Origin of the sequence: Rosenbergiella gaditana (genome assembly GCF_018494065.1) — a bacterium.
GTDB classification, from domain to species: domain Bacteria; phylum Pseudomonadota; class Gammaproteobacteria; order Enterobacterales; family Enterobacteriaceae; genus Rosenbergiella; species Rosenbergiella gaditana.
On the sequence record NZ_JABBFR010000015.1, the window covers coordinates 1 to 57671 of the forward strand.

Below are 57671 nucleotides of genomic sequence, written 5' to 3' on the forward strand. Positions count from 1 at the left end.
TTTCCGGGTTTATTAACGCCGGAAGTGCCTGAAACTGCATGGATACTGGCATCAATGATAAGAATAAATAAAACCTATGTTTTCTTTACTCGCCTTTTCTGCTCAAAAAATACACTTAGCGTACGATCTCGTACGGTTGGGCTTCAGACCCCTCATCCAACTTAATGCAGTGTGGAATGGCATAGCGGATCGGGCACGTTGAGGCTGGTCTAACTTCGCCTTTCCAGTGTCTTGCATGAACGTCACAAAGCTTACTGTGGCATGTACAAGCGCTTCTCTGAGGCATTCACCTTTACCAGATAAGGTAAGGCCGTGTTTGCCTACTGATACGCGGTTGTAATGCTCTGTGGCGGCCTGGGTTTATTTCAGTATGTCTGTTGTTAATGTTTTTCCCTCATACAATACCGATTACCGAACTGGCAGGATAAGGTGTATGACCGCCCCATAAGGGGCGGTATTGACGCTTAGGCGTGGAGCATCTCTTTCTTAATGCTGTCGCAAGCACGCAATGACAGGGCGACCATACTCAGTGTTGAGTTAACGGTTCCTGCCGCCGCCATCGCCCCACCGGAAGCAATATAGAGATTTTTGTGGTCGTGGGTTCGCATCCACTTGTCGACAACGGAGTCTTTCGGATCATGGCCCATAATGGTTCCACCCATAATATGGTTATTAGGGTTAAACCATGGGGTCATCTCTATTTCCGTTGCACCGAATAATTTCGCAATGTTCATCAGGTGTTGACGAGAATGCACCGCGGAACGGCGAACATAATCACCGACATCATAGGTAACATGTGGAAAAGGGATCCCTAATTTATCTTTACGCTGTGTACTGAGGGTAAGGCGGTTATCTGGGTGGGCCAATACATCATGGTTAACGTAAATATCCATCCCACAGGCGGCGCGACGACGAATCTCTTCATCTAGCTTCTTACCGACCAGCCCCATTTGCAGTGCTTTTACGCCGGCTTTATGGTTTTGTGAGGTGTTATTCATCCCGATTTGGATCGCCGAGTGATCACGTCGGAAATCGCCGTCACGAAAGTTGGTGATCGAGCTCATTTGTACGGATCCGCCGCCGGTCCAGATCGGTTCTGCGGATTGGAAACTCATTAAGATCCCAGGGTGATCCATCATATTACGGCCAACCTGACCGGAGCTGTTGGCGATACCATTAGGGGTACGATCGTTCGCTGCCAGCAGGAGAAGCTTCGGCGTTTCAATACCATTACCTGCCAGAACGAACGTTTTCGCCGTTACCGTATGCGAGACTTTGTCTGGGTCGTAATAATGCATCGCGGTAATATTGTTATCTTTATCGGTATCAATGCGATAAACCACCGCATTGGCGATAAATTTCGCTCCTGCATTCTCTGCCTTCACCACACTGTGAATACCATTATACATCGCACCAATTGGGCAGATTGGCATACAGTTATTGTTACCCCAGCATTGCGGACGGCCATCATAAGGGCGGCTGTTACGTCCCTGAGGAACAGGGGTGTTAATATATCCCGCTTGGGCAACCACTTCGGTAAAGCGACGGTCGGCAGGGCCATAGGGCATTGGCTCCATCGGGAACGGCTTTTTACGCGGCGCAACATACTTTAATGAGGTATCGTTCGGCCCGTTAACGCCAATCAGCACTTCGGCACGGTAGTAATAATCCTCTAGCTCGTCATAGGTGACCGCCCAATCGCGTCCTACCCCGTAAGTGCTATGCAGTTGTAAATCGGCGGGAAGGAAGCGCCAGCAGGACGCTGCCCAGTGCCAGGTTGTTCCCCCGATCCCTTTAATCATCCCTTGGCGAAAGGCACTGGCATCAGGGCCTGAGACTTCAGGATACTCGTTGTAAGGATTCATCTGTGGATGTACCGCCCAAGGCTGGGCGGGGTAAGGCGTCGCATAGTCAGATTCTGACTTGTTTACCGGTGGCATATTGCGCCAGTTTTCCACGACCTCTCCGCGTTCCCAACGCGGACCTGCTTCGAGGACTACTACGGATAGGCCGGCTTCGGCTAACTCTTTGGCCACTGTACCGCCACAGATCCCTGCTCCAACAACCACGACATCTGCACTATATTGTTCTGACATAACACCCTCTCACTACGAATTCGAATGGCTTATCCACGGGACTTTTTACGCGAACGGCGAATAACCAGTAATATAATAATCAAGACCACCAACACCGCCCACCGAGGGTGGCTGGCCCTGCGACGCGTGCGAGTAGAGGTTGTGCCCCTCCTTGACGCAACGCTGTAACCTGTTCAGGGGTTACCTGCAGATCGGGATTACCATATTGTTGGAAAATATAATTACTTAGGCTGGCAATTTGCTGATCACTCAGGGCCTGCACTTGTGAATTAGGGCCAAAGCTCGGCATTAAGACTTCTTTACCTTTCACTTCACGCTGTACACCAAAGAGAATGGCGGAGACCAAGTTGTTTGGCGTATTCCCCCCCCGTTGCGGTGTTATGCGAAAGCGACGGATAGAAATGGTCAGCGGTACCTTGCCCATCAGGCTGGTGACAGCTTGCACAAGCACTGTCGTACAGCGCTTTACCGCTCATATCTTGGGGTAAACCAATACCCAAGTCGGCGGTGCCTCGTACTTCACTGTCGACATTGGAAGCTTGTCCAAAATCACCCGTCGCTTTGGCTTGATGCGGTTGCGAATGGGCCGGTAGGCTTTGTAGGTAAGTCACTATCGCGTCAATATCGGCATCATGCAGATGTTGGAGACTGTTGGTGACCGCCTCTGCCATAGGACCAGCCGCTTGTGCTTTACCCAGGACATCGCCAGTTTGTAGGTACTGCTTTAATTGATCTCGTGACCAGCTACCTAAACCACTCAATTTATCTGCAGTGAGGTTTGGTGCATACCAGCTGCCTAATGCGGCGCCACTCAGTGCATCAGTCCCTTGTTTCTGGGCCATCATTAGGTTTCGAGGTGAGTGGCACTCACCACAGTGCTCAAGATTATCGACGAGGTATTTTCCTCGGTTCCATTCGGCACTTTGTGAGTCATCGTTTTGGTAAGTACCGGATTTCAGGAACAGTAAGTTCCAACCAAACATCATCTGGCGGAGATTAAACGGAAAACTGAGTGCAGTGGTTTTATTCTCGGTATTGACCGGCGCAACACTGTGCATAAAGTAGGTGTAGAGCGCATGGATATCATCATTCGTTAACCCGGCGTAAGAGGCATAAGGCATGGCCGGATAAAGATGGGCGCCGTCACCACGAATACCATGACGTACCGCTTGCTCAAATTGTCTTTCCGTGTAGGAACCGATGCCAAATTGTGTCGACGGCGTGATATTGGTCGAGTAAATCCCCCCCATCGGCGAGTGTATGGCATAGCCGCCAGCAAAGGGATGCTGAGTGGTCGGGTCGGTATGGCATGCTGCGCAGTCTGCGGCAATGGCTAAATATTGCCCTTTAGCAATTAAATCTTGTTGCGTCTGCTCAGGTGAAGGCGCTTGTACAGGAACCTGTTCAGCGGCATAAGTGACGCCAGCGAAGCCGCTTAAACCAAGACAGATTGCCGAAATTTTCAGGGCTAATTGACTCGCACGTAGGCGAGTGGAAAAAAATTTCTCACGGTAACTCCAAAAGGTGGAATTAGTTATCGGTAACATTTTTTTGAATGCGACTTAGCCAATCAAAAAATTAAAATATTAATAAACGATCAACCGGTGGGGGCTCAGCCGTCCAGTAATCAGGACCATTATGCGCGTAAGTCGGAATGACCATACCGTCACGAGGCACCTGGTACATCAGCGCATTTTGGTAAGAGAGCACCTGTGCGTGGTGGCTATTGTCCACGACGCCAAGATACCAGCCGCGAATGATAGTCATCATCACATCATGCAGCGGTTGCCCTTGCAGTTGCTGGTCGAGCGTTTCCACATCGGCGGGTTTATGCTCGTCGATCCACTGGCTTAAGGCTGCGTATTGATCCGAAAACTGCGCAGAGTGCTGATGTAGCGCATCCCAGAGACGCTGACCTAAGGTGGTATCAAGCGTGTGATGGCCGGTTAACAGGCGAGAAACCTTAAGAAATTAGTTTAGAGTTTGTGGATCCGGGGATAAAACAGCGGCTTTCTCGGAAGTTGCCGCAATGGCTTGCCCTGTGAGTACACTATCGATGGCGAAACTGGCGACTACTCCACCGGATTGACCAAAGAGGCGACGACGGGCCGCGCCCTCTTTGCTTAGACCTTGCTCAAAAATTTGTTTTTCGTCTTTCATCGTATTTATTCTTAGATTTAGTCATTCAATGGAACGCTATGCGTAACAAAAGAGTAACGTAATTTTTTGTAAAAATACTCAAAAAAAAGATTTAGATCACAAAAAAACATTTTTAAACAATTCTGATAAATTTTCCTCATTAACTCGGGGAAGTACTGATGACAGGTGGCTAGGTGGAGAGCACCTAGCCAGTAAGTTAAGCTATGTTGTTTTCGACAACCAACAGCTTGACCGGTAAGGCTTTATAAGCCGGAGTACCGCTCTGTTGATCGCGATAACTTAAGGGAATAAGAATATTGGCCTCGGGGTAGTAAGCCCCCACCGAGCCTTTGGCGATGGCATATTCAATTACGGTAATATTCTTCATTTTCGCTTGGCAATTGGGTAAGGCGGTAACAATATCCACGACATCGCCATGTTCTAGGCCTTGTTCACTCATATCTTCTGGGTTCATAAAGAGCACATCCCGTCGACCAAAGACGCCGCGATAACGATCATCTAAGCCATACAGAGTAGTGTTGTATTGGTCATGGCTGCGTAATGTGATCAGGCGCAAGGCCTGCTGCTCACTCAAGGCGTGATCTTCATTAAGTCCAGGGTAGACCATAAAGTGCGCCCGACCTGACGGCGTTGGCCATTGTCGTTGGGTAGGAGGCAATGGCATGCGAAATCCACCGGGTTGCTCAATACGTTGGTTATAGTGCGTAAAGCCAGGAATCGTTGCTTCAATGGCATCGCGGATGCGGGCATAGTCTTCAACGTAGTAGGCGTAATTGATGCGAGAGTGAGGTAACGTCGCCTGTGCGATGCCGGCAACGATGGCGATTTCTGAAAGTAACGCTGGCGAGGCGGGTTTCAGTTTACCCGCCGAAGCATGAACCATCGACATACTGTCTTCCACGGTAATCGATTGTAGTCCGGTTGCTTGTCGATCAATTTCGGTGCGACCTAAACAAGGAAGGATCAGTGTCTCTTTCGCAACCAGCAAGTGGCTCCGATTCAGTTTGGTCGCAATATGGACACTCAGTTCTAACTCTTTTAATGCAGGAAAGCAGTGTTTCGGATCGGGCAGTGCGACGGCAAAGTTTCCGCCTAAACAGATTAACGCTTTTGACTCGCCACGAATAATGGCCTCCATCGCGGCAGCCGCATCGTGACCATGTTCACGTGGTGAGCGTATGCCAAAGAAGTGGTCCAGATCCTGTAAAAAACGCTCGGTCGGTTTCTCAGAGATCCCAACGGTTCGGTTCCCTTGAACATTTGAATGACCGCGTAATGGGCAGATCCCCGCGCCATCCTTACCAAAGTTTCCACGCATCAACAGGAGGCTAGCAATTAATTGCACATTTTCCGTACCGTGTTCATGCTGAGTAATGCCCATACCATAGGTGATGATGGTGGCTTGCGAATTCGCGTAATGTTCTGCCACTCGGGTCAGCTGTGCGACGCTCAAGCCACTGGCTTGTTCAATGGCTTGCCAAGAGGTGGCGCGTAGATCGTCAGCAAATTCGCTAAAGCCGAGGGTGTGTTCTTCAATAAACGAATGATCCAGCACATCTTTATTAATGACCTCTGCCTCTAGCAACGCTTTGGCTATACCTTTTAGTGCTGCGGCATCGCCTCCAGCTTTGACTTGATAGTAGGAAGAAGCGATATCCGTTGACTGATAAGTCGCCATCTCCAACGGATTTTGCGGATCAGCGAAGCGCTCCAAGGCCCGTTCTTTCATCGGATTGAACACGATGATCGGGACATTACGGCGCGCGGCTTCATGCAGTGTTCCCATCATCCGCGGATGGTTAGTCCCTGGATTATGGCCGATAGAGATGATCAGCTCAGTTTTGTCGAAGTCTTCTAAGGAGACCGTTCCCTTACCTATACCGATGGAGTGCGGTAATCCAACGCTGGTGGCTTCGTGACACATATTCGAACAGTCAGGGAAATTATTACAGCCATATTCGCGGATCATCAGCTGATAAAGATAAGCAGCCTCGTTGGAGGTTCGCCCGGAAGTATAAAACTCAACCTGTTCGGGCAAAATACCCTGTAAGGTGTTACCGATAAGGCTAAATGCCTCTTCCCAACTCACTGGCTGCAGGGTATCGGTGCTAGCGTTATAGCGTAGCGGTTGGGTTAAGCGGCCATAGCCTTCCAGTTCATAATCACTGCGTGTCAGTAGGGTGCTGACCGGGGTCTTACTCAGAAATTCTGCTGTCACCCGTCGAGATGTTGCTTCCCAGGTTACCGCCTTGGCACCGTTCTCACAAAACTGAAAGGTGGAGTAGTGGTTCTTATCTGGCCAAGCACATCCCGGACAGTCGAAGCCATCGGGCTGGTTGGTGTTAAGGAGTGCTTTGGGCGCAACTAAGGTATCCATCTGCGTTTTCACGGCAATAGCCGTGGCTTTTAATGCCCCCCAGCCACCTGCTGGTCCATTGTAGGGATGAATACCAGGAACATGACGCTTGGTCGACATAGTTAACTCCAATAGGCTAGGGGATTGGCTTAATTATAGGCGCCTAATGATGTCAAGCAAGAGTGAGAAGTGTGTCTAGAAATGAGGGGATGGGACCGTGGCGCATCCCCCTAACGGATTATTCTTTAGAAATACTGTATTTTCCCGCGCCTAATAGCATCACGACCAGGCCGCCGACTAAATAAAGGGCTTCGGTTTCTAATGCCCATGCTCCTACATCCGTGGTGTCCCAGAAGTTTGCACCGGCAATCAGTACGACAGCAAACACCATATTGACGGTATAGGCGACTGCGGCTATACGAGTGAAGAGTCCGACAATAATACAGAGTGGGGCGACGATCTCTCCGATATAAGCGCCGTAAGCGAGTAAACTAGGAAGGTGGTGAGCTGAGAGTATCGGGGCAATCCACGATACACCGTGAGTTAGCTTGAAAAATCCGTGAAATAACATCAAACCGCCCAATAATAGTCTGATAAGTAAGCGCCCAGCGTTTGGGTGATCCACGGCATGATTAAATTTGGTGAGTAGTGTCATCACAGCATCTCCTGTTGAAAAACCAATCATATAGCGGAATAGTTTCGTGATGAAATTGAATAAATTTGAATAAGATAGCAAAAAATTTTGGGGTTAAATTCACTAAGTCATCGACTTTTCAAGTCGAGATTAAGCGTAAGAGACTCAGTATCAGTGAAGTAATGTGAATTATCGCCAAGTCCCAGTACGACTCATGAACCCTGATGCTGAGCATCTTTTAGTAAGTAAAATGGCGGTATGATGTCGCACTCTGCTCGTCATTATTGCGTTGAATAGGCTGCGGCCTAGAGGAGAAAAACGCCATTATGTCTCAACACATTACATTGGAAAGTATTGCTAATTTTCGCCAACTAGGTGGACTAACTGCGAAAAATGGAAGGAAAATTCGCGCAAATTGCCTTTTCCGTTGCAGCGCACTGGATCGGCTCAATGAGCCAGATTGTCAGCAATTAGTGCAACTCTCTGGCGTTACCATTCTGGATTATCGTGATAGGTATGAAGCGCAGGCCAAACCTGATCGGCAGTTTGCTGGAGGAGAATACCTTAATATTCCTGCTAATCCGCCTGATCTAGCGGTGGATGCCAAAGTGGTGGAGTTCTCACCGCACGCCATCGAAGGGTTAGACGTTGATCGCTTTATGACTCAGCTCTATCAGCAGTTACCCTTTAATAACCCTGCTTGGCAACAACTGATCGACACCCTAAGCCATGTAGAGACGAATACTGTCATCCAGCATTGTGCGGTAGGTAAAGATCGTACGGGCATAGGCTGTGCGATCACGCTATTGCTATTGGGGTGTGAAGAGTCTGTCATTATTGAGGATTATTTGGCGACCAACGGGAAATTAGAAAGTATTGGCCAGCGAGCTTTAGCCCAGTGGCCAGCCAGTATCAGCGACACCGCACGGGTTAATTTCCAACAGTTACTCTCTGTCGATGAGGCGTGGTTGACCGCCGCCTTTATCGCGATAAAGCAGCGTTATCCTTCAACTGAACAGTGGCTTGAACAAGAATATGGCGTTACTGCTCAGCAACGCCAGATCATTCAAGCTAAGTGGCTAGAAGATTAATGATGGATCATATCGTCAATAATCTCTTTTTCCATCATTTGATACGGGAAGTAGGTCGGCCAATGATTGAGTTCGCTAAATAGCGCTTCTTGTGAATCATTACCGAGGAAAATGTGGAAGTGATCAGAGTGATGTGGCGCAATACGATGATCACTAAACTGCAAGTATCGCGGGGCTTTCGACGCAGGATCATGGCATTCAAACAGATACCTTACCCCACGTTTTCCTGAGGGATAAGTCAGAATTTTATAGCCAGCATTTTGGTAGTGACAGGTGGTTTTGTTCTCGCCTTTAAAAAACTCGACCACGCCATTTTCTATTTCGATACTGTCGATATCCGTCTGATAGCCGGTTTGGTAATAGCGGGTGATCTCGGCTGCAGACTTCTGTTGTGCGGCCGCTTTCGCTTCAAATACCGGTGCTAAAGCCCCTTTTTGCAATAGAGGGTAAACTGACTGCCATACGCCGTCCCAATCAGAAAGGGGGCGGGCCGCGACTTGTTGGTCGCTAAACTCCCCTTGCGAAATCTTTTGCTCTTCCGCGCTCATCGAATGGCCGTGACTGCCATGTGCCCAGACTGTCCATTGAACGCAGCAGAGTACGGTTAAAGCTAGCCATTTTGATAGGGTGGTGAATGCCATGGTAAATCCTTATTTATGTTTTGTTATAACATAACACAAATGACGAAAAGAAGCGAGAGATGTAGGTAAAAATGGCACAAACGTAAAGTGAATCGGTTATAGCATTTATGCTGTGGTAGGGGGGTTAATGTCTACCGTTTACACGGGTAACTCTTTAGTCAGGAGGAGCCGTATTGAATGAATAGTGCCTGCAGTGGGTGAGATAAATGTCGTCAATACGCTATATCTAGATACCTTAAATTCGCTAATCATAATTAAAAACGGCTACTGAGTGGGTAGCCGTTTGCAGAGATTAATGATCAATTTTTGGATGTTGATCGACTAAATTACGGCGTTTGTTTTTCAACTCTTCTAACTGTTGATCAATATCTTCAATACGCTGTTCGATACCATCATGATGTTCTTGCAGCAGCTCCTTTGCTTCTTCCAGTGATGAGGCAGCAGGGGTTCCACCATACAGCGGCTTATTGGCGGTTTCACGCATGGTGATTCCGGTGACGACACCGATAATGCCGACAACGACGAGGTACCAACCCGGCATATAAAGATTCCCGGTGGTTTCTACTAACCATGCAGTCAGCGTTGGTGTAATCCCGGCTATCAGAATCGAGATATTATAGGTACTGGCGAGTGCACTGTAGCGTACTTCGGTAGGGAACATAGCGGGTAAGGTTGAGGCCATTACACCAATTAAACAGTTAAGAATGATGGCTTGAATCAGTAGGCCGAAAAATAGGGCAACTAAACTGTGTTGCGTGATCAGCATAAACGATGGAATAGAGAACAGTACCATCGCCAAGCTACCGATAATAATAAAGGGACGACGTCCAAATTTATCACTGAGGAGTCCCATGATCGGTTGCACAAATAGCATGGCGACCATGATAACGACGATGATCAACACACCGCGATTTTCGGAATAGTGTAAGTCGTGGCTCAGGTAGCTAGGGACATAGGTCAATAGCATGTAATACGCCACGTTAGTGGTGATGACGATACCGATACAAGAGATTAGATTACGCCAATGTTTACGCGCAACCTCTTTGAAAGGAACGGAAGGACCTTCGCTTAAGCCCTGCTTAGATCCTGCTTCCAACGATTCAATATGTTTTTGGAACGCTGGCGTCTCTTCTAAGGCATGGCGTAGGTATAGGCCAATAAACCCTAATGGCAGTGCGAGGAAGAATGGGATACGCCATCCCCAATCGTTGAAAGTCTCTTGACCTAAAATCGCATTCAATAAGACGACGACACCGGCCCCACAAATAAAGCCGACCAGGGAACCGAAATCGAGCCAGCTTCCCATAAACCCACGTTTACGGTCAGGGGAGTATTCAGCGACAAAAATCGAGGCGCCGGTATATTCACCGCCGACTGAGAACCCTTGCACCATTTTGGCGATCAGTAACAAGATTGGCGCCCAGATCCCGATCGTATTATAAGAGGGAATCAGACCGATACAGAAGGTACTGAGAGTCATCAAAATAATGGTCATAGCCAGAATTTGTTGTCGACCATATTTATCGCCTAATCTGCCGAAGAACATCCCGCCTATCGGACGAATGATAAAGGGAACAGAGAAGGTAGCAAGGGCTGCGATAATTTGGATACCTGGTGAGGCATGAGGGAAGAAAACTTTACCAAGAACAGTGGCGACATACCCGTAGACACCAAAGTCAAACCACTCCATGGCATTCCCTAGGGCGGCAGCGGTGATCGCTTTTTTTAGCCGACTATCATCAATGATGGTGACATCATTGATACCCATAGGTTTTACTTTTTTTCGTTTAATTTTCAGCATAGGCTTTCCTTACGTAATTAAGACCCTGAATAAAGCAAAGCTATAAGCATAGACTACTCTCCCCAAAGCGTCGCTTAGGGGAGTGAACAATTAATCGAACAGCTATTTACCGAGCTTCTGACTTATCTCACTGCCAACGAAGCTGGCCACATCGGCCAACCGACCGTGAAATAGCGCTTTTGTTGCGTACAGAGCAGTGTCGGCGACTTGAGTTAACGAGATTTCAGGCGGCATCACCAGCTCATTAGGATGAGTATGAACGTCTAAGAGCGCGGGGCCAGGGTGAGCCAGAAAACGCTCAATTGCCTCTTCCAAGGTTTCGGCTTCGACGACTTTTTGGCTATAAAGGCCTATGGCGCCGGCGACTTTAGCAAAGTTATCATTTTTCAACTTGGTGTAGTGATCAAGTAATCCTTCGACCTTTTGTTCCAACTCGACAAAGTTTAGTGAGCCATTATTAATTACCACCAGTTTAACCGGTAACGCTTCTTGTACCAGCGTGAACAGGTCGCCGAGTAGCATACTTAATCCGCCGTCACCGCATAAGGCGATAACTTGTCGCTCAGGAAAGGCGACTTGTAGACCGATAGCTTGCGGCATGGCATTTGCCATGGTGCCATGCAGCAGACTGGCAAGAGTCCGTCGGGTGCCTAAGCTATCAATGTGACGTAAAAGCCAAACCATTGCTGACCCGCCATCGGCGGTAAACAGTGCATCTTTTGCCGCGTGTTGGTTGAGCAGACTCACTAAATATTGCGGATGAATGGGGTGACCGGTGGCGCGTTGTTCTTCCTTACGACGGCGATTGACTGATTTATCACGTATTTTGGCTATTTGCTGAAAAAAGTGATCGTCATCGTGCGAATCAATTAGCGGAAGCAGTGCTGTAAGGGTATCCGTAACCCGACCCACTGCGCCAAAAGTAATAGGGTGTCGGCGACCAAGATGGCTAGCCTGTTGGTCAATTTGGATAATAGTCGCTTTATCGGGATAGAACTGTGACCAGGCAAAATCAGCCCCTAGCAATAATAAGACGTCACACTGTTTAATGGCCTCAAATCCTGCTTCGCACCCAAAAATGCCGGTCATCCCTACGGAATAAGGATTGTCGTATTCGATAAAATCTTTACCGCGTGAGGTGTTAACGATAGGGGCCTTTAGCTTATCGGCTAACGCGACTAAGCCATCATGGACTCCCTCACAGCCTGCTCCTGCATAGAAGGCAACACGTTTCCCTTTATTAAGTAATGCGGCGACAGTTCGCAGTTCGTCAGGATTAGGGGTCAATTGTGGTTGTGGCTGCCAGATCGTCTGTGTCACGGCCTGGGTTTTCGCTTTACTGATATCCACAGGGACCACTACCACGGCGACTCCCCGCTTATTAAGTGCAGCTTGGCAGGCTCGTCGGATAACGGCTGGGGCTTGGTCGGCGGTAAGGATTTGTTCACAGAAAACGGAGCAACTCTGGTAGACGGAGAGAAAGTCGACCTCTTGAGGAAAATCATTACCGAGTAGCTCACTACTGATCTGGCTAGCGATAAGGATAACAGGCGCACGATTACGGTGGCTTTCAAATAGACCGTTGATAAAGTGTAAGCCACCTGGGCCACAGGAGCCAGCGCAGGCCGTCAGTCTATCAGCCATAAGGGCTTCAGCTCCGGCCGCAAAGCCTGCAACCTCTTCATGGCGAACATGCAGCCATTTTATCCTACTGCGGCTCATTTCATCGGTGATGTAGTTTAGCGTATCACCCACCACGCCATAGCAGTGTTGTACACCGGCTTTTTCAAGCTGTTCAATAATGAGTGAAGCCACTGACCGTTCAGACATGATAGACCCTCAATGCACATTTTGATTAAGTATAGTGCGGGTCTATAACTCTGTTGATCAGGTAGCACGTATCCCTAAAATTCAGGGATAAGATGCAGCTGGCTGCCTATCCACGCAATAATATTTACCATGCCGAAGAGTACCACCAGCAATATCGCGACCTTATGGCTGATGCGACGGGGCTTGCCCTGTGCGAAGCGATCATGGGCGTTCCAAGCAAGGAGTGCAGGCGTAAACAGCGCCCAGAACGTCGCGAGTAATCCGGCATAACCAATGGCCATCAGAAAGCCTTGAGGAAAAATAATTGAAGCGATTAACGGTGGACAGAAGGTGATAAGGGCGGTTTTTGCACGCCCCTGTTTACTGTTTTCACACCCGAGTTTATCGGCGACAAAATCAAACAGACCGACTGTTACACCTAAGAATGAACAGATCACCGCAAAGTGCGAAAAAATATCCAGCAACAGCCCTAATGATTTTTGGGAAACTCGATCGTGCATCGCTTGGATCAGCGCATGAATGTCGCCGCCTTGACGGCTAATCTCAGGAAAATCTTGTCGCGGTATATTGCCCATGGTGCAGGTCAGCCAGAAAAGATAAATCACCAGTGCAAAAAGCGTCCCCCAGATTAATGCTCGCCTCACTTTACGCTCATTACCTTGGTAGTAGCTAATTAAGCCGGTGATATTGCCGTGAAAGCCGAAAGAGGCAAGACAAAAGGGTACTACCGCGAATAAATAAGGGAAATAAGAAGAAGGATGTTCGGCACTATCTTGTGGGGTAAGCAGTTGAGATAGTTCAACATGACGGATTAATCCCCCAAATAATATAAAAAAGAGCAATAGCTTAGCGACTAAGCAGAGGGTAATTAGCCGACTGACTCCTTTGGTACCAAGCCAAACGACCAGTGCGACCACTGCGGTCAGCAACCCTTTAGCTTCTGCGCTATTGAGCGGGAGACCAAGAGTATTTAATGATTGCTGGTATACGGGGCCACTGGCTGAGATATAGGCGTAAGTGAGGATACCCAGTACAAAGGTAATACTCAGGCCATTAAGTCTCCGCCACCACTTAGGCGTAAGAGCCTGAGTGAGTGTGTCGTACCCGGCACCGAGTGGAAAGTTGAGACTCACTTTCATAAACAGTAATCCAGATAACAACATACAAAACCAACTGACGCCCAGCATGATGACTGACCAACTATACCAAGCCCCAGCCATTACCACCGGGAGCGTGAACATGCCTGCACCCGCTACGGTGCCACAGATTATCATTGATCCCCAAGCACTCGATGGTAATGAGGTCTTATTCGAATGGGTCATCTGTACTCCTCAATGAGAACGCTAAAAGGCGCAGACTATACCAGTTCTTCCTGCGCAGCACTAATGAAGATTAACTGACTCATTTCATTGTCTTTTTAATTAATTATTCTAAAAATTTCCGATACAGATAATTCTTAACTTAACTTTTTTATAAAATATCTTTTACCTGTACCTATTATTAATTTCATGAGGTTATGACATTTAAAGGGGAAATTTTAAATTTTTGTTGCTTGATCTAATTCCAACTTGTTCTAGGATTAATGGTAAGTTTACGGAATACGAAACTTTTGTTTTTAACTTTATTAAATGATGCGTTGAATTAATTGAGGTGATTTATGGACAAAAGAACTGACAAGAAATTTGTGGACCCAGTTATCGATCAGCAAATTATTAAACAGAAGAAAGGCAAAGGGATTTGGTGGTTACTTTTAGCCATTATCATTATTATCCTCGCTATTTGGTTTAGTACCCAACGAAATAATAATGATGCTGCTCCGGCACCTTCATCCTCTTCGTCGGCAATGTCTCAACCCGCACAACAACCCGCGGTAACTAATGAGTCAACGTCACCTGCAGCACCGGCTGCCGATAGCGACAATACGCTAACTGCTCTGCAGCAATATTATGCAGGTGAAGGTAACGACGACAGCCAATGGATCGATTTGGACCAAGTGAGCTTTGCTACCGGTAATGCAGCACCCTCGGTCACTGACGAACAGTCTCTGAACCAAGTGGCTTCCTTAATTAGTCAACACCCTGATCACAGCATCATCGTGCGTGGTTTTACAGATAGCACCGGTAATGAAGCGATTAACCAACCGCTTTCGGGTCAACGCGCCAACGCTATTAAAGACTGGTTAACCCAACACGGCGTTGACAGTTCTAAAATCACTATTGATGGTCAAGGTGCAGACCACGCTGTTGCAAATAATGACACCGCACAAGGTCGTGATCAAAACCGTCGTGTGGCGATTCAAGTTAAAGCGGCTCAATAAGCTATCGGGGAATAAGTGTGATGAATTCTGATAAGCACCCAGATATAAAGAGCACTCCCAATGAACAGCCAGAGGAATTCATTATTCCTCTGGCGGAAGAAAGAATAGAAATTGAAAAGAAACAGTATGTTAAAAGTCAATTTCAGGTTGAAAGAAAAACGGAAGTAAAAAAAGCCCCGATTAATGAACAATTAATTAGTCGTCAGGCAGAAATAAAACATGTCCCTATTGGTCAATATATTTCTGATATTCCTCAGGTACGTGAAGAGAATGGGGTGAAAATCATTCCAATCTTTGAAGAACATATAGAAATAGTGAAAAAAATATATCTTAAGGAGGAGATTAGAATAGAGAGTCATGAGAGTGTAAGCGAATTTAAATCCGAAGAAACGCTGAAGTATCAGACCGTTTCACAAAAAAGAATATCCACCGATAAATGAGGTAAAAATATGTCTAGCGAAAAAATTGTCACATTATTTGATACTGTTGAACATGCACAAGCGGCTGAACGTAATCTCATTAAAGCTGACTTTAAAGAAAGCGATATCAGTGTGATCCATGGCCGCGACCTCGATAGCGACAGCACCGTTTTCAAAGATACGAGTATTTGGAAGCGCCTGTTTGGAAACGATGTTGAAGAAGAACATGCGGAGCTTTATAGCGAAGCCCTCCATAAAAATGGTGCAGTCTTAACAGTCGTTGCGCATGGCGAAGATGAGCATGCTAAAGCGCTAGCGATTCTGAATCGTCACCAATTGGTAGACGTACCAGCGAAAGCGCGCGGTACAGAAACCGCTGCTGCACCGGTTGCACCGACGCCACGTGATACCCGTCCACATCTGACCGGTAATGAAACGAAAGACGAAATCCTACAACTGGCAAAAGAAGAGTTAGAAGTCGGTAAGCGTTTAGTGAAAGAGGGGACCACCCGTATTCGCCGTTACGTTACCACTGAAGATGTTTCTCAGAAGGTTAATCTTCGTGAGCAACATGCTGAAGTCGTCCGCAACTCGGTAAACCGTCCAGTGACGGGTAAAGACATTGATTGGAGCGAGAAAAGTGTAGTGGTTGACGAATTATCAGAGAAGCCAGTCGTTAATAAAACTGCACACGTTGTTGAAGAAGTTGTGGTGAAGAAAGTTAACACCAACCATGATGAAGAGATCAAAGATACAGTTCGTCAGCAACATGCTGAAGTTGAACGGTTACGTAACGAAGAAAATCTGAAGAAGTAATCCTTTTATGAGTGATAGAACCCGGAGAAAGCCGGGTTTTTTTATGCACTTTTTACTGATGCTTTTAGGTTAAGTACTGGATAAATTCCCCTTATATTTCCAATACGGAAACTATCATCAAGGCTCTGGTAAGCCAACTTGTCAGTGAAAGGAACGCTAGTATTGTTGAGTGAAACCATCATCTTGACGTTAACCTAGCGCTACTGGCCGATAGAGTCTGGTCAAGCGTCATAGAAACTCGACGTTGCGCGGCTAATGGTAATGTATGCGGAATGGTTACGTTATTCTCGATTGTCTAAAAGTGGCGCAGCAAAGGTCAATGCAGGCAGCGGCGATGGCGTCGTAGAGAGAGTCTTTGGCTGATAACGCTGAAGGGATTGCAACTGAGTTGAGGGGGGCATTGCGTTGTATCCGACCGCAAATGTCTGCGCAACGAAGGGAATCACTGTAGCGGCATAAGCGGTTTTCTAGGAACAACCAGGAAGCAGCACTGTCATCCTAAATTGCCGTTCTTTGGTGCAAGGTCAATTAATGGTGCATAGCCATAGAGCAATTCTGTAATTTTTAACGTAATAAAAAAATAACTGGTATTTTTGTTTCATAATTATTATCTATAATTCAATTGATTAGTCTTTAATAAAAGAGTCTATTTAGGTTTGGCCTAGAAATTGCAAAAAAAATTTCATTGCAACTATTGGAGCCAAGACCATGGAACAGCCTACTCGCCCACATCAACTTCTCTACGGCTTAAACGAGAAAATGCCTCTCACGGCGGGGCTGTTTACCGCAATCCAACATATTTTGGCGAGTATTGTCGGGGTGATCACGCCCCCCTTAATTATTGGCTCAACCTTGGGGCTAAATAGCTACTTACCTTACTTAATTAGCATGTCATTGTTTGCATCGGGTCTGGGTACCATCGTGCAGGCGGGACGCTTTATGAAAGTTGGCGCGGGTATGATTTGCTTACAAGGGACAAGTTTTGCCTTCTTAGGCGTGATTATCTCCGGGGGACTGGCGATGAAACAGCAAGGGGTTTTACCTGAAGATATCTTGGCGATGATCTTCGGCTCCAGCTTGGTCGCGGCATTAATCCCGATTATCGTCAGTCGCTTTATTCACCTTTTTGCTAAAATCCTGACTCCGCTAGTGACGGGTATTGTTATCGTATTAATTGGGATTAGCCTCGTAAAAGTGAGTGTCACCGATTGGGGTGGTGGGGCGACCGCCACTGATTTCGGTGCGCCTTCTCACTTATTACTGGGGGGGATTACCTTAGCCGTGATCATTGCCCTAAATTGCTGCAAATCACCTTGGCTGCGTCTTTCATCTATTGTCAGTGGTATTGCATTAGGGACAATTATTGCTGCTTGGCAAGGAAGCTTCCACCCACAACTATCCTTTGCTGGCCCGGCAATCACTTTACCTATTCCTTTCCGTTTTGGCTTTGCCTTCAGTTGGAGCATGTTCGTTCCCATCGCCCTGGTTGCCTTAATTGCCATTATCGAAGCAGTAGGGGATTTAACAGCAAACTGTATGATCTCCCAGCAACCGCTAGAAGGCCCTGAATTTACCCAACGTATTAAGGGCGGAATTATTGGCGATGGGGTAAGTTGCTTAATCGCGGCGACTTTTAACTCTTTTCCTAATACAACCTTTGCCCAAAATAACGGTGTGATTCAGATGACCCAAGTGGCCAGCCGTTATGCAGGATATTGGATTGGCGGGCTTTTACTGCTGCTCAGTTTCTTCCCTATGTTCAGTCATATCTTACAACAGCTACCAAAGCCGGTACTGGGGGGCGCGACATTAGTGATGTTCGGCAACGTGATTGCCGCGGGAATCCGTATCATGACCCGCGAAGCCTTAGATAATCGGAGTATGTTAATTATCGCCATCGCCTTTGGTGTTGGATTAGGTATTGAGGCGCAACCCGATATCATTCGTGGACTGCCGGTCTTTTTACAAAGCCTGATGCATGGTGCAGTGACCAGCGGTGGCTTAGTCGCGATACTATTAAATATCCTACTCCCTAAGGCAGGCATCGCACCCTTTAAGGCTAAAGTACTCCCTGCGACCCACGTGGAATAATACGCAATGACAGTGAGCTAAATTTAGCGTGCTAAACGCTTCGCTGTTATGATAGGCCTTTCAGGCGCTTCTTGCGCCTGTTGTATTTGCGGAGAAGAGAAAATGAAACAAGGCCCACTCACAGAAAACGAATTGCAATGGCTTGATGATACGCTAGAGCAGTATGCAAGTGAAAACTCAGTGATTGATATTTCCGAACTTGATGGCTACCTCACCGCAATTCTTTCTGCTCCGGTCGCTATCGAGCCTGAATATTGGATGGTTGCGTTATGGGGCGGCGAAAAGCAGATACCGCAATGGAAAACGAGTCGTGAACGTAACCGCTTTATGGATCTCACTTTCCAACATATGGCGGATATTGAAGAGCGTTTAGTCGATTTTCCTGAGCAATTTGAACCGCTGTTTGGCGAGCAAGAGTTGGAAGGACAAAGCTTTACGGTGATTGGGGATTGGTGCTACGGCTATATGCGCGGTATCGGCCTAGCGAAGCTGCAGCCGGTGTCGGAACAATTACACTCAGCGTACCAATTAATTGCCTTACATGGTTCTGAAGCTCATGCTGAGGAAGTGAATACGCTAACGGCTGAGCAATTTGAAGAACATATTGATGCAATTCCTGCAGCAGTGTTAGATCTTTACCAATATTGGTCATTTCATGCGAAGCAAAATGCGCCACAACCGAAGATCGTCGAAACCAAAGTGGGGCGTAATGAGCCCTGTCCATGTGGCAGCGGTAAAAAATTTAAGCAGTGCTGCCTTCATTAAAGGCTGAGGTTAACCCCGATGCAGCTTCGTAAATTGCACTATACCGATGCCGCTGCAGGCTTTCGTTTAACCCAACAGTATGGTTGGCCACACCGCTTAGTCGATTGGCAATTGCTATTAACCCTAGGCGAAGGCTATGCCATAGAACATGACGGTCAGGTGATTGGTACGGTTATGGCCTGGTGCTGGGACGAGCATCATGCCTCGGTTGGCGTTGTTGTGGTCGATAAGGCTTGGCAGGGGAAGGGGATTGGGACGCAATTAATGCTCGCCTTGATGGCGGACTATCCTGAGCAGCAATTACGGCTGCATGCTACCCCACAGGGAGCGAGCCTGTATACTAAATTAGGTTTCGCTCCATGCGGTATGCTATCTCAGTTCCAGACACCGCAGCTACCGACAATTCCTTCACCAGAATTGCCTGAAGGTTATCAGGTTAGGTTAGCGACCGATGACCAGCGCCCGCAGTTAGCACAGTTAGCGTATTGTGCGACAGGAATGAAACGCCCGCAGCTTTACGACTATTTGTTACGTGAGCAGCGTGTCTTTATCCTGACGGATCAGCAAGGTGAAATCCTTGGCTCAATTGGCTGTCACCGCTTTGGTCGCGGGTTTTCTCTCGGTCCTTACTATGTTAAGGATAGCGGTATCCTCACGTTACTTCTTCAAGCGGCTTTCAGCTGTTTAGCTGGAGAGTTTGTGAGGCTGGATATTGATGAGCAGTGGGTGAGTGAAGCGTGGTTAACGCAATGGGCCTTGCAGCGAGTCGATGTACTCCAAGTAATGGTCAGAGCGGGTAAGGTCCCCCCCTTTACGCCGACAGCCGTTCATGTTTCAGTGATGACGCCAGCGTTGGGGTAAGCAAAAAAAAGCCCTTCACTAGGAAGGGCTGATTGAGTCAGTTTGGCTTATTCGTCAAGGAAGCTGCGCAGCACTTCTGAGCGGCTTGGGTGGCGAAGTTTACGCAACGCTTTGGCTTCAATCTGACGGATACGCTCACGCGTAACATCAAACTGTTTACCTACCTCTTCCAGCGTGTGGTCGGTGTTCATATCGATACCAAAACGCATACGCAGTACCTTCGCTTCACGAGCGGTCAAACCAGCCAGAACATCATGGGTGGCTGAGCGTAAGCTTTCTGAAGTTGCCGAGTCTAATGGCAGTTCAAGCGTAGTATCTTCAATGAAATCACCTAAGTGCGAATCTTCATCATCACCAATTGGCGTTTCCATGGAGATTGGCTCTTTCGCAATTTTTAATACCTTACGGATCTTATCTTCAGGCATTAGCATGCGTTCAGCTAACTCTTCTGGAGAAGGCTCGCGTCCCATCTCTTGCAGCATTTGCCGTGAAATACGGTTCAGCTTGTTGATAGTCTCAATCATATGCACTGGGATACGAATGGTACGAGCTTGGTCAGCAATCGAACGGGTAATGGCTTGTCGAATCCACCAAGTTGCATAAGTTGAGAACTTATAGCCGCGACGGTATTCAAATTTATCAACCGCCTTCATCAGGCCAATGTTACCTTCTTGAATCAGATCCAAGAATTGTAATCCACGGTTGGTGTACTTTTTAGCAATAGAGATCACGAGACGTAAGTTTGCTTCTACCATCTCTTTCTTCGCACGGCGCGCTTTCGCTTCACCGATCGACATACGACGGTTAATATCTTTAACTTGCTCGATGGTCAGGCCAGTCTCTGCTTCAATTTGTACTAGCTTATGCACAAAACGTTGGATCTCTTCTTCGTTTTGTTTTAATGCCTCGCCCCATGGTTTTTTCATTGCCAGTGCGGCTTCAAACCAAGTTGGGCTTGTTTCATTACCGGTAAATAGGGTAATGAAGTTCTTTTTCGGCATTTTGCTGAGTTCAACACAGATCTTCATGATAGTACGTTCTTGTAAACGAACGCGGTCCATCATTTGACGCATATTGTTGACGAGGTAATCGAACTGCTTCGGTACTAAACGGAACTGCTTAAAGACTTCAGAAAGATTATTGATCTCTTTCACTGCATCTTTGTGGCTGCGACCTTTGGATTTGATCACATCACGGGTCGTTTCATACTGAGTGCGAAGCTCTGTAAATTTCTCGCGCGCCAATTCTGGGTCGATAGAGTTATCGTCTTCGCTGCTATCATCATCACCGTCTTCGTCTTCATCTTCGTCATCATCGCGGTCTTCTTCAGACAGCTCAGACCCGACGTGAGTCGCGGTAGGGGCGATATCTTCTTCAGCGTTAGGATCAACAAATCCAGTAATAATATCGGAGAGTCTTGCTTCTTCAGCTTCCACTCGGTCGTACTGTTCCAGCAAGTAAGTAATAGCTTCTGGGTATTCAGCAACCGAACATTGCACTTGGTTAATCCCATCTTCGATACGCTTAGCGATATCGATTTCACCTTCACGGGTTAACAGTTCAACGGTTCCCATTTCGCGCATATACATACGCACTGGGTCAGTGGTCCGGCCAATTTCCGATTCAACACTCGACAGCACCTGAGCGGCGGCTTCTGCAGCATCTTCGTCAGTATCTGTGCTGTTTTCATTCAACATCAAGTCATCGGCATCAGGGGCTTCTTCCATCACCTGAATACCCATGTCGTTGATCATCTGAATGATGTCTTCAATCTGATCGGAGTCGACAATATCTTCCGGCAGATGGTCATTGACCTCAGCATAGGTCAGATAGCCTTGCTCCTTACCACGGGTGACAAGTAGCTTGAGCTGTGACTGCGGGTTTTGCTCCATAAGACGGTATCCACACTTCTGTTAGTATAAAGAGGTAATTGGCAGAACCAATTAAACTGTAAAGGCGTTTAAGGGGCTGCAGCCTTTGCGCAGCAACGGGCATCAGCCCTCAATAATCGGCACTTAAGCCGCAGGATATAAGTACTTTCGCAATTCTGTAACTGTCATTATAGTGCCACTCTGTCAATTATGTCAGAGTGATGACGTAAACTTTGCCAAGATTCTGGCTATTTTTTCGCTAACGCGGTAACAAGAGCTTGTAACTCTTGCCGTTCTGCTTTACTCAACCCCGCTGTGCGTTCGCGAGCAATCAGAGATTCTAAACGTTGTTCAAGTGCAACATTGTAAATACTGGCAAGAGAGTCGATAAATACCGCTTCAACTTCTTCATCCACTATCATATGGTGCCAAGTGGCTAGTGTTTCAAGGGTCTGGCGCAATTCGTTATCACGATAATGCTCCAACACTTGTCCGGTGGTAATACCCGGGTGTGCAGTACAGAAGGCAACCAGTTCAACAAACAGAGGCAACCCAGGCAGTTTTACCTCTTTTAGCGCATCCAAAGCTGGCACGGCACTGACCAAACTCGGGCGCTGAAGCAGTAAAGCAATCAGTACACGCATCGTGGTCCGTTTTAGCGCTGGAGCGGGCGTTGAACTTTGGCTCGTACCCTGTTGGGGTAACAACTTTTCTAACTGCTGATCATCCAAAATACCGAGCTTTTGCCCAAGCACTTGACGGAGGTAAATTCGTAACGTTCCGCCCGGAACTTGGTTAATCAGTGGTATCGCTAAATGGCTTAGTCGCGCTCTTCCTTCACGGCTACTTAGGTCAACCTGGGGCAACAAGGTGTCGAATAGAAAATCAGACAAACTGGTCGCACTTTTGACCCGTTGCTCAAAGGCAGCTTTACCCTCTTTACGGATCAGGGTATCTGGGTCTTCACCATCCGGCAGAAACATAAATTTCAATTGGCGCCCATCACTGAGATAGGGCAGAGCTGTTTCTAGAGCCCGCCAAGCAGCTTCGCGCCCAGCGCGGTCGCCGTCATAACAGCAGACAATATTCTCCGTATTCCGGTAAAGTAATTGAATATGTTCACTGGTTGTTGAAGTTCCTAGGGAGGCAACGGCGTAATCGACACCATATTGCGCTAAGGCGACAACATCCATATACCCTTCAACCACTAAAATATGTGTTGGAGCGTTATGGGCCTGACTGACTTCATACAGGCCGTAGAGCTGACGACTTTTATGGAAAATCGATGTCTCTGGCGAGTTTAAATATTTGGGTATTTCATCGTTTAAAACTCGTCCACCAAAGCCAATCACTCGGCCACGTTTATCTCGTATCGGGAACATTATACGGTCACGGAAACGGTCATAATGCTGACCATTCTCTTTGGTGACCAACATACCGGCTTCAACCAAAGATTGCCGATCGTCGTTATTTTTTCCAAAACGTTTAAGCGCGTTATCCCATCCAGCGGGCGCATAGCCAATCGCAAATTGCGTCGTGACTGCCTCGCTGAGGCCTCGTTTCTCTAAATATCCTGACGCCGAGGTGGATGTCGGCTGAGCCAATGCCTGTTGGTAAAATTGGCTCAATCCGTCCAGCAATTGGTAAAGGCTTTGCCGTTTATGACGTTCCATCGGTGTCGCGGATTGCCCGGTTTCGTGAGGAACCTCTAAGCCATGTATGGTGGCTAACTCTTCAATGGTTTCGACAAAATCGAGTCGATCAAAGTTCATCAAGAAATCGATAGCGTTACCGTGTGCACCACAGCCGAAGCAATGGTAAAACTGCTTATCGCTGTTCACAGTAAAAGAGGGTGTTTTTTCGTTATGAAAGGGGCAGCAAGCGTGAAAGTTTTTACCTTGTTTCTTGAGGCGTACTCGCGCATCGACGATGTCGACAATGTCGGTTCGCGCTAACAAGTCATTGATAAAACTACTTGGTATTCTACCAGCCATGACACCTGTTTTTATGCTTACAAACGACAATAAGCCGCGCTTCCTTTCGGAAAGCACGGCCTGATACTTGACTCGGTCTGCGTAAAATACGCAATGGAGAAGAAAACTCCTCCGAAACTACTTAGTACAGACGAGTGCGGCGTGCGTTTTCGCGAGCCAATTTTTTGGCGTGACGCTTAACTGCAGACGCTTTAGCGCGCTTACGTTCAGTCGTAGGTTTTTCATAAAACTCACGGCTACGAACTTCAGCTAGAACGCCTGCTTTTTCACAGGAACGCTTGAAGCGACGTAGTGCTACGTCAAATGGCTCGTTTTCACGTACTTTAATTACCGGCATGTAACTCTCACCTCGATAAATTCGATTTCGACTGGCTGTCTCGCCAGCATATTTCAAAATGGTGCAGCATTTTACTTCAGCATGACCTGTAAAGTAAAGCACCATGAACAATTTCAAACCAACGGAACAATGCCTGTGCAGTGGATGCCGGTTTTAGGAAGGCGCAAATTATAGCCTAAACTCCTCTGCAAGGTCGATAATTATTTAATTGCTCAGCTTTGCATTATTCGCATAACGGCTCGCTGTGTTACACTGCGGGCAATGAGTGAGGGGAAAATCATGCGTATATTAGGTATAGAAACATCTTGCGATGAGACCGGTGTAGCCATCTATGATGAAGCAGCGGGACTACTCGCTAATCAACTTTATAGCCAAGTGGAGCTCCATGCCGATTATGGTGGCGTGGTACCGGAACTGGCTTCTCGCGACCATGTCCGCAAATTACTACCATTGATAGATGCGGCATTACAAGAAGCTAATCTGACTAGCAACGATATTGATGCTGTTGCCTATACCGCCGGTCCAGGTTTGGTCGGTGCCTTAATGGTCGGGGCGACCGTTGGGCGTTCTCTCGCGTTTGCATGGAATGTACCCGCTGTTGCCGTCCATCATATGGAAGGGCATCTGCTCGCGCCAATGTTAGAAGAGACTCCTCCCTCATTTCCTTTTGTTGCACTGCTCGTTTCGGGTGGTCATACGCAGTTAATCAGTGTCACGGCGATCGGTGAATATCAATTGTTGGGTGAGTCGATCGATGATGCGGCGGGCGAAGCCTTTGACAAAACCGCAAAATTATTAGGGTTAGATTATCCTGGCGGACCGCGATTAGCGAAAATGGCGGCAACGGGAACGATCGGACGTTTCACTTTCCCGCGTCCTATGACCGATCGCCCTGGACTCGATTTTAGTTTTTCAGGACTAAAAACCTTTGCGGCGAACACCATACGCGCCAATCCTAGCGATGCGCAGACCCACGCTGATATTGCCCGGGCTTTCGAAGATGCGGTCGTCGACACGTTATTGATTAAATGTAAGCGTGCGCTGCAGCAGACAGGATTTAAGAATCTGGTAATTGCCGGAGGCGTAAGCGCTAACCAAAACCTGCGTGAAAAATTGTCAGCCATGATGATCGGACGTGGGGGTGAGGTCTTTTATGCTCGGCCCGCTTTTTGTACCGATAATGGCGCGATGATAGCTTATGCGGGGATGGTGCGATTAAAGGCAGGGTCCACGGCAGATACTCGTATCACCGTTCGCCCACGATGGCCATTATCTGAATTGACTCCGATTTAATCATTGTAACCCGGCTCGCCGGGTTATTTTTTCTTTAGACAAAACCAGCGACGTTTCAGTAATTTCTTTTCATCCCCCCGCCATAGCCGTTGAATATTCTCGTGGTGCCGCAACAAAATGAGGCAGGAGAGCATGGCGACTGGAAAGGTAAATTGCGGTTTAAACCACCAAACATAAAATGGGGCAACCAGCGCGCTGAGAATTGCAGCAAGGGATGCATAACCACTGAGAAATACGGTTAATAGCCAAGTCCCAATCAATAACACACTTAGATCTAAGCCGATAGGCGCTATGGCTCCCAACGCCGTTGCCACACCTTTACCGCCTTGGAATTTAAAAAACACGGGGTAGATGTGACCAAGGCAAGCGGCAATCGCGACCAAGCCCAAGATCATTGAAGGAAGATGGAGATGGTATGCTAACCAGACGGGGAGCATACCTTTGATGACATCAAACAAGAGTACGCCAAGCGCGGCGATGCGGCCACCGAGGCGCAATACATTGGTGGCACCAGGGTTACCAGAACCGCTAAGGCGAGGATCAGGCAGGCGTGCGATTGTACAGATCACGATAGCGCTCGATATCGATCCACAAAGGTAGGCAAATATAATCATTCCTACGGCGATAGCTGTCATAATATTCCCACCTGAGAGGTGTAAAGTTGTTAGCAATAGCTAAGATAATACGCATAAATATCGTTGAGTGGTATCACCGAGGCATCATTAAACAAAGAGAGTTGATAGATGGATATTGTTTTTATTGAGCAGTTAACTGTATTTACCACTATTGGTGCGTTTGATTGGGAGCAACAGATCACTCAAAAGTTATTAGTGGATATTGAACTTGCATGGGATAACCGTTTGGCGGCTAAAAGCGATGATGTGAATGACTGCTTGAGTTATGCCGAGGTTGCCCAAGCGGTGTTGCGGCATCTTGAGAATCAGCGTTTCGCATTGGTCGAGCGAGTTGCTGAAGAAGTGGCTGAGTTATTGATGCGTGAGTTTGCTACGCCAGGAGTACGCATTACCGTCAACAAACCGGGAGCCGTTGCTCAAGCTCGTAGCGTTGGTGTTAAAATTACCCGCGGTATTTTCCCTCAATATTAAAATATAAATAAATTTTTTTCTTTTCTTATTTTTAGGTCATGACAAGAGGAATGAGTAATGATAGATATTCACCCGTTGGGTGTGGCGACGCTGCTCGGTATCGTCGAGGGGCTAACTGAATTTCTTCCCGTCTCATCGACGGGGCATTTAATTATAGTGGGTCACTTATTAGGTTTTCAGGGTGATAAAGCCGAAACCTTTGAGATAGTCATTCAATTAGGATCGATTCTCGCGGTAGTGGTAATGTTCTGGCGTCGTTTATTTGGACTCATCGGAATTCACTTTGGAAAAGTGCCGCATGAAGGGGTCGGACAAGGGCGGTTGTCTCTTATCCATATTCTCTGCGGGATGCTCCCGGCCGTAGTCTTAGGGTTAGTGTTTCACGATAAAATCAAGGCCTTATTTACCCCACAGAATGTCTTCTATTCATTAATTGCCGGCGGTATTTTATTAATCGCCGCAGAGTGGCTGAAGCCCGCTAAACCCAAAGCGGTAGGCGTTGATGACATATCTTATCGACAAGCTTTTTTAATCGGCTGCTTCCAATGCTTGGCGTTATGGCCTGGCTTTTCCCGCTCAGGATCGACCATTAGCGGCGGATTGTTAGTTGGTGTTAGCCGTTTTGCTGCCTCTGAGTTCTCATTTTTACTCGCAGTACCCATGATGATTGGCGCAACAGGCCTTGATTTAGTGAAGAGTATCGGACTTCTATCGTTGAGTGATTTACCGATGTTCGCCACCGGTTTTCTTGCGGCCTTTTTAGTTGCCTTGTTAGCGATAAAAGTTTTCCTTACCGTGATTAAGCGTATCTCTTTTATCGCATTCGCGATTTATCGCTTCTTCGTGGCATTACTGGTGTGGTATGTGTTTATGTAGGTGATTAGAAACTTTATTGACTAATAAAGCGGATTCATTTGTGGGGGGAGGAGCGGTATTCTTTACCTAAATATCGCTCCTTTTTCTTTATCTTCGATGAAGGGGATATCAGGTTCTCGTTACCCATTCAGCAACTTAGCCATAAAACCTTCCACCGCCAGAATGCGTTGTCGGGTTAACTCATCCCGCACCGCTTTACCTGTGAATCCCGCCGCCACGATTGGCGCAACACTGACTGCTTGGGCTGCAGCAAAAATTTTTAGTAACTGCTCCGATTGAGGATAAGCTTTATTTTGCCAGCCGAGGCGACCGCGAACATCGGCTTCGCTCACCAGTGCTAATTGTGCCACACGTTCAGGTTTCCGCCAGGCATCAAGCTGATCAAACAGCGTTACTAGACGCTCTGCAGAATATTTCTCAACACTATGGACTATATCGTGAAATTCAGTAATTAAGCGTGCAATATCGCGATAGTGATTGGGTACTTTTAACCGCTGACAAAGGGCCTCAATCAGGGGAACCCCCGCAACACCATGACCTGGATGCGAAGGCCAACATTCAGCAGGCGTTAAGCCTTTACCGACATCATGTAACAAGGCTGAAAAACGTAGGGAAGGATCATCGGTTAACTGGGTGGCCATATCCAGTGACATTAGGCTATGAACGCCGGTGTCAATTTCTGGATGCCACTTTGCGGGGGCGGGGACGCCGAAGAGCGCATCAAGTTCAGGGAACAGCACCGCTAGCGCACCACATTGACGTAAGACCGAAAAATAAGTAGAGGGGGAATCGGTTGAAAGCGCTTTTTCAGTCTCTTTCCAGACTCGTTCATGGGTTAAATAAGCCAATTCACCGCTCTGGGTAATCTGCTGCATCAGCGCCAACGTTTCTTCGGCAATCGAGAAACCCAGTGGAGCAAAACGCGCAGCAAAGCGTGCCACCCGTAACACGCGTAAGGGATCTTCGACAAAGGCAACCGATACATGCCTCAGGAGGTGTAGTGCTAAATCTTGCTGGCCCTGCCAGGGGTCGATAATCACCCCCTCAGCGTCTTGCGCCATGGCATTAATGGTCAGATCGCGCCGCTGCAGATCTTCATCTAAGGTGACTTCTGGCGTAAAGCGAGTATCGAAACCGGTATAACCACTACCGGTTTTGCGTTCAGTACGTGCGAGGGCATACTCTTCGTGAGTGGTCGGATGGAGGAATACCGGAAAATCTCGACCCGCCTGCTGATAGCCAAGTGCCAACAATGCATCGGGGGTAGCGCCAACCACCACCCAATCACGATCGGTCACGGGTAACCCAAGTAAACGGTCTCTAACCGCGCCTCCCACTAGATATTTTTGCACGAGTTACATCCAACGATTTTTATTTTTACGACGAGGGATCATGTGGGGTAAAAAGAGGCCGAAGATTAAGCCGATCCCCAGAACACCGCCACCGTATAAGAACCACTGCATGATAATTGCACGTTGCTTATCGTCGAGTTGGACGTTAGCGGCGTCGACTTTTTTCTGTGCAACAATCAATGCGTTCTTTAAACGCTGATTTTCGTCTTTCAATTGATCGATTGCACCATCGCTACCGGCGACTTTTTGTTGCATTTCTGCGGTGCGTTGATTCCAGCTATTATCGATATTCGCCAACTTATCGCTCAGCGTTTTGACCTGCTGTTCTAATTGGGGAACGCGCACTTTAAAACTTGGATTGTCACTCAGTTGAGATTCTGGGATCCAGTTAGTGCGGCCTTGTTGGTCGCGGATCTGCGCATAATGCGTCTCAGGATTGGTGCTAAGCAGCGTCACGGCTTCCCCTGCATTCACTTGTCCAACTAAGCGGTATTGATTCCCTGGACCACTGCGTACCCACGTAGAGAGATCGTCCGAGATATATCGGGTAGTTTCTGCGTGAGCGAGTGTGACCGATTGGCCTAGTGTAAGCAGTAAGCAACCTGCAAAAATAATTTTTTTCATTGGATGACAGTTCTAATAGTAAGTGTCGCAACAGTCTGTAGGCGTCAAGTTATGTTATAAATGAGAAATTTCCTGTTCTCCCCACAGTGAGATCCTAACAAATCAGAGACAGCACGTCTTTAGTGGATTACCCTGCATGGCAATAACAGTGAAAGATCCCGCACCAAAAGAGTAGTAACAGGATAACTATGACCATTGAAATCGAACTAAAGTTTCTTATCGACCCTGATCAGATTGATGCGATCAAGAAACAATTGGCTCTATACCCTCATCGCTATACGTCGCCAACTATGCTTACGAACCACTATTATGAAACGGCAGACAACCAACTGCGTGGTTGGGATATGGGATTGCGTGTACGTGGGAAAGATGGCCACTATGAGATGACATTGAAAACGGCTGGTCAAGAGATTGGTGGGTTACATCAACGTCCAGAATACAATGTCCCCCTTCAAGATAGCCAGTTGAATATTGCCTTGTTACCCCAGGATGTCTGGCCTTCAGGGACAGATATTTCCGCATTACAGCAACGGCTTAATCCACTATTCAGTACTAATTTTACCCGTGAGAAGTGGGTCATTACCTACGGCAACAGTGAAATAGAAGTCGCTTTCGACCAAGGCTCCGTCAGTGCAGAACAGCAGACAGCCTCCCTGCTAGAGCTTGAACTTGAGCTGCTACAAGGGGAGCGCACCGATATCTTTGCGTTAGCGAACGAGTTAGTGAAAGACGGTGGTGTAAGGTTGGGGGGGCAAAGTAAAGCTGCGCGGGGTTATGAGTTAGTGCAAGGTAATGGCCTGCCAGTTGTCGAGCCACTGACTCAGCTAACGGTTAAGCCAAAAGCAACTTGTGAACAAGGACTGTCTACATTATTGAGTGGCTTAATTCGTCGCTGGCAGTTATTGGAATCACACTGGCTCGCAGGTGACAAGCAGATGCCTGCGCTACTGCAGCAGACGTTATTAGCGATTCGTGAAACGTTCTCACTATTTGGTGGGCTGATACCGCGCTCAGTAAGTAGCGAGCTCCGTCAACAATTGCTCTTGCTTGACCAAGCGTTGCAGCAGAAAAAACCGGATGCATCGAATCTCTGTTTCTCTGCTGATTGGGTAATGGGGCAGCTAAAACTGATCGAACTGATTGTTGAACAACCGTGGCGTCAGTCAGTCAATACCCGGCAGCTCAAACGCTTAGAGGGTTCATTCAAGCGTTTTTGCGATGTGATGTTAAGCCGTTGTGCGGCGGAGTTACATGCTCTTGCGGCAGAAACGCTCATCTCTAACCAACTTAGCACGACGTTATTTAGGCTTGATAAATTAACGCTTGCCATAGGCTTGCTGAGTAGTGCATACCCGCTAGAGCAGGTAGAAGGCTGGTTAGCCCCTTGGTTACTCGCCAGACAACACCTCGTCTCAGCAGGCCAAGAGGTGATCCGCTTGCCACTTCCATCGCGGCCTTTATCGCCCTTTTGGTTGACGAGCAATACAGCGAAAGACTCACTTAACCACTAAGAGAGAAAATTATGTTGCCACTCCCGTTAGCATTAATTCAGCAAGCGGAACATCGTATTAAGGATCAAGTCTCGCCTCAAGACCCGTTGTTTGCCGTACTCGCTTTTAGCGATTTTGTCGCGGATAACGTGCAGCAACATCCGGAGTGGCAACAGCGTCTACGTGACCACCCCCCGCAGGCGGATGAGTGGCAACATTACCAACAGTGGCTCGACTTGCAGTCTGTACCTGCCGAAACCGAAGCACAGGTAATGCGGCGTTTACGATTATTTCGTCGTGAAATGTTGGTACGTATTGCTTGGATGCAGACGCTCAATATTGCGACTACGGCGCAGACACTGCAGCAACTGAGCTACTTAGCCGAATTACTGATTGCAGCGGCGCGTGATTGGTGCTGGCAGCAATGTTGTCAGGAGATGGGAACGCCTTCTAACACTGAGGGACAGACTCAACCTTTACTGATTCTTGGTATGGGGAAACTGGGGGGCGGTGAGTTAAATTTCTCCTCAGATATCGACCTAATTTTCGCATGGCCAGAAAATGGCAGCACTGTGGGTGGACGTCGCGAGCTCGATAATGCGCAATTTTTTATGCGTATGGGGCAGCGACTGATTAAGGTTTTGGACCAACCGACCATTGATGGGTTTGTCTACCGAGTGGATATGCGTTTACGACCGTTTGGTGACAGCGGCCCCCTAGTATTAAGTTTTGCGGCACTCGAAGACTATTATCAAGAACAAGGACGAGAGTGGGAACGCTATGCGATGGTGAAGGCACGGTTGATGGGGGATGAACACCCGCCTTACAGTGAGGAGCTACGACAGCTTTTACGGCCTTTTATCTATCGCCGTTATATCGATTTTAGTGCGATTCAATCGCTACGGTCGATGAAAGGTAAAATTCAGCGGGAAGTCAGGCGTAGAGGGCTAAAAAACAATATTAAATTGGGCGCTGGTGGCATCCGTGAGTGCGAGTTTATTGTTCAGGTCTTTCAGTTAATTCGCGGGGGGAGAGAGCGGTCTTTGCAAACGCGCTCATTTTTAGCCGCCCTTCAATCGATAGAAACCTTAGGCTTACTTCCCAAGCAACAAGCGCAAGCACTTTATTCCGGTTACCTTTTTCTACGACGTTTAGAAAACCTATTACAAAGCATCGGTGATCAACAAACGCAAACATTGCCCGAGGATGACCTAAACCGCCAACGATTGGCGTGGGCGATGGGTATGGAACACTGGTCCCTATTAGCCTCCACCCTCGATCAAGTGATGCAAGGGATTCATACAATCTTTGTGGAGCTAATTGGTGAGGAAGAGGCTCGTACAGAAGAGTGCCCTGAGCATTACACCCAACATTGGTGGTTAGAAGCCCCCGACCTCGATGAGTTGCAGTTATCAACGCCACAACTCACTATTGAGCAGCAACAGCATTTACTCTCTTCATTGCAACACTTTCAACATGATATCAGACGGCGTACGGTTGGGCCGCGGGGACGTCAGGCGCTTGATCAGTTAATGCCGGTAATCTTAGCGGAGGTCTGTCCCCGTCCCGACGCCGCCTCAACGTTTTCCCGATTAGCCGAAGTGTTACTCAGCGTTGCCAGCCGCAGCACCTATCTAGAGTTATTTATCCAATATCCAGGAGCCTTGAAACATCTGGTGAGGTTATGTGCTGCTTCGCCGATGGTTGCGACAGAGCTTGCTCGTCATCCGTTACTCCTTGACGAGTTATTGGACCCACACACCCTCTATCAGCCCGCGCCTAATAATAGTTACCGCGAAGAGCTTCGTGAATATTTACTGCGTATTCCTCAAGAGGATGAAGAGCAGCAAGTTGAGGCACTGCGTCAATTTAAGCTCACACAGCAGTTACGCATTGCCGCGGCAGATATTGCCGGCACTTTGCCGGTGATGAAAGTTAGCGATCACCTCACCTGGTTGGCCGAAGCATTGTTAGAAGTGGTTGTCTGGCAGGCATGGCAATTGATGGTGCAGCGCTATGGTCGCCCAAATCACCTTACCGCAGAACAGGGCCCAGGTTTTGCCGTAGTGGGTTACGGAAAATTAGGTGGCTGGGAGCTAGGGTATCGTTCTGATTTAGACTTAGTCTTTTTGCATGATTGCCCAGCCGATACCGTCACCACTGGCGAGCGCAGTATTGAAAGTCGTCAATTTTATTTGAAGATGGCACAAAGGATTATCCATCTCTTTAGCACCCGAACCGCCTCCGGTATTTTATACGAAGTGGATGCACGCTTACGGCCATCGGGCGCAGCGGGAATGCTTGTCACCACTTTCGACGCGTTCGAGGACTATCAACGCCAAGAAGCTTGGACATGGGAGCATCAGGCGCTGGTTCGCGCACGAACGGTATTTGGCGATCAAGCGTTACAACAGAAATTTTCTCAAATCAGACAGGCCATTCTCTGTCAGCCGCGGGACGTCGCCCAGCTCACCAGCGAGGTGGCAGAAATGCGTGAAAAAATGCTTAAGCATTTAGGGAACAAACATCTGCCGCTTTGGGATATAAAAGCCGATCTAGGCGGAATTATCGATATTGAGTTCTTAGCACAGTATTGGATCCTGCGGTTTGCTGCCGATCACCCTAGGCTAACGCGCTGGTCGGATAATGTGCGTATTTTCGAAATGTTGGCGCAGCAAGGATTATTAACTGAGCAGAAAGCGCAGGCACTCACCCAGGCATACATTACTTTGCGCGATGCGTTGCATCATTTAGCGCTACAAGGGGATAATGGTGTAGTGGATGAGCATCAATTTCTACAGCAGCGATCGGTGACGCAAGCGACTTGGCAACAGTGGCTAGTGCTCGAGTAGTAAGGCTTTTGTCTGAGCGCGGCGGCAAGCGCCGCCATTCTGCATGTGCTGTGATATGATAGGCGTAAAATGTTAAACAAATCTAGCTTGGAGTTGCTGGCATGAAGGTTTCACTGCCTGAATTTAATCGTGCAGGAGTATTAGTGATTGGCGATGTAATGCTTGATCGCTATTGGTACGGGCCAACACAACGGATATCTCCGGAAGCCCCGGTTCCTGTCGTCAAAGTGGATGAGGTTGAACAGCGCCCAGGTGGCGCAGCCAACGTTGCGATGAATGTCGCTTCGCTGGGAGCAGCCTCTCGTATCATCGGGTTGACGGGGGAAGATGAAGCGGCTGAACAACTTAGTGCGGCGTTAACGCAAGTGGGAGTCGATTGCCAATTTGTGGCGTTGGCCACACATCCGACTATTACGAAGTTAAGGGTGCTTTCCCGTAACCAGCAACTTATCCGATTGGATTTTGAACAGCCATTCGATCAGCAGCAGAGTGAGAAAATTGCCGAGCGTATGCCTTTTGCCCTCGATAATATCGGGGCGGTAGTGTTATCGGATTACGCCAAAGGCGCATTAGCGGATATCCAACCGCTGATCACTCAAGCTAGAGAGGCAGGCATTCCCGTACTCATTGATCCTAAAGGTAACGATTTTACACGCTACCGGGGGGCGACATTATTGACACCAAACTTGTCAGAGTTCGAAGCCGTGGTGGGGAAATGTCATAGCGAAGAGCAGCTAGTTGAAAAAGGCATGGCGTTATTGAAAAGCTGTCAGTTAAGTGCCTTGTTAGTCACGCGCTCCGAGCAAGGAATGACGCTGTTGCAACCCGATAGGGCGCCGCTACACCTTCCTACCCAAGCGCAAGAGGTGTTCGATGTTACTGGCGCTGGGGATACCGTTATCGGTGTATTAGCCGCCTCATTAGCCAGTGGCTGTAGCTTGGAAGAAGCGAGTTTCTTAGCGAATACCGCGGCAGGCATTGTTGTGGGTAAACTCGGTACGTCAACCGTGACGCCGATTGAGCTGGAAAATGCATTACATGCTCGTCCAGAAGACGGTTTCGGCATTATGAATCAGTCTTCCCTGCAACAAGCCTTGAATGCTGCACGCCAACGCGGCGAAAAAATTGTGATGACCAATGGCTGCTTTGATATTTTGCATGCAGGACACGTCTCTTACTTAACCCATGCCCGTAAGCTTGGTGACCGTTTAATTGTTGCGGTAAATAGCGATGCCTCGACTGCGCGGCTTAAAGGGCCTACCCGTCCTATCAATAAACTTGAGAATCGGATGATTGTGCTAGGAGCATTGGGAGCGGTTGACTGGGTGATCCCCTTCGAGGAAGAGACACCGCAGCGTTTGATTGCTGAATTGTTGCCTGATTTGCTGGTGAAAGGCGGTGATTATCGTCCAGAAGAGGTGGCAGGAGGCGAAGAGGTGATAGCCAATGGCGGTGAAGTCCGTATTCTTAATTTCGAAGAAGGCTTATCGACCACCAATATCATCAAAAAGATTACTCGCCATTAGTCGATAACGTGACGTCGCCAAGGACAGGCGACGTCAAGACAGTTAGTCGTTCTTTACATCGGGTACGATAGGGGTTTCGCTGGAAACATCAGCTGGGCTCACTTCTTGCGGTTCACTCCCAGTGGCTTGCTTGCCTTCTAATGCATCAAGGCGCTTTTCTAACAACGCCAACTTTTCTCGTGTACGAACTAAGACTTGTGTTTGTACATCAAACTCATCGCGATTAACCAACTCCATACGGCTGAGCTGAGCTTGAAGCACTTGACGAATTTTCTTTTCGACATCATCACCAAGATTACGAATTCCCTGAGGTAAGGAGTCTTGAACTTGGCGAGCGATCTGTTCAATTTTTTTTGCGTCAATCATAATTATTTCCCGAGGTTAACGCCGGAGTAACTCTGAGAATTCTGGCGTGCAGGCTGTAGGTCACTTAAGTGTAATCGCTAATTCGTCGAGGTGAAACCTAATTTTCAGCACACGAAAAGCCAATTTTGGACTTAGTGCTTGATTGCGTATTGATTATTTTGCCGATATAGTGAAGAGGCTTATTCTCAGGGCGGGGCGCAATTCCCCACCGGCGGTAAATCAGTTATTCTGAAAGCCCGCGAGCGCTTTAGCCACTTTGGTAAAGGTCAGCAGATCCGGTGTAAATCCGGGGCCGACGGTAATAGTCCGGACGGGAGAGGGTAAAGATACTGTTCCGATCATTACGATCTCTGCTGTATTACTACGTCAATCGACGTCACTCCTATGCCCTGATTCTGGTAATTTTATTAATATATATAGGATTTTTTACCATGAATCAGAACACACTTTTATCTGAATTTGGCACGCCAGAACAGCGTGTAGAGTCGGCTTTACAGGCACTTCGTGAAAACCGAGGCGTGATGGTTTTAGATCACGAAGATCGCGAAAATGAAGCCGATATGATCTTTGCCGCGCAAAGCATGACCGTTGAGCAAATGGCGCTAACCATCCGTCATGGCAGCGGTATTGTTTGCTTATGCGTGACAGAGCAACGTCGCGAACAACTTGCATTGCCAATGATGGTTGAGAATAATTCGAGTGCCTACGGTACCGGATTTACTGTGACTATCGAAGCGGCTCAGGGCGTGACGACCGGTGTTTCTGCAGCCGATCGCTTAACCACTGTACGTGCGGCAATTGCGGATAATGCTGTTCCTGGCGATCTTAACCGTCCAGGCCATGTATTCCCATTACGTGCGCGTGAAGGTGGAGTACTAACACGTGGTGGCCATACTGAAGCGACTATCGACTTAGTCAGACTAGCGGGTTATGCCCCAGCAGGAGTATTGTGTGAATTAACCAATGATGATGGCACTATGGCGCGTGCGCCTGAAGCGATTGTTTTTGCTAAGCAGCATAATATGCCGGTTGTGACTATTGATGATCTGGTGGCATGGCGACAACAGCACGATCAACAGAAAGCGGTATAACCGTTCAGATTATTGTGTGAGCCTATTGCTATCGATCTTGGGTCAAGTATTAGCCTTGAGTGGGTAGCATTAGGCCTTTATAAGTATTGGAATCCGCACGCGGTATGTTAAAGGGGTGAAAGCCCTCTATAAATTTTCCTATCATGGTTATTTTGATAATAACTATCACTCTTTTTATTCATTCTCTCTTTTTAATAATAAGCTTCGTTAGATTATTCTCTACCATTGTTTAATTCTTGTTATCTTCCAATTCATTATGCTGAGCTCTCTGTATCTCGGAATATTGATTTAACATCTTATCATTCTCTTGTTATCTGGATCGAACAGGGGGGAGTTATGATTGTCATCACCCTTGATTAACCACTTATTGATATTCAATTTTTTTGAAAATGATCATCACCACTCCCTAGGTGTGTTTTTTGTTCAGCGGCGTATCCTAGACTCAAATTCTTTTTGAGACGGGTATTCATCATGACTCAGCGTATGCCAGCACTCTTTTTAGGCCATGGTAATCCGATGCATGCCATTCAGGAAAACCGTTATACCGAAGTATGGCGTCAACTTGGCGAGCAACTTCCCCGACCCAAAGCGATCCTAGTGATTTCTGCACACTGGGTAACACAAGGCACAGCAGTGACCGCAATGACCCACCCGAGAACGATCCACGATTTTGGTCAGTTCCCGCAAGCGTTATTTGATGTGCAGTACCCCGCCGCCGGAGATCCTCAGCTGGCGGAAAGGGTGAAGCAACGACTCTCCGGCTCCAATGTTATGTTGGACCACCAGTGGGGGCTGGATCATGGCACTTGGGGAGTATTGGTGAAAATGTATCCCGACGCGGATATTCCGGTAGTGCAATTGAGTCTGGATGCAGCATTATCCCCTGAAGGGCACTATCAGCGTGGAGAACAGCTATCCTCGTTACGTGACGAAGGTATTCTATTATTGGCGAGTGGCAATACCGTGCATAATTTATCGATGGCGCGCTGGGGGAAAGAGGGGGGTATCTATCCTTGGGCGGAAGCCTTTGACCAACGAGTGCAAGATAGTCTGTGTTCTGAAACAGGGGATAGTCATCATCAATTAGTCGACTATCAGCAGCTACCCGGAGCACAACTGGCGAATCCGACCCCTGAACACTTTCTGCCCCTATTATACATTTTAGGCGCTGCGCATGCCGATGACACGATAAGTGTGCCAGTCACCGGGATGGATATGGGAAGTATTAGTATGACGAGTATCTTGGTGCAGTGATGTGTCGCGAACTAACGTTGGCAAAATCGCAATGACCTTGCCAACGTTATCATTCAATTATCCACGAAATGGATTACCTGCGCGGGGCGTGGATGAGTGAGTAACAGGTGCCGTAGAGGTTAACGAGGCCTGTTGAGTCTGCACCGGGGCGGCGCCATCCGCACGATTGTTTTGCGCTGGATTATCCGGCGCAACCGCTTGAGGAGAAGTAGAAACTTCTTTTCCTAAGCTACTGTTTAACGCGGTAATATCTTGCTCGTTAAGGGTCCCTAACGCGTATTTGATATTGATTTGGTTAATCAGATAGCCGTAGCGTGCATCGGAGAGTTGTTGCTTAGCATTATACAGCGTGGTAGTCGCATCTAATACATCAACAATGGTACGGGTCCCGACTTGGTAACCGGCTTCCATCGCATCCAGTGAGCTTTGTGCTGAGACAACTGCTTGGCGATAAGCATCAATACTACTGATGGACGCGTTGACATTATTAAATGATGAACGAACCGTTTGAACCGCTGAACGGTGCGCACTTTCAAGTTTCTCGCTGGAGCTAACGAAGCTGTACTCAGCTTGTTTTACCTGAGACGTCACCGAACCACCGGAATACAGCGGAATAGATAAACTTACACCGACTTGATTATTACCTTGTATGCCATCTTGGGTGCTAGTAGTGGTATGAGCTCGATAGCCTTGATACTTGGTATTGGTCAGCCCTGTTGAGGCATTCAAGCTTAAGGTCGGCATATGCCCGGTTTCATAATAACGAATTTGCTCACGGGCCAAGTCTTTAGAGAGACGTGCAGAGAGCAGTGACAGGTTATGGTTTTCAGCTTTGGTCAGTAACGCATCGATAGGCTGCGGTCTTTCGGTTTTAAAACGGCCAATATCAAGTGAAGACAGGGAGAAGTAACTATTTCCTGTAACCTGACGCAAGGCCTCCATTTTATTATCGATATCATTACGAGCAGTCACTTCATTCGCTAACACGCTATCGTACTGTGCACGCGCATTTTGCACATCGGTAATCGCCACGAGTCCAACATTAAAACGTTGAGTGGTTTGATCGAGTTCGCGATAAATCGATTGTTTCTGTGCTTCGACATAAGAGAGCGTATCGATCGCATTGAGCACATTAAAGTAGGCGGTGGCAGTGTTGAGAATCAGGTCTTGTTGCGCGACTTGGTAAGTCACATCCTGGATCCCAGCGGTTTTCTCTTGCAGGGTCAACGCACGCCATTTTGACATATCAAAAATGGTTTGTGATAACTGTAAGGAACCTGCCCAAGCATTGGAACGTACACCGCTGCTGTCTCGATAACCGCTGTTAAAGGTGTAATCACCCCCCAAGCCAAGTTGTGGAAGTAATGGGCTACGGGATTCATTAATTTTTTCAAACGCAGCATCACGATCGGCCGCTGCACTACGTAAATCAGGATTAGTATCACGTGCTTGTTGATAAACTTGTAATAAGTTTTCAGCGTGGCCTAAATTACTGAAGCCAGTTAAGCTCAGACCAACGAGTACGGGGAGCAATTTTTTCATTTGCGTTCCTTTGTGTTGCAGCGAAATTGCAAAAATAAAGTTGTCAGGTCAAAAATATATCGAATTGTAGCAGACAGACAGAATGAAATAAGTTGGCTGAACGTGCCTTACATGGCGCGTTAGCGTAAAATATTGAATTAATAGCCCAGTTTTCTAGTGAAAATCGTCCTAGAACATTGGAGTAACTCTACATCCGAGGTCTATTATATGTGCAAACAGCCAAAATCTCCCACCCAATTTACACGCGATGATGTTGAAATTGTGCACCAAGAACCCATGTATAACGGATTCTTTTCAATCACTAAATATCGATTCCGTCATCGACTCTACGCGGGTGGCATGAGCGAGCCTGTTGAGCGTGAAGTATTTCAACGCGGAAAAGCGGTCGTTTTGTTACCTTATGACCCGATTCGTGATGAAGTCGTGCTAATTGAACAAATCCGTATTCCAGCCCTAGAGACTGGGAAAACGCCATGGTTAATTGAATTGGTCGCAGGTATTTGTGAAGCGGGGGAGTCGGATGAGGATGTGGCGCGTCGTGAAGCGCAAGAAGAAGCCGGTGTAGAAGTCGGGCGCACTAAGCCTTTACTCAGTTACTTATCCAGTCCAGGTGGAAGCAGTGAGAGACTGGCGATATTTATCGGCGAGGTCGACGCGACCAAAGCAGAAGGGAATCATGGGTTAGCGAGTGAAAACGAGGACATTTTAGTCAGAGTAGTGAGTCGTGAGCTCGCTTATCAGTGGGTCGAGTCGGGAATTATCGATAATGCAGCCTCTATTATCGCACTGCAGTGGCTCGCCCTGCATCATGAGCAAATACGTAATGAGTGGTTATCTCCATGAAACAGCAATACACCCCCAATTTCCCAGAAATGATGCGCTTAAATGAAACAAACTATGCGCAATTACGGAGATTGATCCCAAGAGAAGAGGTAGAAGGAGCCGCCTTGACCTATCAAGTGAATGGCATCCACTATCAAGTGGTGATCGAGGAATCTACGCGTTACACCACCCGCGTTATGATTAAACAAGTCGCGCCAGTCGTCAGTTATTGGCAATTACCCTCGATGTCTGTACGGTTATACCATGATGCGATGGTTGCAGAAGTGTGTTCGACACAACAGATCTATCGCTTCAAAGCACGCTATGATTACCCTAATCGGAAACTGCATCAACGTGATGAAAAGCATCAAATTAATCAGTTTCTTTCTGAATGGCTACGCTATTGTCTGGTACAAGGTGTGATGGCGACGGCACTGCCCGAGATGTGAGACAATAGTGATTTCAACGCGGATAAAAGGTGAGTTTTAGTGAATTCTTTAGTGCCTGAGATCGCTGATCATCGGAGTATTCGGCTCCTACAACTCACTGATATGCATCTCTTTAAAACCCCGCAGGAGAGTCTATTAGGGGTCAATACTTGGCAAAGCTATCAAGCGGTGATAGACGCTGTTATTGCAGAACAGCGTGATATCGATTTGATTCTTGCCACGGGTGACCTTGCTCAGGACCATAGTACTGAGGCGTATCATGCTTTTGCTAAAGGTATCCGCCGATTACAGAAGCCTTGTGTCTGGTTACCCGGCAACCACGATTTTCAGCCAGCAATGGTCAACACCTTGGCGGATGAGGGGATCTGTGAACAAAAATCAGTGCTGCTTGGCGACCACTGGCAGCTTTTGCTGCTCGACAGCCAAGTTCACGGTGTTCCCCATGGATTATTGAGCGACTATCAACTGCAATGGTTAAGCGATGCGTTGGCACGTCAACCGCATCGTCATACCATCATTTTGCTACACCATCATCCCATTCCCTCAGGCTGTGCCTGGCTGGATACCCATAGCCTGCGTAATTCGCATCAATTGGCAGAAGTATTGCAGGGCTATCCACTCGCAAAAACGGTGATGTGTGGGCATATCCATCAAGAAATGGATACCCTTTGGCAGGGACGACGTATACTCTCAACTCCGTCGACCTGCGTACAATTCCGCCCTCAATGTACCGGTTTTACCATTGATAATCTGTCTCCAGGCTGGCGTTGGCTAGAATTACGTCCTAAAGGGGAAATATTCACTGAAGTTCAACGTCTCGCGGATGCGCAATTTCAGCCCGACTTTCATTCTGAAGGGTATTAACGATGTCGACTTTGCTGTATCTCCACGGGTTTAATAGCTCTCCACGCTCTGAAAAAGCGGCACTGTTGACGAGTTGGTTGGCAATACATGCCCCGACGATCCGTTTGCAGATTCCGGAGCTTCCCGCGACGCCGGACAATATTTCGGCTTTTTTAGATGCGCAATTTCAACAATGTCATGAACTTCCGGTCGGAATTATTGGGTCCTCGCTGGGAGGATATTATGCCACTTGGTTGTCGCAACGTTATCGCGTTCCAGCGGTGGTGATCAATCCTGCGGTGAGACCCTTTGAGTTATTAATGAATTTTTTAGGTGATAACCAGAATCCATACACCGGGCAAAAATATGTGTTAGAGTCTCGCCACATAAACGATTTGAAGACGCTTGAAGTTACCCCGTTAGTCGAGCCTGGACTGCTCTGGTTACTGCAACAAACCGGTGACGAGGTATTAGATTATACCGAAGCCGTTGCTTACTATTCAGCATGCCGTCAAACGATTGAACAGGGGGGAAACCATGCATTCATCACTGTCGAGCGTCACTTTCCATCAATAATCGAATTTCTTGGTTTAACGCGTTGTTAACCACTCACACTGTATAAACGAAAGAAGATAATGACTCAATCAAGTTATAACGCTGCCGATATCGAAGTTCTCACCGGACTTGAGCCAGTACGACGTCGACCCGGTATGTATACTGATACTGTTCGACCTAATCACTTAGCGCAAGAAGTGATTGATAACAGTATTGATGAAGCGCTAGCTGGGCACGCTAAGCGTGTTGAGGTCATTCTCCATGCCGATCAATCACTGGAAGTGATCGACGATGGGCGAGGGATGCCTGTTGATATCCATCCCGAAGAGGGGGTGCCAGCAGTAGAGCTCATTCTTTGCCGTCTGCATGCGGGGGGGAAATTCTCCAATAAAAACTATCAGTTTTCCGGTGGTTTACACGGTGTGGGGATCTCAGTGGTCAACGCGCTTTCAACGCGCGTTGAGGTCACGGTAAAACGCGGCGGTGAAGTCTATGATATGGCTTTCGAAAATGGCGATAAAGTACAGGACTTAGTAGTAACAGGTACGGTTGGCCGTCGCAATACCGGGACGCGGGTTCATTTTTGGCCCGATGGTCATTTTTTCGATACACCAAAATTTTCTGTTAGCCGACTCAGTCACCTTTTAAAAGCTAAAGCTGTTCTTTGCCCTGGTGTTGAGATTGTTTTCAAAGATAAGGTTAACGATAGCGAACAACGCTGGTGCTATCAGGATGGTCTTACCGATTATTTACGCGAAGCGGTCGATGGCCTTCCTGTCTTACCCGATGAGCCTTTTGTTGGTTCGTTTTCCGGCGAAACGGAAGCGGTTGACTGGGCATTACTCTGGTTACCCGAAGGCGGGGAACTGCTTACCGAAAGTTACGTCAATTTGATCCCGACTATGCAAGGGGGCACGCACGTCAATGGCTTACGCCAAGGGCTGTTGGATGCAATGCGTAACTTCTGTGAATACCGTAATATTTTACCGCGTGGGGTAAAACTTTCCGCAGAAGATATTTGGGATCGCTGTGCCTATGTTTTATCGGTAAAAATGCAGGACCCACAATTTGCAGGGCAGACCAAAGAGCGTTTATCTTCACGCCAATCAGCGGGCTTTGTTGCCAACGTCGTTAAAGATGCGTTTAGCTTATGGTTAAACCAGAACGTACAGATTGCTGAGCAACTGGCGGAGCTGGCCATTGCTAGCGCACAGCGGCGTTTACGCGCGGCCAAAAAAGTGGTGCGTAAAAAACTCACTAGTGGGCCGGCGCTACCAGGAAAATTAGCTGATTGTACGGCGCAAGACCTGTCTCGTACCGAGCTCTTTCTGGTCGAGGGGGATTCTGCGGGGGGATCGGCAAAACAGGCACGCGAACGCGAATTCCAAGCCATTATGCCTCTTAAGGGAAAAATCCTTAATACATGGGAAGTCTCTTCCGATGAAGTCTTGGGATCACAAGAGGTACATGATATTTCGGTTGCGATCGGTATCGATCCAGATAGTGAGGATTTGAGCCAACTTCGTTACGGTAAAGTCTGCATTTTGGCAGATGCTGACTCCGACGGCTTGCATATCGCCACGCTGTTGTGCGCGCTGTTCGTTAAACATTTCCGCAACCTAGTCCGCAATGGCCACGTTTATGTCGCCATGCCGCCGCTTTATCGTATCGATTTGGGTAAAGAGGTGCATTATGCGCTGGATGATGATGAAAAAGAGATCATCATCGATAAGCTTAGCCGTAAGCGGGGAAAAATTAGTGTTCAGCGTTTTAAAGGCTTGGGAGAGATGAATCCTTCGCAACTTCGTGAAACGACCCTAGATCCCAACACTCGTCGTCTGGTGCAATTGACGATTAGCGACGAAGATGAGGCCGAAACCTTACGCGTTATGGATATGCTACTGGCGAAGAAACGCTCAGAAGACCGCCGTAATTGGTTACAGGAGCAAGGAGATCAGGTCGAGATCGAACTTTGATTCCCAGTAAAATTATGCCTGGCCGAAGGTGTCGGTCAGGTGTTTCTGATAGTCACTGATATAGGTTGGGACATCAGGGCGTTTAATCACATCATTACAGATAAACGTTGGATGCGCGGTCATGCCTAAAAATTGGAATGCTTTATGGGTATGCAGATAAACACCATCGATGCCAACGCCTTCAAAGAACTGTTCTTTATCGGTAAAGGCTTGCAGCGGAGCGTTCCAGGTCAGGGACAGTAGATAATGTTTACCCTGTAACAGGCCACCTGAACCATAGTGTTTTTCGCTATCTGCGCGACTACGTCCGTCATTGGCATACAGGCGTCCATGTCCGAAGGTAAAGACTTCATCAATATATTTCTTTACCGTCCATGGCTCGCCCATCCACCAGCCTGGCATCTGTAGAATAAGGCTATCGGCAGCGATAAACTGTTCAATCTCTTGTTCAATATCGTAGTTGTCGGTCACACAGATTTTAGTCACTTTATGACCAAGTGCTTTAAGCGTCTCTTGCGCAGTGGCGGCCAAGGTATGGTTGAGTTCACCTTGCGAGTGGCCGAAGGTGGTCCCGCCGTCAATAATATGGATATGGCCCATCAGTCTTCTCTCATGTCAAATTAGGGTCAATCTACGTAGAAATTATCCACGATTTATACGGAGATAATTAACGCTCTATGCGGTAGAGGGGGAGAGCGGAATCAGAGTTCTTGTGACTAACGATGTCTAATAAGGTACTATCGCGGACAAACAATCCCGCCAGAAATGTGTATCCCGGGAGTGAAGTGAGGAATAATTCATGAGTGTAATCACGCAGGACGGTGTTGAGCGCCGCGCACTACACGAATTTACTGAGAATTCTTATCTCAATTATTCGATGTATGTCATTATGGATCGCGCATTGCCTTATATCGGAGATGGCCTTAAACCGGTACAGCGCCGCATTATTTATGCGATGTCAGAACTGGGTCTCAATGCCAGCGCAAAATTTAAAAAATCGGCGCGTACTGTTGGTGATGTGCTCGGTAAGTACCATCCTCACGGCGATAGCGCCTGCTATGAAGCCATGGTATTGATGGCTCAACCCTTCTCTTACCGTTATCCATTAATTGATGGTCAAGGTAACTGGGGAGCGCCCGATGATCCGAAATCCTTTGCTGCCATGCGGTACACTGAATCGCGACTCTCTAAATATGCTCAAACACTGTTAGCTGAATTAGGGCAGGGGACGGTCGATTTTATCCCAAACTTCGATGGGACGCTCGAACAGCCGAAAATGCTGCCTGCACGCCTACCCAATATTCTGCTAAACGGCACGACAGGTATTGCGGTAGGGATGGCGACAGACATTCCGCCGCATAACTTGCGCGAAGTGGCTCAGGCAACCATCGCATTGATCGATAAACCCGAGACCTCTTTAGAATCGCTATTGGATATCGTGCAAGGTCCAGACTTCCCGACGGAAGCGGAAATTATTACGCCACGTAAAGAGATTCGCAAAATCTACGAAACGGGACGCGGCAGTATCCGTCAGCGTGCGGTATGGCTGGTTGAAGACGGCGAGATCGTGGTGACTGCGCTGCCTCACCAAGCTTCTGGCTCCAAAGTGTTGGAACAGATTGCGACACAGATGCGTAATAAAAAGCTGCCGATGGTGGAAGATCTTCGTGATGAATCTGACCATCAAAGCCCGACACGCATTGTGATTGTGCCACGTTCCAATCGTGTCGACAGTGAAGCATTGATGAATCATCTCTTTGCTACGACGGATTTAGAAAAGAGCTATCGCGTTAACCTCAATATGATTGGGCTGGATAATCGTCCAGCCGTGAAAAATCTCCGAGAGATCCTTAGTGAGTGGCTGACTTATCGGCGTGACACCGTGCGTCGTCGGCTTTCATATCGTTTAGAAAAAGTATTAAACCGGTTGCATATTTTAGAAGGCCTATTAGTAGCGTTCTTGAATATTGACGAAGTAATAGAAATAATCCGTAATGAGGATGAGCCAAAGCCCGCATTAGTCGCTCGTTTTGGACTGAGCGAGACGCAAGCAGAAGCGATTCTTGAATTGAAATTACGGCACCTTGCTCGTCTTGAAGAGATGAAAATTCGGGGTGAACAGCAAGATTTAGAAAAAGAGCGTGATGAGTTACAAGCGTTATTGGCTTCAGAACGTAAAATGAATACTCTGCTTAAGAAAGAGTTGCAAGCCGATGCCAAACTCTATGGAGACGATCGCCGCTCACCACTGCAAGAGCGCAGCGAAGCCAAAGCCATCAGCGAAACCGATTTAGTGCCTTCTGAACCGGTTACTATTGTTCTGTCACAAATGGGATGGGTACGTGCCGCTCGCGGTCATGATATTGAGCCGACTGGACTGAGCTATAAAGCGGGGGATAGCTACTTGGCGTCCGCTAAAGGTAAAAGCAATCAGCCTGTTAGTTTTATTGACTCGGCAGGCCGCAGCTATACCTTAGACCCGAGTACCTTACCGTCGGCACGAGGGCAGGGCGAACCCATTACCGGTAAAATTACGCCGCCGCCAGGGGCGACAGTGCAACAGGTACTGATGGAACCTGATGATACCAAGTTACTTATGGCATCGGATGCGGGTTATGGTTTTATTTGTACCTTCGCTGACCTACAATCGCGGACGAAAACCGGTAAAGCTTTACTGACATTACCCGATCAAGCGACAGTGATGGCTCCACAAGTTATTGATCCTTCGAGAGATCAACTGTTGGCCATTACCGAAGCGGGTCGAATGCTGCTGTTCTCTGTCAACGATCTTCCTCAATTATCAAAAGGAAAAGGGAATAAAATTATTTCCATTTCAACTGCAGATTTTGCTGCAGGGAAAGATAAGCTGTTATGGCTACTTTTGCTGAATGAGCAAAGCAGTGTCACGCTTTACGTTGGTAAACGTAAACTGAAACTCCGCAGTGAAGAATTGCAGAAATTCAAAGCAGAAAGAGGTCGTAAAGGGACGTCATTACCGCGCGGACTGCAACGTATCGATCGCGTCGATATTGAGTAGTCGCATGTACTTTGCTGAATGAAGAAAGTTAGGGTGAGGGGTATCAGCGAGTAGTTTTGTGCTTGCACGGTACCATCCTTGGTTTGAGAATATTTAAGGGGATAGTGAATTCACTCTCCTCGTTTGAGGGCAATATGCTGTTAATTTTACGAGCGATCATCATCGTCGTGTATTCTATTTTGGTCTGTTTAGTCGGTTGTTTATGGTGCCTCATTTCCCCGCGTAACCCAAAGCACGTGGCGACCTTCGCCCATCTGTTTGGGAAATTGAGCCATGTATGTGGAATCACGTTAGATATTCGTAAGCCGGCAGGTATTGAAAAGGTCGGTAACGCTATTTATATCGCCAACCATCAAAATAATTACGATATGGTTACGGTGTCGAATATGGTTCAAGCACCGACGGTGACCGTAGGTAAGAAGAGCCTAGCATGGGTCCCTTTTTTTGGTCAGTTATATTGGCTAACCGGTAATTTACTGATTGATCGCGACAACAAGGCTAAAGCGCATAGCAGTATTAACCAAGTGGTTGAACAACTCAAAAAGGGTCGAGTTTCATTTTGGATGTTCCCAGAGGGAACGCGAAGCCGCGGGCGTGGGCTATTGCCTTTTAAAACGGGTGCATTCCATGCGGCATTGGCTGCGGGTGTACCGATTATCCCGATAGTGGTGTCGGATACTCATGGGAAAATTAACCTCAACCGCTTAAAAAACGGATTAGTGATAGTGGAAATGTTACCACCCATTGACACCACACCCTTCCAAGATCAGTCAGCAAGAAAGTTGACCAATTATTGCCGTGAAGTGATGCAACAAAAATTAGATGAGTTAAACGCTGAAGTGAAACGTCGTGAAACAGACCGCGTTAACTAATTACGGCTTATGCCAAGGCTCACACACTATCCTTTTGTTTAAGGCTACTCGTTAATGTCCTTTACCCGGCGCAAATTTATTCAATTTTCAGCGGTGGCGGCTGTTGGTCCCACACTGCTTCCTAAACCCGTCTTTGCGGCAGATAATGAGGGAAGTAATCCGCTCTATATTCCGCCGTTGATCGAGTCACGTCGTGGGCAGCCCATATTTTTAATGATGCAAGAGGCACATTGGACGTTCAATGGTCGTAATCAAGCTGAGTGCATTGGCTTCAATGGCATGTATTTAGGGCCGACAGTTAAGGTGTGGAGTGGGGACGACGTAAAATTGATTTACAGTAATCGTCTTACTGAATCTGTCTCGATGATGGTCAGCGGTTTACATGTTCCTGGGCCATTGTGCGGTGGTGCACCACGTTTGATCTCATCAGAAGTTGATTGGTCACCGATTTTACCCATTCGTCAACCGGCGGCAACGCTCTGGTATCACTCGAATACTTCACAGCATGCAGGTTCACAAGTGTACCGTGGGCTAGCAGGGTTATGGTTAGTAGAAGATGAAGTGAGTAAGCAGTTACCACTGCCTAAGCATTATGGCGTCGACGATATTCCTTTGATTATTCAGGATAAGCGGTTAGATAACTTTGGCACACCGGTTTATGAAGAGAGCTCAACACCTTTTCTCGGTGATACTCTGCTAATCAATGGTACACAGAAACCCTATTTCAATGCATCCCGCGGCTGGGTTCGCCTGCGCTTGTTGAATGCTTCTAATGCGCGTCGTTACCTATTACAACTCTCCGATAATCGTCCTTTTACCGTGATTGCGGGTGATCAAGGATTTATGTCTGCCCCAGTGACGACTTCACAGCTGTCTCTGGCGCCGGGTGAGCGTCGCGAAGTGTTGATCGACCTTTCTGACGGTCATAATGTCTCCATTACAGCAGGGACAGAAGCAACAATCATGGAGAGAATTCGAGGGTTCTTCGAGCCTTCAACGGTGTTAACCTCAACGTTAGTGTTGACGTTAAGACCAACAGGGCTATTGCCCCTGGTTACAGATAGTGTCCCGACCGCTTTGGTCTCCGCACTCGACACGGGCCTCACAAGTCAAACGCGGCATATTCGTTTAAACGATTCACCGGCCGGGGTTAACGATAAGGCGTGGGACGTTAAGCGCGTGGATATGACCGTCCAGCAAGGTAGTTTCGAACGTTGGACGGTAGAGGCAGATCTGCCGCAGTCCTTCTCAGTTCAGGGCGCGATGTTCCTAATTAAGAGTGTGAACGGTGCGCCGCCAATGGTCGAAGACCGTGGCTGGAAAGATACTGTCTGGGTAGATGGTAACGTAGAATTGTTGGTAACCTTCCCGCAAACTTCTTCTGCGCACTTCCCCTTCATTTATGGGAGTCAAACGTTAGAGCAGTTCGATCAAGGAGCAGTGGGCCAATTGTTGGTACAACCTTCACCCACATCGGGTAACAGCTACTAATCAAGCCTCCCAATCGGGAGGCCTGTATGCTTAACGCTTTTCGAAGGTATCCGGTTCCGGACCAAGGCGCTTGCCAGTGTCTAAGGTAGCAATTGCCTTCAACTCTTCTTTCTCAAGTTTAAAATCAAATACTGCGAAATTTTCATCGATACGCTTAGGTGTGACAGACTTAGGAATAACAATTAAGCCACTATCTAAGTGCCAACGAATAACGATTTGGGCTGGTGATTTCTGATATTTTTTCGCTAACGTTTGAATAATATCTTGGTCAAATACACCTTCACCACCCTGTGCAAGAGGGCTCCAAGATTCTGTGTGGATCTTGTGAAGCGCATTCCAAGTATGTTGCTGGCGTTGTTGGAACAGAGGATGAAGCTCGATTTGATTGACGACAGGCGTCACCCCCGTTTCACGGATGATTCGCTCAAGATGGGTCTCTTGGAAATTACAGACGCCGATACTTTTTACGAGTCCTTGACGCTGCAGATCGATCATCCCCGCCCAAGCTTCTACATAGTTATCCTGTTGCGGGCAGGGCCAATGCATAAGGTACAGATCAACATAATCAAGCTGTAGCTTACCAAGGCTAGTTTCTAATGCGCGTTGCCAATCAGTCTGATCAGAGTTCCACAGTTTAGTGGTGATAAAAAGGTCATCGCGAGCAAGTGTGGAGTTTTGCAGTGCCTGGCCAACACCTTCTTCATTTTTATAGACTGCCGCGGTATCAATGGAGCGATAGCCGGTATTAAGAGCGTGGGTCACAGCCTCTTTCGTTTGTTCAATCGATGCTTGCCAAACCCCCAAGCCGAGCTGAGGCATGGTACGACCATCGTGCAGCGTGATAGCTAATTGCTGAGACATTTTAGGCTCCTTCTCTCGATCAGTTGATCATGGATAACGAGCCTAAGTGTAGCCAATAAAGACAGATTGTGGGCGCAGGTAAACGTTTTTCGGAGTGTTTACACTGCTTTTTTCAACCGGGCAAAGCCATTTTCTAAATCATTAATCAAATCTTGTGGGTGCTCTAACCCGACATGAAGCCGAACTAATGTACCGGTGAAATCTAGCTGTCCGACGGGACGGATGGCAGCGATCTCTTCGGGTTGGTTAGCCAGGATTAACGACTCAAATCCCCCCCAAGAATAGGCCATACTAAAGTGTTCAAAATGGTCTAGATAGTGGCCAAGCGCTTGAGAATCTAACTTCTCATTGAGGATAAAAGAGAATAAGCCGCTGCTCCCAGAGAAATCACGTTGCCAAAAGGAGTGTCCCGGCGATTCGGGGAGTGCTGGATGATTAACACGAAAGACTTCATCTCGTTGACTCAGCCAGTGGGCAATTTCAATACTTGCCGATTCGTGTTGCCGTAACCGGACGGCTAATGTGCGAAGGCCCCGCGCAGTGACGTATGCCGTATCGGCATCAACCATTTGGCCCATTAAGTAGGAATTTTCCCGCAATTGCTCTAAGCAACGGTTATTTGCCACGGCTGTACCAATCATTGCATCGGAGTGACCGACTAAATATTTGGTCCCAGCTTGAATGGAAATGTCGGCCCCAGCATCGAGTGCTTTGAATAAAATTCCGGCGGCCCACGTGTTATCGACAATAATGACAGCTTCCGGTGCTATACGACGCACGGTAGCAATGATAGTTGGAATATCTTGTACTTCCATTGTGATAGAAGAGGGCGACTCTAAAAATACGACTCGTGTCGTTGGACGAAGCCACTCAGCAATCTCTGCACCGGAGAGGACGGGAAAATAAGTCGTTTCAACGGCAAGTTTCTTTAAAATAGTAGAGCAAAAATCTTGAGTCGGTTCATAAACTGACCCACTCACAAGAATATGATCTCCCGCTTCAACAAAGGCTAAAATCGCGTTAGCCACCGCAGCCGCACCACAGGGATAGAGAACACAGCCTGCACCATTCTCCAATTCAGTCATCGCATCTTGTAAGGCAAAGTGGGTTAAGGTTCCACGGCGGCCGTAAAAAAGCTCTCCTTTGGCTCGACCTAGGGTAGCGATTTTTTTATCGGCCACAGTCGGGAACACAAGGGAAGAGGCTCTTTGCACCACAGCGTTCACCGCTCCTTGCGTATAACGAGGCTTACGGCCAGCACTAATGAGTGTCGTTTCAAGATGTTGCTTATTGGACATAGCGATCCCTAGATCAAAAATTTCATTTAAGGCTAGAGTATGCAGAGTTGACGGAAAAAGGGAGGATTTTCTTAGGTCAAACAGTCATAACAGTATACTCATAACCTCTTAAAAAACTTAGCCCGATCTATGTTTATAACTTGCTGTTTTTAGCGAATATTATTCGAGTGCTTTTTTTTCAATATGTGAATAGTAATGATAACTACTATCAATTGAATTTGCTTTTGGTATCATAGCGCTCATTGTTTTAAGCAACAAACCGAGGCTAGAGAATGAGTGTGGTGACCAATAATCTGATGCAGACAGATTTATCTGTATTGGGCATGTTCCAACATGCTGATATCGTTGTTAAAGTTGTGATGATAGGTTTGCTACTCGCCTCAGTTGCGACTTGGGCAATTTTCTTTGCAAAGTATACTGAGCTAAGCGCTGCAAAACGTCGCCTTAAAGCAGACCAGCTAGCATTGAAAGACGCACGTACCCTTGACGATGCAGGAAAGATTGCACAGCAATTCTCAAAAAATAGCCATGCAGCCATGCTCGTTGCAGAGGCGCTTGATGAGCGCGTATTATCGGCGCAAAGTGATGATCAGGCCGGAATTAAAGAGCGCACAGTATTTCGATTGGAGCGCCAAGTTGCTCGCATCGGCCGCCACGCCGGACGTAATAACGGTTTCTTAGCGACCATTGGTTCTATTTCGCCCTTTATCGGTTTATTCGGTACTGTTTGGGGGATTATGAATAGCTTTATCGGTATCGCTAAAACACAAACCACTAACCTCGCAGTCGTTGCCCCAGGCATTGCAGAAGCGCTATTGGCTACAGCGGTAGGTTTAGTGGCAGCAATTCCCGCTGTCGTTATTTATAACGTCTTTGCTCGTATGATCGCTGGTTATAAGGCTTCTTTAGGCGATAGTGCCGCACAGATTATCCTGTTACAAAGCCGTGATGCAGATCTGCAAAATAGCGGTTATACGCCAATAACCCAAAATACCACTACTCAAAAACTACGTGTAGGCTAATTGTTATGGCAATGCGACTCAATGATGAAGTAGATGGCGACGGTGAAATGCATGAGATTAACGTCACGCCTTTTATCGACGTGATGTTAGTGCTGCTAATCATCTTTATGGTGGCTGCGCCTTTAGCGACGGTAGATGTGCGTGTTAATCTTCCTGCATCGACCAGCACCCCGCAACCAAGACCAGAGAAACCGGTTTACCTCAGTGTGAAAGAGGGGAACCAGCTTTTTGTCGGCAACGATGCGGTAAGTAAGCAGGATTTGGTGCAAAAAATTATTGCTCAGACTCAAGGTAATAAAGATACCACCATCTTTTTCCAAGCGGATAAAAGTATCGATTATGCAACACTGATGAGCATTATGGATGAACTGCGCAGCGCAGGCTATTTAAAGATAGGACTGATGGGCTTGGAGAGTGCACCCAAGTAGTCGTTAACAGCATGAAGCGATCCTCCTGCGGGAGGATTTTTTTTGCCAAGTACACATTTGTTTATTAATTGTTATAATTTTTTTAATGAAAAGTGAATTTAATAATATTAAAAAGGAGGAAGGTTAGGTATAAAAAACAAAAAAAGTGAGAAATGTCTAATGAGTTATTCTGAATCCTCCTCCAGTCCTTCAGCTTGGCAAAATGCGAAATCGATCTTCCGAGTGACCAGCGGTAATTTTCTTGAAATGTATGATTTTATGGTCTTTGGCTATTACGCGACCGCAATAGCGAAAACCTTCTTCCCTGGAAGTAATCCTTTTGCATCCTTGATGCTTACTCTGATGACCTTCGGTGCAGGTTTTTTAATGCGTCCTCTTGGTGCGGTAATTCTCGGCACCTACATTGACCAACATGGCCGTCGTAAAGGATTACTTATTACATTAGCTTTGATGGCGCTAGGGACCCTGACCATCGCGGTAGTACCGGGATATAATACCTTAGGCATCTTTGCGCCAATACTAGTGTTAGTAGGTCGTTTACTGCAAGGCTTCTCAGCGGGAGTTGAGCTAGGGGGAGTCTCAGTTTATCTCTCCGAAATAGCGCCTCCAGGACGTCGTGGTTTTTTTGTCAGCTGGCAGTCAGGTAGCCAACAAATCTCGGTAATTTTTGCCGCGTTACTAGGATTGGTGCTTAATCATTTATTAGGGAAACAGGTTGTCTCCGACTGGGCATGGCGTATTCCGTTTTTTATTGGTTGCATGGTCGTACCTTTTCTATTTTATATCCGCCGTTCACTCGAAGAAACGGAAGCGTTTAAAGAGAAAAAACACCGTCCTGGAATGCGTGAGATTGCGCGTTCAGTGCTGCGTAATTGGGCACTTGTCATCGCAGGGATGTTTATGGTTGTTACTACAACGGTAATGTTTTACATGATTACTGCATTTACCCCGACCTTTGGTAAAGCGGTATTAAATATGAGTGACCAGCAAAGCTTTTTAGTCACGTTGTTTGTCGGGATTTCAAACTTATTTTGGTTACCGATTATGGGGGCGCTCTCTGATCGTGTCGGTCGTCGTCCTCTGCTTATTATATTTACGATACTAATGATTTTCACTGCTTGGCCAGTGTTGCGCTGGCTAGTGGCCGCGCCAACCTTTGCTCATCTAATTGAAACTGAGTTATGGCTCTCATTTCTCTATGCCAGTTATAACGGCGCTATGGTGGTTTGGCTGGCAGAGGTCATGCCCGTCGAGGTTAAAGCGTCAGGATTTTCGCTAGCATACAGTTTGGCCACTGCACTGTTCGGTGGTTTCACCCCAGCGATTTCCAGTTATCTAATTCATAGTACAGGTGACAAAGCGATGCCCGGAGCATGGTTAACCTTTGCCGCGCTTTGCGGGTTTGTGGGATCACTCTGGTTGGGCTGGCTTGTTAAACGCTATAACCGAACAGTACAGTAGCGTTATTAGCGCTATCTGCATCTGGCAAAATATATAAAGTAATTTAATCATCATATTACTTAAAAAGTAATGTTTACTGACTAGTGATTCACGTACTATTGATTTTATTAATCATGTCGATGCTCGGTAAGAAGATAAATCTGTCCTGTAATACTGAGTAGAAGAGCCAGTTGGATACAATAAAATGAATATGATGCATGTTACTTGGGATAGTGGCTTAGTGGTGGCCTCTGTATTTATTGCATTCCTCGCCTCTTTCTCTGCTTTAGACACTGTCGCTAGAGTGACCGATAGCCGTGGAATGAAAGCCCTATTTTGGTTGGTTGGCGGTGGGGCAGCGATGGGGATCGGTATTTGGTCGATGCATTTCATCGGGATGATGGCGATGCATTTTCATATGCCGATGCGCTATAACCTTGGTGAAACCACTTTTTCGATTATTGTTGCCGTTGTCGGTTCCATCATTGCGCTATGGGCGGTATTCCGACACAACCAATTTACGTTAACTAACCTACTTATCGGCGCAACAATATTAGGGTCCGCAGTGGTTGCTATGCACTACACCGGGATGGCTGGTCTACGCATTAGTCAACCCATTGTTTGGCACAAGACCCCTGTCATTATCTCTATTATTATTGCTTATACCGCCTCTGCCGTCGCATTATGGCTGGCTTTTCGTCTGCGTAACAATGATGCGGGGGTATTAAACCGACGCTTTGTTGCGGCATTGATCATGGGGGCAGCGATAGCGGGTATGCATTATACCGGTATGTATGCCGCTCATTTTGAGCCTACGATGCAGGTTTTACCTGGAGGACTTGGCTCACAGCGATTAACCATTTGGGTGTTTATGTTCACCCTAGTGATCTTGGGCAGTAACCTGTTCGGTGCGATGATTGAGTCACAATTACGGGTTTCCCGTATGGCCAGTAAACTCAAGCTGAAGAATGAAGAGCTCCGTCAGATGGCTTTGCATGATCCTCTGACTAATCTCGCCAACCGTACCCTGTTTGAAGATAAACTCAATGACTATATCCTAAGTGCTAAGCAAAATACCTCAAGCTTTAGCCTGATGTATATGGATCTTGATGGGTTTAAAATGGTGAACGATGCGTACGGTCATGATATTGGGGATAAGCTTCTAGTAGAAGTCGCCAAACGGCTTGATGCGGCGGTTAACCCAAGCGATATCTTGGCCAGAGTCGGCGGCGATGAGTTTGTTTTATTGTCTTACGCTAATTCGGAATCAGAAGCTTCCCTCTTGGCTGAAACGTTGGTCACGGCGATTGAACCCGAATTCAGTGTTGAAAACTATGAGTTGAGAGTCTCTCTTAGTATCGGTGTTGCGATGTTCCCTGCGCATGGCATTGAAGCACGAGAGATGCTGTTTAATGCAGACTCGGCCATGTATCACACTAAGAATAGCGGACGTAATGGCTTCAGTCTGTACCAGCCATCGATGAGCCCCATTGGTCGTAGCCAAGTTCAGCTCAAAAATGAGTTATGGCGTGCCATTCATAACAATGAATTGCGTTTATTCTATCAACCCAAGTTGAACGTAACGTCTGGGGAGATTGTGGGTTACGAGGCCTTGGTTCGCTGGCAGCATCCAGAACGTGGGTTGAAAACACCGGATAAGTTTCTGCCTATCGCAGAACAAACAGGGATGATCTTGTTACTGGGCGAGTGGGTATTAAATGAGGCTTGCCGACAACTCGCTGTTTGGCACAATGAAGGGGCTGAACACCTCACCATCTCAGTCAATCTCTCGGCTCAACAGTTTGAGCAAAAAAGCTTAATCTATTTAGTAACCAGAACGCTTGAAGAGTATCGTCTGGCCCCTGAGAAATTAATTTTGGAAATCACTGAAACGACGGCAATGCGTTATCCGCAAGAGAGCATTAAGATCCTCGAAGAATTGAAAACCATTGGTGTGCAGGTGGCCATCGATGATTTCGGTACAGGGTATTCAAGCTTACTCTATTTACAGAATATGCCTGCGACAGAACTTAAAATTGATCGCGCCTTTATCAATAGTATTGGTCATAAAGATACTGATCCTCGATTATTGTCGATGATTATTGAACTGGCAAAAAATATGAATTTAAATATTGTCGCGGAAGGGGTGGAAAGTGAAGAGCAGCAGACCCACTTGGTGAATTTAGGCTGTGATGTGCACCAAGGTTACTATTTCAGCCGACCGGTACCGCCTTCTGAAATTACTGTGGTCGCCAATAAATACCAAGCTCGGGCGTAAAAGTCGTTGCGGACCTTTCTCAGGTCCGCAATAGCAGACATTAATTATGCGCTGTGCCAGGGTGTGATTCGGCATTCATGGCAGCAAGATCTTTATCGATTAAGAACAGTCCATTTGAGCTATTCTCAAGCATACCCAGTTTATCCAAGACAGTTTTAAATAACTTCTCTTCTTCGTGTTGTTCAGCGACATACCATTGCAGGAAGTTAAACGTTGAATAGTCCTGTGAAGTCATGGCGGCATGCGCCAGTTCATTGATTTTCTGAGTAATCAACTGTTCGTGACGATAGGTAAGCGTAAACAGGTCACTCACTGAATCAAACGTAATCGGTGGTGCTTCAATCGTGCCTAGTACAGGTAATGCCCCAGCATCGCTTAGGTAGTTGAATAAACGTTGCATATGGTCCATCTCTTCACGTGAATGCGTGCGTAAAAAAGAAGCGGCCCCTTCAAGGCCTTTATCGCTGCACCAGGCACTCATTTGCAGGTAAAGGTTGGCGGAGTAGAACTCAAGGTTAAGTTGTTCATTTAAGCGAGAAACCATATCAGGCGTCAGCATAGTTGTGTCCCCAAAAGTAAAATCATCAGTTTATGGTTAATAATTATGCACCATACTTGGGGGTAAATAAAGTACGATATTAAAATAAATCTATTTAAATCAATAATTTAATAATAAAACTCATTCCAGAAATTGAATGTAATTGTTAATCATTCTTAGTCCGTATTAGCGGATGCTTTTTAATCTTAATAATCGGAGCAATTTTTATCCTTACCAAGGTGATTGGGTAATACCGAACAATAGGGAAATCGTGTAAACTAGCAACAATTGTATTTTATGAGTGCTTAA

General features: G+C 47.2%; 47 protein-coding genes, 2 pseudogenes and 1 riboswitch. Of the genes and pseudogenes, 27 read left to right on the forward strand and 22 right to left on the reverse strand.

Going from position 1 to position 57671, the window contains the following annotated elements; translation table 11 throughout:
- Positions 1 to 464: 464 nt before the first annotated feature.
- From HH682_RS11240 to HH682_RS11260, 6 genes and pseudogenes are all read right to left on the reverse strand, one after another.
- On the reverse strand, positions 465 to 2096 hold the full coding sequence (locus HH682_RS11240; protein ID WP_214237644.1) for a GMC family oxidoreductase: 1632 nt from the start codon (positions 2094 to 2096) through the stop codon (positions 465 to 467).
- Positions 2097 to 2125: 29 nt separating this feature from the next.
- Positions 2126 to 3562: pseudogene (locus tag HH682_RS11245) on the reverse strand (c-type cytochrome).
- Between the two features lie 112 nt (positions 3563 to 3674).
- Positions 3675 to 4055: pseudogene (locus HH682_RS15850) on the reverse strand (sugar dehydrogenase complex small subunit); the annotation flags it as partial.
- Positions 4056 to 4067: 12 nt separating this feature from the next.
- Positions 4068 to 4256: a hypothetical protein gene (locus HH682_RS15855; RefSeq protein WP_250318674.1), complete on the reverse strand. Its 189-nt coding sequence runs from the start codon at positions 4254 to 4256 to the stop codon at positions 4068 to 4070.
- Positions 4257 to 4452: 196 nt separating this feature from the next.
- Positions 4453 to 6732, reverse strand: a complete 2280-nt coding sequence (locus HH682_RS11255; protein ID WP_214237645.1) for an FdhF/YdeP family oxidoreductase — start codon at positions 6730 to 6732, stop codon at positions 4453 to 4455.
- Between the two features lie 118 nt (positions 6733 to 6850).
- On the reverse strand, positions 6851 to 7267 hold the full coding sequence (locus tag HH682_RS11260) for a DoxX family protein (protein WP_214237697.1): 417 nt from the start codon (positions 7265 to 7267) through the stop codon (positions 6851 to 6853).
- Positions 7268 to 7572: 305 nt separating this feature from the next.
- Here HH682_RS11260 and HH682_RS11265 point away from each other — a divergent pair, with 305 nt between their 5' ends.
- Positions 7573 to 8337 carry a tyrosine-protein phosphatase gene (locus tag HH682_RS11265; protein WP_214237646.1) on the forward strand — a complete coding sequence of 255 codons (765 nt, stop codon included), beginning with the start codon at positions 7573 to 7575 and terminating at the stop codon, positions 8335 to 8337.
- Here HH682_RS11265 and HH682_RS11270 read toward each other — a convergent pair.
- From HH682_RS11270 to HH682_RS11285, 4 genes are all read right to left on the reverse strand, one after another.
- Positions 8334 to 8978, reverse strand: coding sequence for a ZinT family metal-binding protein (locus HH682_RS11270; RefSeq protein ID WP_214237647.1), 645 nt, complete (start codon positions 8976 to 8978; stop codon positions 8334 to 8336). The two genes, HH682_RS11265 and HH682_RS11270, sit on opposite strands and share 4 nt — an antisense overlap.
- A 292-nt stretch (positions 8979 to 9270) precedes the next feature.
- Positions 9271 to 10776 (reverse strand): glycine betaine/L-proline transporter ProP, encoded by a 1506-nt coding sequence (gene proP / locus HH682_RS11275; RefSeq protein WP_214237698.1) that lies wholly within the window; start codon positions 10774 to 10776, stop codon positions 9271 to 9273.
- A gap of 105 nt (positions 10777 to 10881) precedes the next feature.
- On the reverse strand, positions 10882 to 12609 hold the full coding sequence (locus HH682_RS11280) for a thiamine pyrophosphate-dependent enzyme (RefSeq protein WP_214237648.1): 1728 nt from the start codon (positions 12607 to 12609) through the stop codon (positions 10882 to 10884).
- 74 nt (positions 12610 to 12683) lie between these two features.
- Complete coding sequence (locus HH682_RS11285; RefSeq protein ID WP_214237649.1) at positions 12684 to 13931, reverse strand: aromatic amino acid transporter; 1248 nt, start codon at positions 13929 to 13931, stop codon at positions 12684 to 12686.
- Positions 13932 to 14266: 335 nt separating this feature from the next.
- Between HH682_RS11285 and HH682_RS11290 the strand changes: the two genes are divergently transcribed.
- From HH682_RS11290 to HH682_RS11315, 6 genes are all read left to right on the forward strand, one after another.
- Complete coding sequence (locus HH682_RS11290; protein ID WP_214237650.1) at positions 14267 to 14926, forward strand: OmpA family protein; 660 nt, start codon at positions 14267 to 14269, stop codon at positions 14924 to 14926.
- Positions 14927 to 14946: 20 nt separating this feature from the next.
- Positions 14947 to 15366, forward strand: coding sequence for a DUF2382 domain-containing protein (locus tag HH682_RS11295; protein WP_250318678.1), 420 nt, complete (start codon positions 14947 to 14949; stop codon positions 15364 to 15366).
- A gap of 9 nt (positions 15367 to 15375) precedes the next feature.
- Complete coding sequence (locus tag HH682_RS11300; RefSeq protein ID WP_214237652.1) at positions 15376 to 16161, forward strand: YsnF/AvaK domain-containing protein; 786 nt, start codon at positions 15376 to 15378, stop codon at positions 16159 to 16161.
- 708 nt (positions 16162 to 16869) lie between these two features.
- Complete coding sequence (locus tag HH682_RS11305) at positions 16870 to 18252, forward strand: nucleobase:cation symporter-2 family protein (protein WP_214237653.1); 1383 nt, start codon at positions 16870 to 16872, stop codon at positions 18250 to 18252.
- Between the two features lie 102 nt (positions 18253 to 18354).
- The gene (locus tag HH682_RS11310; protein WP_214237654.1) at positions 18355 to 19017 is read left to right on the forward strand and encodes a YecA/YgfB family protein; all 663 of its coding nucleotides are present in this window, start codon (positions 18355 to 18357) and stop codon (positions 19015 to 19017) included.
- A gap of 18 nt (positions 19018 to 19035) precedes the next feature.
- Positions 19036 to 19878 carry a GNAT family N-acetyltransferase gene (locus tag HH682_RS11315; protein WP_214237655.1) on the forward strand — a complete coding sequence of 281 codons (843 nt, stop codon included), beginning with the start codon at positions 19036 to 19038 and terminating at the stop codon, positions 19876 to 19878.
- 47 nt (positions 19879 to 19925) lie between these two features.
- On the opposite strand, the gene rpoD is transcribed toward HH682_RS11315, so the two are convergent.
- The 3 genes from rpoD to rpsU all read right to left on the reverse strand — a co-directional run bounded on the left by rpoD (position 19926) and on the right by rpsU (position 24080).
- The gene (rpoD, locus tag HH682_RS11320) at positions 19926 to 21770 is read right to left on the reverse strand and encodes an RNA polymerase sigma factor RpoD (RefSeq protein WP_214237656.1); all 1845 of its coding nucleotides are present in this window, start codon (positions 21768 to 21770) and stop codon (positions 19926 to 19928) included.
- Between the two features lie 227 nt (positions 21771 to 21997).
- The gene (gene dnaG / locus HH682_RS11325) at positions 21998 to 23743 is read right to left on the reverse strand and encodes a DNA primase (RefSeq protein ID WP_214237657.1); all 1746 of its coding nucleotides are present in this window, start codon (positions 23741 to 23743) and stop codon (positions 21998 to 22000) included.
- Positions 23744 to 23864: 121 nt separating this feature from the next.
- Complete coding sequence (gene rpsU / locus HH682_RS11330; protein ID WP_008103436.1) at positions 23865 to 24080, reverse strand: 30S ribosomal protein S21; 216 nt, start codon at positions 24078 to 24080, stop codon at positions 23865 to 23867.
- A gap of 279 nt (positions 24081 to 24359) precedes the next feature.
- Between rpsU and tsaD the strand changes: the two genes are divergently transcribed.
- Positions 24360 to 25373: a tRNA (adenosine(37)-N6)-threonylcarbamoyltransferase complex transferase subunit TsaD gene (gene tsaD / locus HH682_RS11335; RefSeq protein WP_214237658.1), complete on the forward strand. Its 1014-nt coding sequence runs from the start codon at positions 24360 to 24362 to the stop codon at positions 25371 to 25373.
- 23 nt (positions 25374 to 25396) lie between these two features.
- Here tsaD and plsY read toward each other — a convergent pair whose 3' ends face one another.
- Positions 25397 to 26008: a glycerol-3-phosphate 1-O-acyltransferase PlsY gene (plsY, locus tag HH682_RS11340; RefSeq protein WP_214237659.1), complete on the reverse strand. Its 612-nt coding sequence runs from the start codon at positions 26006 to 26008 to the stop codon at positions 25397 to 25399.
- A gap of 108 nt (positions 26009 to 26116) precedes the next feature.
- Here plsY and folB point away from each other — a divergent pair, with 108 nt between their 5' ends.
- Both folB and bacA read left to right on the forward strand, forming a co-directional pair.
- Positions 26117 to 26479, forward strand: coding sequence for a bifunctional dihydroneopterin aldolase/7,8-dihydroneopterin epimerase (folB, locus tag HH682_RS11345; RefSeq protein WP_214237660.1), 363 nt, complete (start codon positions 26117 to 26119; stop codon positions 26477 to 26479).
- Positions 26480 to 26536: 57 nt separating this feature from the next.
- Positions 26537 to 27355 carry an undecaprenyl-diphosphate phosphatase gene (bacA, locus tag HH682_RS11350; RefSeq protein ID WP_214237661.1) on the forward strand — a complete coding sequence of 273 codons (819 nt, stop codon included), beginning with the start codon at positions 26537 to 26539 and terminating at the stop codon, positions 27353 to 27355.
- A 119-nt stretch (positions 27356 to 27474) separates the two neighbouring features.
- Here the strand turns inward: bacA and HH682_RS11355 are convergent, their stop codons facing one another.
- Both HH682_RS11355 and HH682_RS11360 read right to left on the reverse strand, forming a co-directional pair.
- Complete coding sequence (locus HH682_RS11355; protein ID WP_214237662.1) at positions 27475 to 28707, reverse strand: multifunctional CCA addition/repair protein; 1233 nt, start codon at positions 28705 to 28707, stop codon at positions 27475 to 27477.
- 3 nt (positions 28708 to 28710) lie between these two features.
- Complete coding sequence (locus HH682_RS11360; RefSeq protein WP_214237663.1) at positions 28711 to 29331, reverse strand: TIGR04211 family SH3 domain-containing protein; 621 nt, start codon at positions 29329 to 29331, stop codon at positions 28711 to 28713.
- A gap of 188 nt (positions 29332 to 29519) precedes the next feature.
- Here HH682_RS11360 and HH682_RS11365 point away from each other — a divergent pair, with 188 nt between their 5' ends.
- The 3 genes from HH682_RS11365 (at position 29520) to hldE (ending at position 35199) form a co-directional block, all read left to right on the forward strand.
- Positions 29520 to 30842, forward strand: coding sequence for a CYTH domain-containing protein (locus HH682_RS11365; RefSeq protein WP_214237664.1), 1323 nt, complete (start codon positions 29520 to 29522; stop codon positions 30840 to 30842).
- A gap of 11 nt (positions 30843 to 30853) precedes the next feature.
- On the forward strand, positions 30854 to 33673 hold the full coding sequence (glnE, locus tag HH682_RS11370; protein ID WP_214237665.1) for a bifunctional [glutamate--ammonia ligase]-adenylyl-L-tyrosine phosphorylase/[glutamate--ammonia-ligase] adenylyltransferase: 2820 nt from the start codon (positions 30854 to 30856) through the stop codon (positions 33671 to 33673).
- Positions 33674 to 33774: 101 nt separating this feature from the next.
- Complete coding sequence (gene hldE / locus HH682_RS11375; RefSeq protein WP_214237666.1) at positions 33775 to 35199, forward strand: bifunctional D-glycero-beta-D-manno-heptose-7-phosphate kinase/D-glycero-beta-D-manno-heptose 1-phosphate adenylyltransferase HldE; 1425 nt, start codon at positions 33775 to 33777, stop codon at positions 35197 to 35199.
- Between the two features lie 42 nt (positions 35200 to 35241).
- Here the strand turns inward: hldE and ubiK are convergent, their stop codons facing one another.
- Positions 35242 to 35565: a ubiquinone biosynthesis accessory factor UbiK gene (ubiK, locus tag HH682_RS11380; RefSeq protein WP_214237667.1), complete on the reverse strand. Its 324-nt coding sequence runs from the start codon at positions 35563 to 35565 to the stop codon at positions 35242 to 35244.
- Positions 35566 to 35742: 177 nt separating this feature from the next.
- A riboswitch (FMN riboswitch) is annotated at positions 35743 to 35891 on the forward strand.
- Between the two features lie 105 nt (positions 35892 to 35996).
- Between ubiK and ribB the strand changes: the two genes are divergently transcribed.
- Together ribB and ygiD are read left to right on the forward strand one after the other, a co-directional pair.
- Positions 35997 to 36656: a 3,4-dihydroxy-2-butanone-4-phosphate synthase gene (gene ribB / locus HH682_RS11385; RefSeq protein WP_214237668.1), complete on the forward strand. Its 660-nt coding sequence runs from the start codon at positions 35997 to 35999 to the stop codon at positions 36654 to 36656.
- A 471-nt stretch (positions 36657 to 37127) separates the two neighbouring features.
- On the forward strand, positions 37128 to 37910 hold the full coding sequence (ygiD, locus tag HH682_RS11390; protein WP_214237669.1) for a 4,5-DOPA-extradiol-dioxygenase: 783 nt from the start codon (positions 37128 to 37130) through the stop codon (positions 37908 to 37910).
- 57 nt (positions 37911 to 37967) lie between these two features.
- Here the strand turns inward: ygiD and tolC are convergent, their stop codons facing one another.
- Positions 37968 to 39452: an outer membrane channel protein TolC gene (gene tolC, locus HH682_RS11395; protein ID WP_214237670.1), complete on the reverse strand. Its 1485-nt coding sequence runs from the start codon at positions 39450 to 39452 to the stop codon at positions 37968 to 37970.
- Between the two features lie 207 nt (positions 39453 to 39659).
- Here tolC and nudF point away from each other — a divergent pair, with 207 nt between their 5' ends.
- Genes nudF through parE form a run of 5 tightly spaced genes read left to right on the forward strand, consistent with a single transcriptional unit; the run spans position 39660 to position 44097 of the window.
- On the forward strand, positions 39660 to 40295 hold the full coding sequence (nudF, locus tag HH682_RS11400; RefSeq protein WP_214237671.1) for an ADP-ribose diphosphatase: 636 nt from the start codon (positions 39660 to 39662) through the stop codon (positions 40293 to 40295).
- Entirely contained in the window at positions 40292 to 40723 is a 432-nt protein-coding gene (locus HH682_RS11405) for a DUF1249 family protein (RefSeq protein WP_214237672.1), read from the forward strand. The genes nudF and HH682_RS11405 overlap by 4 nt, the downstream gene beginning before the upstream one ends.
- Positions 40724 to 40762: 39 nt before the next feature.
- The gene (cpdA, locus tag HH682_RS11410) at positions 40763 to 41587 is read left to right on the forward strand and encodes a 3',5'-cyclic-AMP phosphodiesterase (RefSeq protein WP_214237673.1); all 825 of its coding nucleotides are present in this window, start codon (positions 40763 to 40765) and stop codon (positions 41585 to 41587) included.
- A gap of 2 nt (positions 41588 to 41589) precedes the next feature.
- Positions 41590 to 42171 carry an esterase YqiA gene (gene yqiA / locus HH682_RS11415; protein ID WP_214237674.1) on the forward strand — a complete coding sequence of 194 codons (582 nt, stop codon included), beginning with the start codon at positions 41590 to 41592 and terminating at the stop codon, positions 42169 to 42171.
- 30 nt (positions 42172 to 42201) lie between these two features.
- A complete protein-coding gene (gene parE / locus HH682_RS11420) occupies positions 42202 to 44097 on the forward strand; it encodes a DNA topoisomerase IV subunit B (RefSeq protein WP_214237675.1) in 1896 nt (631 codons plus the stop codon).
- Between the two features lie 12 nt (positions 44098 to 44109).
- Here the strand turns inward: parE and HH682_RS11425 are convergent, their stop codons facing one another.
- A complete protein-coding gene (locus HH682_RS11425) occupies positions 44110 to 44697 on the reverse strand; it encodes an NAD(P)H-dependent oxidoreductase (RefSeq protein WP_214237676.1) in 588 nt (195 codons plus the stop codon).
- A gap of 199 nt (positions 44698 to 44896) precedes the next feature.
- Here HH682_RS11425 and parC point away from each other — a divergent pair, with 199 nt between their 5' ends.
- The 3 genes from parC (at position 44897) to ftsP (ending at position 49497) form a co-directional block, all read left to right on the forward strand.
- Complete coding sequence (gene parC, locus HH682_RS11430; protein ID WP_214237677.1) at positions 44897 to 47134, forward strand: DNA topoisomerase IV subunit A; 2238 nt, start codon at positions 44897 to 44899, stop codon at positions 47132 to 47134.
- Between the two features lie 134 nt (positions 47135 to 47268).
- Entirely contained in the window at positions 47269 to 48006 is a 738-nt protein-coding gene (locus HH682_RS11435) for a 1-acylglycerol-3-phosphate O-acyltransferase (protein ID WP_214237678.1), read from the forward strand.
- Between the two features lie 54 nt (positions 48007 to 48060).
- Positions 48061 to 49497: a cell division protein FtsP gene (gene ftsP / locus HH682_RS11440; protein WP_214237679.1), complete on the forward strand. Its 1437-nt coding sequence runs from the start codon at positions 48061 to 48063 to the stop codon at positions 49495 to 49497.
- 30 nt (positions 49498 to 49527) lie between these two features.
- Here ftsP and dkgA read toward each other — a convergent pair whose 3' ends face one another.
- Entirely contained in the window at positions 49528 to 50358 is an 831-nt protein-coding gene (gene dkgA / locus HH682_RS11445) for a 2,5-didehydrogluconate reductase DkgA (RefSeq protein WP_214237680.1), read from the reverse strand.
- A 98-nt stretch (positions 50359 to 50456) separates the two neighbouring features.
- On the reverse strand, positions 50457 to 51656 hold the full coding sequence (gene metC / locus HH682_RS11450) for a cystathionine beta-lyase (RefSeq protein WP_214237681.1): 1200 nt from the start codon (positions 51654 to 51656) through the stop codon (positions 50457 to 50459).
- Between the two features lie 281 nt (positions 51657 to 51937).
- Between metC and exbB the strand changes: the two genes are divergently transcribed.
- The 4 genes from exbB (at position 51938) to HH682_RS11470 (ending at position 56824) form a co-directional block, all read left to right on the forward strand.
- Positions 51938 to 52678 carry a tol-pal system-associated acyl-CoA thioesterase gene (exbB, locus tag HH682_RS11455; RefSeq protein ID WP_214237699.1) on the forward strand — a complete coding sequence of 247 codons (741 nt, stop codon included), beginning with the start codon at positions 51938 to 51940 and terminating at the stop codon, positions 52676 to 52678.
- A 5-nt stretch (positions 52679 to 52683) separates the two neighbouring features.
- Positions 52684 to 53106: a TonB system transport protein ExbD gene (exbD, locus tag HH682_RS11460; protein WP_214237682.1), complete on the forward strand. Its 423-nt coding sequence runs from the start codon at positions 52684 to 52686 to the stop codon at positions 53104 to 53106.
- Between the two features lie 159 nt (positions 53107 to 53265).
- Positions 53266 to 54567 carry an MFS transporter gene (gene tcuC / locus HH682_RS11465; protein WP_214237683.1) on the forward strand — a complete coding sequence of 434 codons (1302 nt, stop codon included), beginning with the start codon at positions 53266 to 53268 and terminating at the stop codon, positions 54565 to 54567.
- 184 nt (positions 54568 to 54751) lie between these two features.
- Positions 54752 to 56824, forward strand: coding sequence for a putative bifunctional diguanylate cyclase/phosphodiesterase (locus tag HH682_RS11470; RefSeq protein ID WP_250318676.1), 2073 nt, complete (start codon positions 54752 to 54754; stop codon positions 56822 to 56824).
- 40 nt (positions 56825 to 56864) lie between these two features.
- Here the strand turns inward: HH682_RS11470 and ftnA are convergent, their stop codons facing one another.
- Positions 56865 to 57383: a non-heme ferritin gene (ftnA, locus tag HH682_RS11475; protein ID WP_214237684.1), complete on the reverse strand. Its 519-nt coding sequence runs from the start codon at positions 57381 to 57383 to the stop codon at positions 56865 to 56867.
- Positions 57384 to 57671 lie beyond the last annotated feature (288 nt).

Excerpts from the sequence above, each read along its gene's own strand:
- HH682_RS11240 (WP_214237644.1), bottom strand. The coding sequence starts at position 2,096 with ATGTCAGAACAATATAGTGCAGATGTCGTGGTTGTTGGAGCAGGGATC.
- HH682_RS15855 (WP_250318674.1), bottom strand. The coding sequence starts at position 4,256 with ATGAAAGACGAAAAACAAATTTTTGAGCAAGGTCTAAGCAAAGAGGGC.
- HH682_RS11255 (WP_214237645.1), bottom strand. The coding sequence starts at position 6,732 with ATGTCGACCAAGCGTCATGTTCCTGGTATTCATCCCTACAATGGACCA.
- HH682_RS11260 (WP_214237697.1), bottom strand. The coding sequence starts at position 7,267 with ATGACACTACTCACCAAATTTAATCATGCCGTGGATCACCCAAACGCT.
- HH682_RS11265 (WP_214237646.1), top strand. The coding sequence starts at position 7,573 with ATGTCTCAACACATTACATTGGAAAGTATTGCTAATTTTCGCCAACTA.
- HH682_RS11270 (WP_214237647.1), bottom strand. The coding sequence starts at position 8,978 with ATGGCATTCACCACCCTATCAAAATGGCTAGCTTTAACCGTACTCTGC.
- HH682_RS11280 (WP_214237648.1), bottom strand. The coding sequence starts at position 12,609 with ATGTCTGAACGGTCAGTGGCTTCACTCATTATTGAACAGCTTGAAAAA.
- HH682_RS11285 (WP_214237649.1), bottom strand. The coding sequence starts at position 13,931 with ATGACCCATTCGAATAAGACCTCATTACCATCGAGTGCTTGGGGATCA.
- HH682_RS11290 (WP_214237650.1), top strand. The coding sequence starts at position 14,267 with ATGGACAAAAGAACTGACAAGAAATTTGTGGACCCAGTTATCGATCAG.
- HH682_RS11295 (WP_250318678.1), top strand. The coding sequence starts at position 14,947 with ATGAATTCTGATAAGCACCCAGATATAAAGAGCACTCCCAATGAACAG.
- HH682_RS11300 (WP_214237652.1), top strand. The coding sequence starts at position 15,376 with ATGTCTAGCGAAAAAATTGTCACATTATTTGATACTGTTGAACATGCA.
- HH682_RS11305 (WP_214237653.1), top strand. The coding sequence starts at position 16,870 with ATGGAACAGCCTACTCGCCCACATCAACTTCTCTACGGCTTAAACGAG.
- HH682_RS11310 (WP_214237654.1), top strand. The coding sequence starts at position 18,355 with ATGAAACAAGGCCCACTCACAGAAAACGAATTGCAATGGCTTGATGAT.
- HH682_RS11315 (WP_214237655.1), top strand. The coding sequence starts at position 19,036 with ATGCAGCTTCGTAAATTGCACTATACCGATGCCGCTGCAGGCTTTCGT.
- rpoD (WP_214237656.1), bottom strand. The coding sequence starts at position 21,770 with ATGGAGCAAAACCCGCAGTCACAGCTCAAGCTACTTGTCACCCGTGGT.
- dnaG (WP_214237657.1), bottom strand. The coding sequence starts at position 23,743 with ATGGCTGGTAGAATACCAAGTAGTTTTATCAATGACTTGTTAGCGCGA.
- rpsU (WP_008103436.1), bottom strand. The coding sequence starts at position 24,080 with ATGCCGGTAATTAAAGTACGTGAAAACGAGCCATTTGACGTAGCACTA.
- tsaD (WP_214237658.1), top strand. The coding sequence starts at position 24,360 with ATGCGTATATTAGGTATAGAAACATCTTGCGATGAGACCGGTGTAGCC.
- plsY (WP_214237659.1), bottom strand. The coding sequence starts at position 26,008 with ATGACAGCTATCGCCGTAGGAATGATTATATTTGCCTACCTTTGTGGA.
- folB (WP_214237660.1), top strand. The coding sequence starts at position 26,117 with ATGGATATTGTTTTTATTGAGCAGTTAACTGTATTTACCACTATTGGT.
- bacA (WP_214237661.1), top strand. The coding sequence starts at position 26,537 with ATGATAGATATTCACCCGTTGGGTGTGGCGACGCTGCTCGGTATCGTC.
- HH682_RS11360 (WP_214237663.1), bottom strand. The coding sequence starts at position 29,331 with ATGAAAAAAATTATTTTTGCAGGTTGCTTACTGCTTACACTAGGCCAA.
- HH682_RS11365 (WP_214237664.1), top strand. The coding sequence starts at position 29,520 with ATGACCATTGAAATCGAACTAAAGTTTCTTATCGACCCTGATCAGATT.
- glnE (WP_214237665.1), top strand. The coding sequence starts at position 30,854 with ATGTTGCCACTCCCGTTAGCATTAATTCAGCAAGCGGAACATCGTATT.
- hldE (WP_214237666.1), top strand. The coding sequence starts at position 33,775 with ATGAAGGTTTCACTGCCTGAATTTAATCGTGCAGGAGTATTAGTGATT.
- ubiK (WP_214237667.1), bottom strand. The coding sequence starts at position 35,565 with ATGATTGACGCAAAAAAAATTGAACAGATCGCTCGCCAAGTTCAAGAC.
- ribB (WP_214237668.1), top strand. The coding sequence starts at position 35,997 with ATGAATCAGAACACACTTTTATCTGAATTTGGCACGCCAGAACAGCGT.
- ygiD (WP_214237669.1), top strand. The coding sequence starts at position 37,128 with ATGACTCAGCGTATGCCAGCACTCTTTTTAGGCCATGGTAATCCGATG.
- tolC (WP_214237670.1), bottom strand. The coding sequence starts at position 39,452 with ATGAAAAAATTGCTCCCCGTACTCGTTGGTCTGAGCTTAACTGGCTTC.
- nudF (WP_214237671.1), top strand. The coding sequence starts at position 39,660 with ATGTGCAAACAGCCAAAATCTCCCACCCAATTTACACGCGATGATGTT.
- HH682_RS11405 (WP_214237672.1), top strand. The coding sequence starts at position 40,292 with ATGAAACAGCAATACACCCCCAATTTCCCAGAAATGATGCGCTTAAAT.
- yqiA (WP_214237674.1), top strand. The coding sequence starts at position 41,590 with ATGTCGACTTTGCTGTATCTCCACGGGTTTAATAGCTCTCCACGCTCT.
- parE (WP_214237675.1), top strand. The coding sequence starts at position 42,202 with ATGACTCAATCAAGTTATAACGCTGCCGATATCGAAGTTCTCACCGGA.
- HH682_RS11425 (WP_214237676.1), bottom strand. The coding sequence starts at position 44,697 with ATGGGCCATATCCATATTATTGACGGCGGGACCACCTTCGGCCACTCG.
- parC (WP_214237677.1), top strand. The coding sequence starts at position 44,897 with ATGAGTGTAATCACGCAGGACGGTGTTGAGCGCCGCGCACTACACGAA.
- HH682_RS11435 (WP_214237678.1), top strand. The coding sequence starts at position 47,269 with ATGCTGTTAATTTTACGAGCGATCATCATCGTCGTGTATTCTATTTTG.
- ftsP (WP_214237679.1), top strand. The coding sequence starts at position 48,061 with ATGTCCTTTACCCGGCGCAAATTTATTCAATTTTCAGCGGTGGCGGCT.
- dkgA (WP_214237680.1), bottom strand. The coding sequence starts at position 50,358 with ATGTCTCAGCAATTAGCTATCACGCTGCACGATGGTCGTACCATGCCT.
- metC (WP_214237681.1), bottom strand. The coding sequence starts at position 51,656 with ATGTCCAATAAGCAACATCTTGAAACGACACTCATTAGTGCTGGCCGT.
- exbD (WP_214237682.1), top strand. The coding sequence starts at position 52,684 with ATGGCAATGCGACTCAATGATGAAGTAGATGGCGACGGTGAAATGCAT.
- tcuC (WP_214237683.1), top strand. The coding sequence starts at position 53,266 with ATGAGTTATTCTGAATCCTCCTCCAGTCCTTCAGCTTGGCAAAATGCG.
- HH682_RS11470 (WP_250318676.1), top strand. The coding sequence starts at position 54,752 with ATGAATATGATGCATGTTACTTGGGATAGTGGCTTAGTGGTGGCCTCT.
- ftnA (WP_214237684.1), bottom strand. The coding sequence starts at position 57,383 with ATGCTGACGCCTGATATGGTTTCTCGCTTAAATGAACAACTTAACCTT.